Annotated in this window: 52 protein-coding genes and 1 tRNA gene (2 of these 53 only partly in view); 18 read left to right on the top strand and 35 right to left on the bottom strand. The window is 67.4% G+C overall.

All coding sequences use genetic code 11. From position 1 onward, the window contains the following. From nuoF to FSZ13_RS11820, 10 genes are all read right to left on the bottom strand, one after another. Window positions 1-683, bottom strand: partial view of an NADH-quinone oxidoreductase subunit NuoF gene (gene nuoF, locus FSZ13_RS11865; protein ID WP_145479909.1) — the 5' portion only. It extends 658 nt beyond the left edge of the window; the window shows 683 of its 1341 coding nt (coding positions 1-683); the start codon lies at window positions 681-683; its stop codon lies off the left edge, out of view. A 3-nt stretch (window positions 684-686) separates the two neighbouring features. Then, window positions 687-1214 (bottom strand): NADH-quinone oxidoreductase subunit NuoE, encoded by a 528-nt coding sequence (gene nuoE, locus FSZ13_RS11860; RefSeq protein WP_145479907.1) that lies wholly within the window; start codon window positions 1212-1214, stop codon window positions 687-689. Window positions 1215-1308: 94 nt separating this feature from the next. Next, window positions 1309-2616 carry an NADH-quinone oxidoreductase subunit D gene (locus FSZ13_RS11855; RefSeq protein WP_145479905.1) on the bottom strand — a complete coding sequence of 436 codons (1308 nt, stop codon included), beginning with the start codon at window positions 2614-2616 and terminating at the stop codon, window positions 1309-1311. Next, window positions 2613-3362: an NADH-quinone oxidoreductase subunit C gene (locus tag FSZ13_RS11850; protein ID WP_145479903.1), complete on the bottom strand. Its 750-nt coding sequence runs from the start codon at window positions 3360-3362 to the stop codon at window positions 2613-2615. The genes FSZ13_RS11855 and FSZ13_RS11850 overlap by 4 nt, the downstream gene beginning before the upstream one ends. Before the next feature lie 32 nt (window positions 3363-3394). Further along, window positions 3395-3949, bottom strand: a complete 555-nt coding sequence (locus FSZ13_RS11845) for a NuoB/complex I 20 kDa subunit family protein (RefSeq protein ID WP_017354657.1) — start codon at window positions 3947-3949, stop codon at window positions 3395-3397. Continuing rightward, window positions 3940-4296, bottom strand: coding sequence for an NADH-quinone oxidoreductase subunit A (locus tag FSZ13_RS11840; protein WP_026069699.1), 357 nt, complete (start codon window positions 4294-4296; stop codon window positions 3940-3942). Before FSZ13_RS11840 ends, FSZ13_RS11845 begins: the two co-directional genes overlap by 10 nt. A gap of 111 nt (window positions 4297-4407) precedes the next feature. Then, window positions 4408-4492, bottom strand: a tRNA-Leu gene (locus tag FSZ13_RS11835). Window positions 4493-4557: 65 nt separating this feature from the next. Further along, window positions 4558-5001 carry a preprotein translocase subunit SecG gene (secG, locus tag FSZ13_RS11830; protein ID WP_145479901.1) on the bottom strand — a complete coding sequence of 148 codons (444 nt, stop codon included), beginning with the start codon at window positions 4999-5001 and terminating at the stop codon, window positions 4558-4560. 54 nt (window positions 5002-5055) lie between these two features. Next, on the bottom strand, window positions 5056-5811 hold the full coding sequence (tpiA, locus tag FSZ13_RS11825) for a triose-phosphate isomerase (RefSeq protein WP_145479899.1): 756 nt from the start codon (window positions 5809-5811) through the stop codon (window positions 5056-5058). A 471-nt stretch (window positions 5812-6282) separates the two neighbouring features. Further along, window positions 6283-7218, bottom strand: a complete 936-nt coding sequence (locus FSZ13_RS11820; protein ID WP_145479897.1) for an isopenicillin N synthase family dioxygenase — start codon at window positions 7216-7218, stop codon at window positions 6283-6285. Window positions 7219-7454: 236 nt separating this feature from the next. On the opposite strand from FSZ13_RS11820, the gene FSZ13_RS11815 reads away from it, so the two are divergent. From FSZ13_RS11815 to FSZ13_RS11805, 3 genes are read left to right on the top strand one after another with little or no spacing between them, the layout of a single operon-like run. Continuing rightward, complete coding sequence (locus tag FSZ13_RS11815; RefSeq protein WP_260844165.1) at window positions 7455-9287, top strand: DUF3413 domain-containing protein; 1833 nt, start codon at window positions 7455-7457, stop codon at window positions 9285-9287. Between the two features lie 33 nt (window positions 9288-9320). Then, entirely contained in the window at window positions 9321-10472 is a 1152-nt protein-coding gene (locus FSZ13_RS11810) for a glycosyltransferase family 4 protein (RefSeq protein ID WP_145479893.1), read from the top strand. Continuing rightward, window positions 10459-11313 (top strand): polysaccharide deacetylase family protein, encoded by an 855-nt coding sequence (locus FSZ13_RS11805; RefSeq protein WP_145479890.1) that lies wholly within the window; start codon window positions 10459-10461, stop codon window positions 11311-11313. Before FSZ13_RS11810 ends, FSZ13_RS11805 begins: the two co-directional genes overlap by 14 nt. Before the next feature lie 292 nt (window positions 11314-11605). On the opposite strand, the gene glmM is transcribed toward FSZ13_RS11805, so the two are convergent. From glmM to trpB, 5 genes are all read right to left on the bottom strand, one after another. After that, window positions 11606-12970: a phosphoglucosamine mutase gene (gene glmM, locus FSZ13_RS11800; RefSeq protein ID WP_145479888.1), complete on the bottom strand. Its 1365-nt coding sequence runs from the start codon at window positions 12968-12970 to the stop codon at window positions 11606-11608. Further along, window positions 12970-13848: an acetyl-CoA carboxylase, carboxyltransferase subunit beta gene (gene accD, locus FSZ13_RS11795; RefSeq protein ID WP_145479886.1), complete on the bottom strand. Its 879-nt coding sequence runs from the start codon at window positions 13846-13848 to the stop codon at window positions 12970-12972. Before accD ends, glmM begins: the two co-directional genes overlap by 1 nt. A gap of 317 nt (window positions 13849-14165) precedes the next feature. Beyond that, complete coding sequence (gene trpA, locus FSZ13_RS11790) at window positions 14166-14978, bottom strand: tryptophan synthase subunit alpha (protein ID WP_145479884.1); 813 nt, start codon at window positions 14976-14978, stop codon at window positions 14166-14168. 1 nt (window position 14979) lies between these two features. Continuing rightward, entirely contained in the window at window positions 14980-15657 is a 678-nt protein-coding gene (locus tag FSZ13_RS11785) for a hypothetical protein (RefSeq protein WP_260844164.1), read from the bottom strand. Next, window positions 15654-16880, bottom strand: a complete 1227-nt coding sequence (trpB, locus tag FSZ13_RS11780; protein WP_145479882.1) for a tryptophan synthase subunit beta — start codon at window positions 16878-16880, stop codon at window positions 15654-15656. The genes FSZ13_RS11785 and trpB overlap by 4 nt, the downstream gene beginning before the upstream one ends. A 95-nt stretch (window positions 16881-16975) precedes the next feature. On the opposite strand from trpB, the gene FSZ13_RS11775 reads away from it, so the two are divergent. Continuing rightward, complete coding sequence (locus FSZ13_RS11775) at window positions 16976-17863, top strand: LysR family transcriptional regulator (protein WP_145479880.1); 888 nt, start codon at window positions 16976-16978, stop codon at window positions 17861-17863. A gap of 49 nt (window positions 17864-17912) precedes the next feature. On the opposite strand, the gene FSZ13_RS11770 is transcribed toward FSZ13_RS11775, so the two are convergent. From FSZ13_RS11770 to prmB, 7 genes are all read right to left on the bottom strand, one after another. Continuing rightward, window positions 17913-18569, bottom strand: coding sequence for a phosphoribosylanthranilate isomerase (locus FSZ13_RS11770; protein WP_145479878.1), 657 nt, complete (start codon window positions 18567-18569; stop codon window positions 17913-17915). Then, complete coding sequence (truA, locus tag FSZ13_RS11765) at window positions 18566-19339, bottom strand: tRNA pseudouridine(38-40) synthase TruA (RefSeq protein WP_145479876.1); 774 nt, start codon at window positions 19337-19339, stop codon at window positions 18566-18568. The genes FSZ13_RS11770 and truA overlap by 4 nt, the downstream gene beginning before the upstream one ends. A gap of 2 nt (window positions 19340-19341) precedes the next feature. Continuing rightward, window positions 19342-21252, bottom strand: coding sequence for a FimV/HubP family polar landmark protein (locus FSZ13_RS11760; protein WP_145479874.1), 1911 nt, complete (start codon window positions 21250-21252; stop codon window positions 19342-19344). Window positions 21253-21341: 89 nt separating this feature from the next. After that, window positions 21342-22367, bottom strand: a complete 1026-nt coding sequence (locus FSZ13_RS11755) for an aspartate-semialdehyde dehydrogenase (RefSeq protein WP_145479872.1) — start codon at window positions 22365-22367, stop codon at window positions 21342-21344. A gap of 112 nt (window positions 22368-22479) precedes the next feature. Continuing rightward, a complete protein-coding gene (locus tag FSZ13_RS11750; RefSeq protein WP_145479870.1) occupies window positions 22480-23505 on the bottom strand; it encodes a 2-hydroxyacid dehydrogenase in 1026 nt (341 codons plus the stop codon). Further along, entirely contained in the window at window positions 23498-24601 is a 1104-nt protein-coding gene (aroC, locus tag FSZ13_RS11745) for a chorismate synthase (protein WP_145479868.1), read from the bottom strand. Before aroC ends, FSZ13_RS11750 begins: the two co-directional genes overlap by 8 nt. Next, window positions 24598-25527 carry a 50S ribosomal protein L3 N(5)-glutamine methyltransferase gene (gene prmB, locus FSZ13_RS11740; protein ID WP_145479865.1) on the bottom strand — a complete coding sequence of 310 codons (930 nt, stop codon included), beginning with the start codon at window positions 25525-25527 and terminating at the stop codon, window positions 24598-24600. Before prmB ends, aroC begins: the two co-directional genes overlap by 4 nt. Before the next feature lie 129 nt (window positions 25528-25656). Here prmB and FSZ13_RS11735 point away from each other — a divergent pair, with 129 nt between their 5' ends. Further along, a complete protein-coding gene (locus FSZ13_RS11735; RefSeq protein ID WP_145479863.1) occupies window positions 25657-26307 on the top strand; it encodes an SCO family protein in 651 nt (216 codons plus the stop codon). Further along, window positions 26304-27146, top strand: coding sequence for an archaetidylserine decarboxylase (asd, locus tag FSZ13_RS11730; protein ID WP_145479861.1), 843 nt, complete (start codon window positions 26304-26306; stop codon window positions 27144-27146). Before FSZ13_RS11735 ends, asd begins: the two co-directional genes overlap by 4 nt. 67 nt (window positions 27147-27213) lie before the next feature. Here the strand turns inward: asd and FSZ13_RS11725 are convergent, their stop codons facing one another. Beyond that, window positions 27214-27576: a ribonuclease E inhibitor RraB gene (locus FSZ13_RS11725; RefSeq protein WP_145479859.1), complete on the bottom strand. Its 363-nt coding sequence runs from the start codon at window positions 27574-27576 to the stop codon at window positions 27214-27216. Window positions 27577-27592: 16 nt separating this feature from the next. Beyond that, window positions 27593-29203: a transglycosylase SLT domain-containing protein gene (locus FSZ13_RS11720; RefSeq protein WP_145479857.1), complete on the bottom strand. Its 1611-nt coding sequence runs from the start codon at window positions 29201-29203 to the stop codon at window positions 27593-27595. A 135-nt stretch (window positions 29204-29338) separates the two neighbouring features. On the opposite strand from FSZ13_RS11720, the gene FSZ13_RS11715 reads away from it, so the two are divergent. Both FSZ13_RS11715 and greB read left to right on the top strand, forming a co-directional pair. Next, window positions 29339-30844: a helicase HerA-like domain-containing protein gene (locus FSZ13_RS11715; protein WP_145479855.1), complete on the top strand. Its 1506-nt coding sequence runs from the start codon at window positions 29339-29341 to the stop codon at window positions 30842-30844. 3 nt (window positions 30845-30847) lie between these two features. Further along, the gene (gene greB / locus FSZ13_RS11710) at window positions 30848-31354 is read left to right on the top strand and encodes a transcription elongation factor GreB (protein ID WP_145479853.1); all 507 of its coding nucleotides are present in this window, start codon (window positions 30848-30850) and stop codon (window positions 31352-31354) included. A gap of 195 nt (window positions 31355-31549) precedes the next feature. Here greB and FSZ13_RS11705 read toward each other — a convergent pair whose 3' ends face one another. Together FSZ13_RS11705 and rimO are read right to left on the bottom strand one after the other, a co-directional pair. Then, window positions 31550-32377, bottom strand: coding sequence for a DUF3025 domain-containing protein (locus tag FSZ13_RS11705; RefSeq protein WP_145479851.1), 828 nt, complete (start codon window positions 32375-32377; stop codon window positions 31550-31552). Next, entirely contained in the window at window positions 32374-33741 is a 1368-nt protein-coding gene (gene rimO / locus FSZ13_RS11700; RefSeq protein WP_145479849.1) for a 30S ribosomal protein S12 methylthiotransferase RimO, read from the bottom strand. Before rimO ends, FSZ13_RS11705 begins: the two co-directional genes overlap by 4 nt. 210 nt (window positions 33742-33951) lie before the next feature. On the opposite strand from rimO, the gene FSZ13_RS11695 reads away from it, so the two are divergent. The 3 genes from FSZ13_RS11695 to FSZ13_RS18410 are packed head-to-tail and all read left to right on the top strand — an operon-like array spanning window position 33952 to window position 35226. Continuing rightward, entirely contained in the window at window positions 33952-34623 is a 672-nt protein-coding gene (locus FSZ13_RS11695) for a dienelactone hydrolase family protein (RefSeq protein ID WP_145479847.1), read from the top strand. After that, window positions 34620-35042 carry an HIT domain-containing protein gene (locus FSZ13_RS11690; RefSeq protein WP_145479845.1) on the top strand — a complete coding sequence of 141 codons (423 nt, stop codon included), beginning with the start codon at window positions 34620-34622 and terminating at the stop codon, window positions 35040-35042. Before FSZ13_RS11695 ends, FSZ13_RS11690 begins: the two co-directional genes overlap by 4 nt. A 16-nt stretch (window positions 35043-35058) precedes the next feature. After that, window positions 35059-35226 (top strand): LiaI-LiaF-like domain-containing protein, encoded by a 168-nt coding sequence (locus FSZ13_RS18410; RefSeq protein ID WP_186308918.1) that lies wholly within the window; start codon window positions 35059-35061, stop codon window positions 35224-35226. A gap of 92 nt (window positions 35227-35318) precedes the next feature. Here the strand turns inward: FSZ13_RS18410 and dcd are convergent, their stop codons facing one another. Both dcd and apbC read right to left on the bottom strand, forming a co-directional pair. Continuing rightward, window positions 35319-35891 carry a dCTP deaminase gene (dcd, locus tag FSZ13_RS11685; protein ID WP_145479842.1) on the bottom strand — a complete coding sequence of 191 codons (573 nt, stop codon included), beginning with the start codon at window positions 35889-35891 and terminating at the stop codon, window positions 35319-35321. Window positions 35892-35930: 39 nt separating this feature from the next. Beyond that, window positions 35931-36827, bottom strand: coding sequence for an iron-sulfur cluster carrier protein ApbC (gene apbC / locus FSZ13_RS11680; protein WP_186308917.1), 897 nt, complete (start codon window positions 36825-36827; stop codon window positions 35931-35933). A gap of 433 nt (window positions 36828-37260) precedes the next feature. Between apbC and FSZ13_RS11675 the strand changes: the two genes are divergently transcribed. Together FSZ13_RS11675 and FSZ13_RS11670 are read left to right on the top strand one after the other, a co-directional pair. Continuing rightward, complete coding sequence (locus FSZ13_RS11675; RefSeq protein WP_260844163.1) at window positions 37261-40209, top strand: TonB-dependent receptor plug domain-containing protein; 2949 nt, start codon at window positions 37261-37263, stop codon at window positions 40207-40209. 77 nt (window positions 40210-40286) lie between these two features. Further along, window positions 40287-42329, top strand: a complete 2043-nt coding sequence (locus FSZ13_RS11670; RefSeq protein WP_145479838.1) for an alpha/beta hydrolase family protein — start codon at window positions 40287-40289, stop codon at window positions 42327-42329. 53 nt (window positions 42330-42382) lie between these two features. On the opposite strand, the gene FSZ13_RS11665 is transcribed toward FSZ13_RS11670, so the two are convergent. Then, window positions 42383-43978 carry a phytoene desaturase family protein gene (locus FSZ13_RS11665; protein WP_145479836.1) on the bottom strand — a complete coding sequence of 532 codons (1596 nt, stop codon included), beginning with the start codon at window positions 43976-43978 and terminating at the stop codon, window positions 42383-42385. A gap of 183 nt (window positions 43979-44161) precedes the next feature. Between FSZ13_RS11665 and FSZ13_RS11660 the strand changes: the two genes are divergently transcribed. Together FSZ13_RS11660 and FSZ13_RS11655 are read left to right on the top strand one after the other, a co-directional pair. Continuing rightward, window positions 44162-46276, top strand: a complete 2115-nt coding sequence (locus FSZ13_RS11660; protein ID WP_186308937.1) for a M13 family metallopeptidase — start codon at window positions 44162-44164, stop codon at window positions 46274-46276. A 179-nt stretch (window positions 46277-46455) separates the two neighbouring features. Continuing rightward, window positions 46456-48465 carry a M13 family metallopeptidase gene (locus tag FSZ13_RS11655; protein WP_145479832.1) on the top strand — a complete coding sequence of 670 codons (2010 nt, stop codon included), beginning with the start codon at window positions 46456-46458 and terminating at the stop codon, window positions 48463-48465. Window positions 48466-48829: 364 nt separating this feature from the next. Here FSZ13_RS11655 and FSZ13_RS11650 read toward each other — a convergent pair whose 3' ends face one another. The 6 genes from FSZ13_RS11650 to FSZ13_RS11625 form a co-directional block, all read right to left on the bottom strand. Further along, window positions 48830-49498, bottom strand: a complete 669-nt coding sequence (locus FSZ13_RS11650) for a rhomboid family intramembrane serine protease (protein ID WP_145479829.1) — start codon at window positions 49496-49498, stop codon at window positions 48830-48832. Between the two features lie 84 nt (window positions 49499-49582). Next, window positions 49583-50044, bottom strand: coding sequence for an MGMT family protein (locus FSZ13_RS11645; protein WP_428999993.1), 462 nt, complete (start codon window positions 50042-50044; stop codon window positions 49583-49585). Beyond that, window positions 49951-50862, bottom strand: coding sequence for a DMT family transporter (locus FSZ13_RS11640; RefSeq protein WP_428999992.1), 912 nt, complete (start codon window positions 50860-50862; stop codon window positions 49951-49953). Before FSZ13_RS11640 ends, FSZ13_RS11645 begins: the two co-directional genes overlap by 94 nt. 47 nt (window positions 50863-50909) lie before the next feature. After that, entirely contained in the window at window positions 50910-52265 is a 1356-nt protein-coding gene (gene gorA, locus FSZ13_RS11635) for a glutathione-disulfide reductase (protein WP_145479825.1), read from the bottom strand. 59 nt (window positions 52266-52324) lie between these two features. Next, window positions 52325-53542, bottom strand: coding sequence for a DUF418 domain-containing protein (locus FSZ13_RS11630; RefSeq protein ID WP_260844161.1), 1218 nt, complete (start codon window positions 53540-53542; stop codon window positions 52325-52327). A 99-nt stretch (window positions 53543-53641) separates the two neighbouring features. Then, on the bottom strand, window positions 53642-54121 hold the full coding sequence (locus FSZ13_RS11625; protein ID WP_145479823.1) for an FKBP-type peptidyl-prolyl cis-trans isomerase: 480 nt from the start codon (window positions 54119-54121) through the stop codon (window positions 53642-53644). Window positions 54122-54237: 116 nt separating this feature from the next. Here FSZ13_RS11625 and FSZ13_RS11620 point away from each other — a divergent pair, with 116 nt between their 5' ends. From FSZ13_RS11620 to FSZ13_RS11610, 3 genes are all read left to right on the top strand, one after another. After that, the gene (locus FSZ13_RS11620; RefSeq protein WP_145479821.1) at window positions 54238-54771 is read left to right on the top strand and encodes a C40 family peptidase; all 534 of its coding nucleotides are present in this window, start codon (window positions 54238-54240) and stop codon (window positions 54769-54771) included. A gap of 131 nt (window positions 54772-54902) precedes the next feature. Then, window positions 54903-55682, top strand: coding sequence for a C40 family peptidase (locus FSZ13_RS11615; RefSeq protein WP_145479819.1), 780 nt, complete (start codon window positions 54903-54905; stop codon window positions 55680-55682). Between the two features lie 242 nt (window positions 55683-55924). Continuing rightward, window positions 55925-56335: the beginning of a sigma-54 interaction domain-containing protein gene (locus tag FSZ13_RS11610; RefSeq protein WP_145479816.1), read on the top strand. The gene runs 927 nt beyond the window's last position; 411 of the gene's 1338 nt are visible here — the first part of the coding sequence; its start codon is at window positions 55925-55927; the stop codon falls past the right edge of the window.

Below are 56335 nucleotides of genomic sequence, written 5' to 3'. Positions count from 1 at the left end.
GTCTCGGTGTTGTTGATCGTCGACGGCTTGCCGTACAGGCCGAAGTTGGCCGGGAACGGCGGCTTGTAGCGCGGCTGGCCCTTCTTGCCTTCCAGCGACTCCATCAGCGCGGTTTCTTCGCCGCAGATGTAGGCGCCGGCGCCCAGCGCGCCGTAGATGTCGATGTCCACGCCGCTGCCAAGGATGTCCTTGCCCAGCCAGCCGTTCGCGTACGCGTCGGCCAGGGCCTGCTCGAAGTTCTCGAACGGCTCGTGGTGGAACTCACCGCGCAGGTAGTTGTAGCCCACGGTGCTTCCGGTGGCGTAGCAGGCGATCGCCATGCCTTCAACCACCGAATGCGGGTTGTAGCGCAGGATGTCGCGGTCCTTGCAGGTTCCCGGCTCGGATTCGTCCGAGTTGCACAGGATGTACTTCTGCATGCTGCCCTTGGGCATGAAGGACCACTTCAGGCCGGTCGGGAAGCCTGCGCCACCGCGGCCGCGCAGGTTCGACTGCTTGACCATCTCGATGACCTGCTCCGGCGAAATCTTCTCTTCGAGGATTTTGCGCAGGGCGGCGTAACCACCGGTCTTGAGGTAGTTCTCGTACGACCACGGGGTGTCGTAGTGCAGGGTGGTGTAGACCACCTGGTGCGGCAGCGGGGCCGGACCGACCGGGCCGGTGGGTGCGTGATGATGTGCCATGGCTTACTCCAACCCGTCCAGCAGCTCGTCGACTTTCTCGACGGTCAGGCGCTCGTGGTAATGGCCATTGATGACCATCATCGGCGCACCGGCGCAACCGGCCAGGCATTCTTCTTCACGCTTGAGGTAGATGCGGCCGTCGGCGGTGGACTGCCCCGTCCTGCAGCCGAGCTTCTTTTCGGCATGCGCGACCAGGTCTTCGGCGCCGTTCAACCAGCAGCTGATGTTGGTGCAGAAGGCGACGTTGTGGCGGCCGACCTTCTCCAGCTCGAACATCGAATAGAAGCTGGCCACTTCGTAGGCCCACACCGGCGGCAGGTCGAGGTACTTGGCCACGCCGGCGATCAGTTCGTCGGTCAGCCAGCCACCGTTCTGTTCCTGGGCCGCGTGCAGGCCCTGCAGCACCGCCGAACGCTTCCGGTCCGGCGGGAACTTGGAAAGCCAGTGCTCGATGTGCGCGCGCGTCTTGTCGCTCAACACCACCATCGGGTCGACGTCGCGCGCCGCCTCGAAATTACCCGTCGCCTTCATCGGCCGACCTCAGCGAATACCAAATCGTTAAAAACCAGAACCTGCAGCGCCGGCAGCAGCCGGCGGGTGTCAGGCATCGTGCGGGCGGTGGCCATTACCGGTCCACCTCGCCGAACACCAGGTCGTAGGTGCCGATCATGGCCACCACGTCGGCGAGCATGTGCCCGCGCACGACCGAGTCGATCGAGGACAGATGGGCGAAGCCCGGCGCGCGCAGGTGCACGCGGAACGGCTTGTTGGCGCCATCGGACATCAGGTAGCAGCCGAACTCGCCCTTGGGCGCTTCAACCGCGGCGTAGGTTTCGCCGACCGGGACGCAGTAGCCTTCACTGAACAGCTTGAAGTGATGGATCAGCGCTTCCATGTCGTCCTTCATGTCCTCGCGGCTGGGCGGCGCGACCTTGAAGTTCTTGACCATGACCGGGCCGGGGTTGGCACGCAGCCACTGCACGCACTGCTTGATGATGCGGTTGGACTCGCGCATCTCGGCCACGCGGACCAGGTAACGGTCGTAGCAGTCGCCTTCCTTGCCCAGCGGGATGTCGAAATCGACGGCATCGTACTTCGCGTACGGCTGCTTCTTGCGCAGGTCCCAGGCAATGCCCGAGCCACGCAGCATCACGCCGGTCATGCCCCAGGCATGCGCCAGCTCCGGGCTGACCACGCCGATGCCGACCGTACGCTGCTTCCAGATACGGTTGTCGGTGAGCAGGGTTTCGTATTCGTCGACGCGCTTGGGGAACTCGGCGGTGAAGTTCTCCAGGAAGTCCAGCAGCGAACCTTCGCGCGAGGCGTTGAGGTTCTTCAGGGCCTTGCCCTTGTGCCAGCGCGATTCCTTGTATTTCGGCATCTGGTCCGGCAGGTCGCGGTAGACGCCGCCCGGACGGTAGTACGCCGCGTGCATGCGCGCGCCGCTGACCGCTTCGTAGCAGTCCATCAGCTCTTCGCGCTCGCGGAAGGCGTACAGCATCACCGCCATCGCGCCCAGGTCGAGCGCGTTGGAACCCAGCCACATCAGGTGGTTCAGGATGCGGGTGATTTCGTCGAACATGGTGCGGATGTACTGGGCACGCTCCGGTGCTTCGATCCCCATCAGGGTTTCGATGGCGCGCACGTAGGCGTGCTCGTTGCACATCATGGACACGTAATCCAGGCGGTCCATGTAACCGATGGACTGGTTGAACGGCTTGGATTCGGCCAGCTTCTCGGTACCACGGTGCAGCAACCCGACGTGCGGGTCGGCACGCATGATGGTTTCGCCGTCCATTTCCAGGATCAGGCGCAGCACACCGTGCGCGGCCGGATGCTGGGGACCGAAGTTCATGGTGTAGTTGCGGATTTCCTGGCGCAGTTCGGCCGGGTTGCTCGCAAATGCCTGGTGGGCCTGGTTGAACTCACTCACTTGCTTGCCTCCGACTGCGCGGTCTCGCCGGCAGCGGTCTGGAAACGGGCATCGTCGCGGATCACGCGCGGCACGCCGACGCGGGGTTCCACCGAGGTCACCGGTTCATAGATCACGCGCTTCTTTTCTTCGTCGTAGCGCACTTCGACGTTGCCGATCAGCGGGAAGTCCTTGCGGAACGGGTGCCCCACGAAGCCGTAGTCGGTCAGGATGCGGCGCAGGTCCGGGTGACCTTCGAAGATCACGCCGAACAGGTCGAACGCTTCGCGCTCGAACCAGTTCAGGCCCGGCCACACGCTGGTCAGCGAGGCGACCACCGGCAGTTCCTCGTTCGGCGCGAAGCAGCGGATGCGCATGGTGAGGTTGTGCTGGTAGGAACGCAGCTGGGTGACCACGGCGTAGCGCTGCAGCGGCACCGGCTGCGGCTGGGCACCGTCGGAGGTTTCGCGGGTGGGGAATTCGCCCCAGGCGAAACGGCCGACCGCCTTGCCCTCGACGCCACGGCTGAAGCCCTGCGAGGAGACATCGGCGGTGTCCCACTCGTCGCTGCCGTAGCCGAGGTAGTCCAGGCCGCACAGGTCGACGGCCTGTTCGAAACCGAATTCGTCGCGCAGCGCCAGCGCAGTGGCATGCCAGTCGGCAGCGGGCACTTCCAGCGTCACTTCGCCGCGGGGTTCGACCACGAAGACCTGCGCACCAGCGAAACGTGCGGAGAGTCGGTCGATGAAGGATGCTTGCTCTGCCATGGGGGCTTGGCGCGCTCTTGTCAGGATGGAGGTCAGCGGGCGATGGTCTGCGTACGCCAGATCTTCTTCTGCAGCTGCAGGATCCCGTACACCAACGCTTCGGCGGTAGGCGGACAACCGGGGACGTAGACGTCCACCGGCACCACGCGGTCGCAGCCACGCACCACTGCATAGGAGTAGTGGTAGTAGCCGCCACCGTTGGCGCAGCTGCCCATGGAGATGACCCACTTCGGGTCCGGCATCTGGTCGTAGACCTTGCGCAGGGCCGGAGCCATCTTGTTGACCAGGGTACCGGCCACGATCATCACGTCGGACTGGCGCGGCGACGGGCGGAACACCACGCCGTAGCGGTCAAGGTCCAGGCGCGCGGCGCCGGCATGCATCATTTCCACCGCGCAGCAGGCCAGACCGAAGGTCATGGGCCACATCGAGCCGGTACGTGCCCAGTTCAACAGCGCATCGACGCTGGTGGTGACGTAGCCCTTTTCGAGCAGCGGGTTGTCGCCTTCGGGGCGCAGGATGTCGTCGACCCGCCCTTCCGGGACCGGGTTGTTCATCAGGCCATCGAGGGTCTGAATTACTCCCATTCCAGCGCTCCCTTCTTCCAGACGTAAATGAAACCGAGGAAAAGCATGCCCACGAACAGGCCCATCGTGACCAGCGAACGTGCGCCCAGTTCCATGAAGACCTGGGTCCACGGCACGATGAAGATGATTTCCAAGTCAAATACGATGAACTGGATGGCGATCAGGTAGTAGCGCACATCGAACTTCATGCGCGCGTCCTCGAAAGCTTCGAAGCCGCATTCGTACGGCGAGAGCTTTTTCAGATCGGGACGCCGGGGACCGAGGAACCGGCCGACCAGCATCAGCGCGACGCCGATACCGGTGGCAACTATCAGAAACAGCAGAGACGGCAAATATTCGGCCAGCACAGCGATTCTCTCTTGCCTCTGCCGCCACGCCTGCAGGCGTCTTGGCATGGGGGAGTGGACGGAAAACGTTACTGGCGCTTTGCGCGCCAGACGAACCCGCTTACAAACAAATGGTGCCCAAGAGGGGACTCGAACCCCTACGACCTAAGTCGCTACCACCTCAAGGTAGTGCGTCTACCAATTCCGCCACCTGGGCTTACGTGTCGCGCTGGAGGGATTTCCTACCGGACTCCTCCAACGCGCCGCATATTGTAACCGTCTTCAGCGAGTCTGGGAGCCTTCCGAAGGCTTTTCTTCACCAGATTTCGGCGTTTCCGCCTGAGCCGGCACAGCGGCCGGCGGAACCGGCTGCGGCGCAGCGGCTTCGGGGGCCTTCGGCACGGCCGGCAGTTCGCCGGCGGGGACGGCCGGGGCCGTGGCTGCCGCCGGGGCCGACATCACGCCGAGATCCTGCTGTGCCATCGGGCGCGCACCATGGGTGGCGTACCAGGCCATGAACAGACTGATGCCGAAGAACACCACGGCCAGCCACTTGGTCGACTTGGACAGGAAGTTGGACGCGCCGCGCGCGCCGAACACCGTGCCCGAGGCACCGGCGCCGAACCCCGACCCTGCGGCCGCGCCGGAACCACGCTGCATCAGGATGAGCGCGATCATGGCAATCGCCACCAGCACATAGACCACATTGAGGATCAACATCAGCATTTCGAATCCGTCCTCGGACATGTCGTGCCGGCCCGGGGCCGGCAACATTTCTTGTTAATGCCCGGCCGCCGCATGGGCGATGGCCAGGAAATCCGCGGCCACCAGCGAGGCGCCGCCCACCAGCCCACCATCGACATCGGGCTGTGCGAACAGCTCCCCGGCGTTGTCGGGCTTCACGCTGCCGCCGTACAGGATCGGCAACGAATCGGCGATTCTAGCATCCCACTTGGCCACTTCGCCACGGATGAACGCATGGACCTGCTGGGCCTGGTCCTTGCTGGCGGTCCGGCCGGTGCCGATCGCCCAGACCGGCTCGTAGGCGACCACGGCGTTCTGGAAGCCGGCCGCGCCGACCAGGTCGAGCACGGGGGCGAGCTGGCTGGCGATGACCTGCTCGGTCTGGCCGGCTTCGCGCTGCTCCAGGGTTTCGCCCACGCACAGCACCGGCACCAGGCCGGCGTGCACGGCGGCGGCGAACTTGCGCGCGACCAGCTCGCTGCTCTCGTTGTGGTACTGGCGGCGCTCGGAGTGGCCGACCAGGCCATAGCGGGCGCCGACGTCGGCCAGCATGGCAGCGCAGACTTCGCCGGTATAGGCGCCCTTCTCATTGGAGCTGACGTCCTGCGACCCGAAAGCGACAGCGTGGCCCTGGAAGTCATCGACCAGTTCCCCCAGGTACGGCAGCGGCGGCAGGATGACGACCTCCACTCCTTCCTTCGGGAGACTGGCGACGATATCGCGGACCAGGTCGGTCGCGAATTGGCGGCTGCCGTGCAGCTTCCAGTTACCGGCGACGATCTTGCGGCGCATGGGCGGGCTCCTTTGGGTATCAGCCGGCAATGATACCGGATGTAACGAATCCGCGTTTCCCGAAAACGCTTACATTTCAAATGGATATTGCCAGAGCCAGAGCCAGAGCAGATCAAGGTTGCCGGCTCGTATGGGTTGCGGGGCCGGGGCGCACGCATTAGAGCGGTAAGGCGTACCGACCAACGGTCGGCACCTACCGAAACGATCGATCACCCATTGGTAGGCCACGACCGTTGGTCGTGGCGCTGTTTCCGTCCGGCATCGATCTACCTTCGGGGGCGAGGGCCGGTATGCCCCGCAGCGACTGTCAAAAACATGGATGTTTTTGACAAGCCCCCATGGACGGGTTCACGGCGTGTCGCGGAGGGGCATACCGGCCCTCGCCCCAGCCGATAGGAACGAACAGCCAGGCTGTTCGCGCCAACAAACAACCGACCAATAAAAAGGCCACCTCGCGGTGGCCTTCAACAATCACTTCAGCTTGATCTCACGCAGTCGCTCTTCCAGGAACCCATGGGCGGTGATGGGCTCCGGGTAGCGGCTCGGGTTTTCCGGGGTGATGCAGGTCGGCAGCACGTCGATCAGGAAATCCGGGTTCGGGTGCAGGAAGAACGGCACCGAGTAGCGCGGCTGGCGGGCCTGCTCGCCCGGGGGGTTGACCACGCGGTGGATGGTCGACGGGTACACGTGGTTGGTCAGGCGCTGCAGCATGTCGCCGATGTTGACCACGATGGTGTCCGCGTCAGACGTGAACGGCACCCACTTGCCCTCGTGCGACTGCACTTCCAGGCCCGCCGCACTGGCGCCGACCAGCAGGGTGATGAAGTTGATGTCGCCGTGCGCGCCCGCGCGCACGTTCGGAATGTCGTCCGCGGTGATCGGCGGGTAGTGGATCGGGCGCAGGATCGAATTGCCGTTGTTGGTCTTGTCGGCGAAGAAGTCGATCGGCAGGCCGATGTGCAGCGCCAGCGCCGACAGCACCCGCGAACCCAGCTGGTCCAGTGCCTGGAACAGGCCATAGCCCTTCTCACGGAAACCCGGCACCTCGGTTGGCCACAGGTTCGGTGCCATCACCTCGCGGTACTTCGAATCGTCCGGGATCTCACGGCCGATGTGCCAGAACTCCTTCAGGTCGAAATGCTTGGAGCCCTTCGCCGTTTCCACGCCGAACGGCGTGTAGCCGCGCGCACCGCCGGTGCCCGGCAGGTGGTACTGGCGCTTGGTCTCCTCCGGCAGCGCGAAGAAGGCCTTGAAGACCTCGTAAGCCCCATCGATGTCCGCCTGCGGAATACCGTGGTTGCGGATGCCCGCGAAACCCCATTCGCGGTAGGCCGCGCCCAGCTCGGCGACGAAGGCGTCGCGGTCACTGTCGAAGCGGGTGATGTCGAGGGTGGGGATCTGGCTCACAGCGGTTCCTGGCGTATTCGGAGTAGGGATGCAGGGCCATGACGGTGGCCCGGCTGAACATTGTGCCAGATCGGACAATAGGCGCCGACGATACATTGATACAAACCGATACAATGCGCCCACCCCTTCGCCATGTCGCGACCGGGGAGGCACAGGACGCCGCCGCCGCCACGTCTTCCGATCCACTCTTCCGCGCCTGACCCTGCATGGACGTATCGCATTCCCCTGACCCGCTCATGCCCACGCGCTGGACGCGTCTGGCGTGGCTGAGCCTGTTCACCACCCTCAACGCCTGCGTCGCCGTCGCCATTGCACTGGGCAATGCCCCCCTGCACGACAACCCCGGCGGTGCGCTGGGACTGGGCTACCTGGCGGTCGCCCTGCCCGGCCATTTCCTTGCCTTCGGCGCCCTGGTGTCGCTGCTGCCACTCGCCGTCGGCCTGTGGCCGCGCTCACCGCGCCCATTGGTGGCCAGCGCGGTCCTGCTGCAGGGCCTGTGGCTGTGCCTGCTGCTGGTCGATGCCAAGGTGTTCGCGCTGTACCGCTTCCACCTCAATGCCATGGTGCTGAACATGGTGTTCGGCGGCGCGCTGCAGGACCAGGTCGCGCTGTCCTGGCAGAGCTGGCTGCAGTCGCTCGGCGTCCTGGCCGCGGTAGCCGCCGCCGAGGGGCTGCTGGCGTGGGCGTGCTGGAAACTGCTGCCCGACCGCGCCCGGCGCCGCCCCGTGCTGCTGGCCTGGGCCGCCGGATTGCTGCTGATGGCGACCGGCCAGGTCGGCACCGCTTACTACGACGCCGTGGGCGAACGCGCGGTTACCGGCCAATGGGCCTACCTGCCCTGGGCCCAGCCGATCACCGCCAAGCGCCACATGCACCGCCTCGGCGTGCGCAGCGCTCCACAGGCCACCCTGCCCGACCCGCGGCACAGCCAGCTGCAGTACCCGTTGCATCCGCTGCGCTGCCAGAGCCATACCCGCCCCAACGTGCTGGTGGTGGTGCTGGAATCGCTGCGGCATGACGCGCTGGATGCCGACACCATGCCCGCCACCTGGGCGCTGGCCCGGCAGTCGGAACGCTTCGACCAGCACTACAGCAGCGGCAACGCCACCCGCTATGGCCTGTTCGGGCTGCTGTATGGCCTGCCCGGCGGGTACTGGCCGAGCATGCTCAGCGAACAGCGCGGCTCGATCCTGTTCGACGTGCTGCAGCAGCAGGGTTACGCCCTGCACCTGTACGGCAGCGCCCCGCTGTACAGCCCCGAGTTCGACCGCACCGTGTTCGCGCAGGTCCGCGAACAGCTGCATACCGCCCCGTCGTCGCTGCCGGTCGCCGCACGCGACCGCCACATCGTCGATGCACTGCGCGCCGACATCCGCGGCACCGGCGAACGTCCGTGGTTCGGCATGGTGTTCCTGGACAGCACGCACGCGCCCTACCACCTGCCACCGGACTACCCGGCGCTGGCCACGCCCATGGCCGACAGCGTGAATTTCCTGGCCTTCGACGACGACCACGACCCCACGCCCGAGCGCAACCGCTACCGCACCGCCGTGCACTACGCCGACGCGCTGGTCGGCGAGTTGCTGGCGACCCTGCGCGACAGTGGCCAGGCCGACAACACCATCGTGCTGGTAACCGGCGACCATGCCGAGGAATTCAACGACCTCGGACTGAACTACTGGGGCCACAACGGCAACTTCTCCGACTACCAGATGCAGGTGCCCTTCGTACTGCATTGGCCCGATCGCGCGCCGGCCGCGCATGCCGGCGCCAGCAGCCACGAAGACTGGGTGCCCACCCTGATGCGCTACGGCCTGGGCTGCGAGAACCCGCTGGCCGATTTCAGCACCGGCCAGGACCTGTTCGACGCCGGGCGCCCGGCCCGTCCCCTGCTGGTGGAAAGCTGGTCGCAGCGCGGCATCCGCCAGGGCGACCGCACCTTCGTGTTCGACAAGTTCGGCAACGCCACCACCCTGGATGCGCACTACCTGCCCCTGGCCGGGCAGCCGCCGGACCCGGCCGCGGTACGCACCGCCTGGAAGGCGTTGACCCACTTCCGCAAGCAATGACGTTGACTGTCCGAGACCCCTGGAACGTTCATGATGAACAAGCCGCTCAAGATCCTGCATACCGAAGCCGCCAAGGGATTTGGTGGGCAGGAGATCTATATCTACCGCCACATGCTGGCCATGCGCGACCGCGGCCACGACGTGTCGCTGCTGTGCCAGCCCGGCGCGCGCCTGGGCGAGATGGCGCGCGAAGCCGGCTTCACCGTGCATGCCTTGAAAATGGGTGGACTGTTGCGACTACTGCGCGGGATCTGGTGGGTGTCGCGCCTGGTCCGGCGCCACACCTATGACGTGGTGAACACCACCAGCCGCCGTGACGCGCTGATCGCCGCCGCCGGCGCGCGCCTGGGTGGCGCGCCGCTGGTGGTGCGCTCCCGGCACCTGATGAGCCCGGTCAATTCCCTGCTCACCTACACCGGCCTGCCGCACCGCGTGCTCACCGTGAGCAGCTTCGTCAAACAGCTACTGGTCCATCGCGGTATTGCCGACACGCACATCGGCATCGTGCCGCCGATCGCGGTGCCGCCGCAGTGGTCGCAGGCGGGCAGCGACGACGCCTGGCAGTGCCTGCAGGACACTCGCGCCGAGGTGCGCCGCGAGTTGGGCTTCAACGACGCGCAGACCGTGGTCGGCTGCGTGGCAGTGCTGCGCGAGGCCAAGGGCCACGCCGACCTGTTGCGGGCCATCGCCCCCCTCTGCCGGCAGCACCCGGAACTGCAGCTGGTGATCGTCGGCGACGGCAAGCCGGTGATGGAGCGGTTGACGGCGCTGCGCGAGGAACTGGGCATTGCCGCGCAGGTGCACCTGCTCGGCTACCGGCTGGGCGCCTGCCGGTTGATGACCGCATTCGATGTGTTCGCACTGGCCACGCACAAGGAAGCCGCCGGCACGGTGTTCCTGGAAGCGGCGTACGTGGGCGTCCCGATCGTGGCCACGCGGGTGGGCGGCGTGCCGGAAATGCTGGTGGAAGGCAGCAATGCATTGCTGGCCCCGCTCGGCGACCCGGCCGCGCTGACCGATGCGCTGCGGGCGCTGGTGGAAGACCCCGAACGCCGCAGGCAGATGGGCCGGGCCGGCTGGGACTGGATGCGCAGCGCGCACCGCTTCACCCCCACCGGCCACACCGAAGCCACCGAGTACTATTACCACCAGTGGTTGAAGGAACTGGGCCATGGCCAACGCTAGATCCGTACCGGTGCTGATGCACCACCATGTATCGCCCTCGCCGGGCATGATCACGGTGTCGCCGGAAAACTTCGAAAGCCAGATCGCGTGGCTGGCCGACAACGGCTGGACGTCGCTGACGCTGGCGCAGTACGCCGACTTCCTGGCAGGCAAACCGGTGCCGCGGAAGTCCATCGTGATCACCTTCGACGACGGCTACCTGGACAACTGGGTCTACGCGCACCCGATCCTGCAGAAGTACGGCATGCACGCGGTGGTGTTCGTGGTCACCGGCTGGATGGGCGAAGGTCCGCTGCGCCCGCATGCCGGGCAGCCCGGCGCGGCGCTGCCGGCCACGCCGGACCACCGCGGCTGCGAAGACGCGATCCTGCGTGAGAACCGCCACGATGACGTGATGATGCGCTGGAGCGAAGCGCGCGCGATGATCGAGGCCGGCACGTTCGAAGTGCATTGCCACACCCATACCCACACGCGCTGGATGAAGCAGGACATCAGCCGCGAGCAGAAGTGCGACGGCATCGCCGGCGACCTGGAAATGGCCCGTGCGGTGCTGCAGCAGCAGCTGGGCGAGGTCTCCGACACACTGTGCTGGCCCTACGGCGATTTCGATGAGGATTACCTGCCCATCGCGCGCGCGCACGGATTCCGTTACCTGCACACCACGCATCCGTTCGGGCGCAACGTGGTGGGTGGCGATCCGGAGCACATCTATCGTTTCGCGATCCGCAACCGCCCCGCCAGCTGGCTGCGCAAACGCATCGCCTGGAGCTACCACCCGTTGATCGCACCGGTGTTCAACCGTTTCAAGGCCAGGCAGAAAAACATGGTGGCGGGACCGTGATCCGGAAAGCGCTTCCCTGTTCAAGGGTCATGCGTTAAAGGGCCGATCCGCGGTATCGGCAGTCGTTCGGGAACCGACCCTACCGCTTCGACCAACTTTCGGGGGCGGCCGGCGGGTAACCCCCGTAGGGACTGTCAAAAACATGGATGTTTTTGACAAGCCCCCATTGAAGGGTTCACGGCGTGTCCCGGAGCGGGGTTGCCCGTCGGCCGCCCCAGCTCGTAGTAGTGAATCGCTGCTCTGCGCGCGATATCCACCCAACCAAAAAACCCGGCCGAAGCCGGGTTTTTCATCATGCCGCTGCTGCCTTCACCGCGGCGGAGAGGCTGTCCAGCGTGCCCTGCATCAACTCGGCCGTGTCTGCCTCCACCGTGACCCGCACGACGGGCTCGGTGCCGGACGGGCGCAGGAACGCGCGGCCGTGGCCCTTCACCGCCTGCTGCGCGTCGGCCAGTGCCGACTGCACGCCAGCGGACTGCACGATTGCCTTGGCCGAGACATCGCCCAGGCGTACGTTGACGGTCTTCTGCGGCACCTTGGTCACGTCCGACAGCGCCGTGCGCAGCGACACGCCGTCGCGCCTCAGCACTTCCAGCACCTGCAGCGCACTGACGATGGCATCGCCGGTGGTCGCCCGGTCCAGGCACAGCAGATGCCCGGACGCCTCGCCCCCCAGCACGCCGCCGCCTTCCACCAGCGCCTGGTGCACGTAGCGGTCACCGACGTTGCTGCGCACGAACGGCAGGCCCAGGCGTTCCAGCGCCTGCTCCAGCCCGAAATTGGTCATCAGCGTGCCGACCACCGGTCCGCGCAGGCGGCCGCTCTTCTGCCACGCCGCGGCAAGCACGTACAGCAGGTCATCGCCATCGACCGGGTTGCCCTGGTCGTCGGCCATCAACACGCGGTCGCCGTCGCCGTCGAACGCGATGCCCAGGTCCGCGCCGACCTCGCGCACTTTCGCAGCGAGGTTGTCGATGTGCATCGACCCGACACCGTCGTTGATGTTCACGCCATTGGGCTCGGCGCCGATGGCCACCACGTCCGCGCCCAGCTCGCGGAACAGCAACGGTGCGATGTGATAGGTCGCGCCATGCGCGCAGTCGAGCACGATCTTCAAGCCGCGCAGGTCGAATCCTCGCGGTACGCTGGCCTTGCAGAACTCGATGTAGCGGCCCACCGCATCACGTGCGCGTGCCGCCTTGCCGAGACGGTCCGAATCGACCGTGGTGAAGTCGGTGTCCAGCGCCGCTTCCAGTGCCAGCTCGGTCGCGTCGTCGAGCTTTTCGCCATCGGCGGAGAAGAACTTGATGCCGTTGTCGTAGTGCGGATTGTGCGAGGCACTGATCACGATGCCGGCATCGGCACCCAGCGTGCGGGTCAGGAAGGCCACCGCCGGCGTGGGCATCGGTCCCAGCAGCTGCACGTCGGCACCGGCCGCGACCAGCCCGGCTTCCAGCGCCGCTTCGAACATGTAGCCGGAAATCCGCGTGTCCTTGCCGATCACCACCACCGGGCGCTGGCCCGGGGCATGTTTGCCGCGCGCGGTCAGCACCCGACCCAGCGCGTTGCCCAGGCGCAGCACGAAATCGGCCGAAATGACCCCCTGCCCGACCCGGCCGCGAATGCCGTCGGTGCCGAAATAACGACGCGCGGCCATCAGGCGGCGGCGTCCGGCGCGGACTGGCGGCCGAGCATGGCCAGCAGTTCGGCAAGGCGGTCGCGCAGTTCGCGGCGATCGCAGATCTGGTCGATGGCGCCGTGTTCGAGCAGGAACTCCGAACGCTGGAAGCCTTCCGGCAGCTTCTCGCGCACCGTCTGTTCGATCACGCGCGGACCGGCGAAGCCGATCAGCGCCTGCGGCTCGGCGATGTTGATGTCGCCCAGCATCGCGAACGAGGCCGACACGCCGCCGGTGGTCGGATGGGTCAGTACCGAGATGTACGGCAGGCCGGCGTCGCGCAGGCGGCCCAGCGCGGCCGAGGTCTTGGCCATCTGCATCAGCGAGAACAGGCCTTCCTGCATGCGCGCACCGCCGCTGGCGGAGAAGCACACGTACGGGGCGCCGATTTCCAGCGCCTTTTCAGCAGCCAGCGAGAAACGTTCGCCCACCACCGAGCCCATCGACCCGCCCATGAAGGCGAAGTCGAAGGCCGACGCGACCAGCGGCCGGCCCTTGAGCAGGCCCTGCATCGCAATCAGCGCGTCGTACTCGCCGGTGTTCTTCTGCGAGGCCTTGATGCGCTCGCTGTATTTCTTCTGGTCCTTGAACTTGAGCAGGTCGGTCGGTCCCAGCCGCGCGGCGATTTCGGTGGTGCTGTCGGCGTCGAACAGCGCCGCCAGGCGCGCGCGCGCGCGGATGGCCATGTGGTGGCCACACTTGGGGCAGACTTCCAGGTTCTCTTCCAGTTCCGGACCGTAAAGCGCGCTGCCGCAGCTGCTGCACTTTTCCCACAGGCCCTCGGGGACGCTGCGCTTCTTGCTGGGGACGTTGTCGGTGCGGATGCCCGACGGCATCAACTTGGTGAGCCAACTCATGCGGGATGACACTTCCGTTCAGGGCGGCCCGGAGGCCGCAAAGGCGGACAGTCTAGCTCACCCGTTCCATGGCCGGGACCCCCTGCCGACGCAGTAAACGTGGCGTGAAAACCATGCTGCCCCGTACGTTGCGACGGTTCCCGCCAAGCGCCGGTGCGGTGCGCCGCCGCCCGACCAACGGTCGGGCGCTACCGGAAATGGAGCGCACTGGTAGGTGCCGACCGTTGGTCGGCACAGCGCATCGACGGGTTCGGCCGGTGCCGACCGTTGGTCGGCCCATCACCCGGTAGGTGCCGACCGTTGGTCGGCACACGCCGTCAGCCGCGATCAAGTGCCTCGCGCAGGGGCTGCAGGAACCCGCGCGCCACGCGGGCCGCCGTCGCCGCGTCTTCCGCCTCACCCAGTGCCGCGACCAGCGCGCTGCCCACCACCACGCCGTCAGCTTCCCGTGCCATCGCCGCCGCGCTCTGCGCGTCCTTGATCCCGAAGCCCGCCACCACCGGTACCTGCGAGCGGCCGCGCAGGTCGCGCAGGCGCTCACCGGCGGCGTTGCTGTCCAGCCGCTCGGAGGCGCCGGTGACGCCGGCGAAGCTCACGTAATACAGGTACCCGCGCGCCATCGACGCCAGCAGGTCCAGGCGGGTGTCGGCGGTGGTCGGCGACGCCAGCAGGATCAGCGCCAGCCCGGCCGCGTTGAAGATCGCCAGGGTTTCTTCGGCCTCTTCCGGCGGCAGGTCGACCAGCAGCACGCCGTCCACGCCGGCGGCGATGGCCGCGTCGGCGAAGCGCGCGGTGCCGTGGATCTCCACTGGATTCAGGTAGCCCATCAGCACCACCGGGGTGGTGGTGTCCTGGCTGCGGAAGGTTTTCACCGTGTCCAGCACGTATCGCAGCCCGGCGCCACGCGCCAGCGCACGCTCGGAGCTGCGCTGGATGGTCGGGCCATCGGCCATCGGATCGGAAAACGGCACCCCCAGTTCGATCACGTCGGCACCGGCGGCGGCCAATGCGTGCATGACCGGCACGGTGGCCTCCAGCCCCGGATCGCCGGCAGTGATGAACGGGATCAGCGCCTTGCGGCGGCTGGCGCGCAGGCGGGAAAAACAGGCATCGATACGGTCAACAGCCATCTCAGGCACATCCTTCAATCAGTTCAACGGCGCCGCTGGCGCCCCAGTAAAGCTTCGTTATCTCACCGCCGAAAATCTCCAGCCGGATCGCCAGGTCCGAGCCGGGATCCTGCCAGGTCACGTATTCGCCGACCTCCGGATCGTAGGCATGCGGCCTGCTCGTGCTGCCTGGAGGCAGCAGGGCCAGCGCCTGCGCGCGCGACATGCCCAGGCGCAGCCCGAACGGCCCCGGCTGGGCGATGGCGTCGTACGAGCCGTCAATCGGGTCAAGGTCGAAACGCTGCACGTGATCGTCCTCGACCATCATCGACACGCCCTCGGGCAGGCTGCCGCGCTCGTAGTATTCGCACGCGCCCTTGCCCAGGCCGTCGCCCAGCCCGGCCGAATGCCAGGCGTCGGTGGCATCGGTTGCGCTGAAGCGCTGCCCTACCAGCACGTCGCCGGCATGATCGAGCGCGACCGTGACCACCGCAGGCGCGTCCTCATCGGCACTGTCCGCCTGCGGCGCGTCGTCAAACGGCCGCTGGACGTCGGCATCGTCATTGCCGGCCGCCGCCTTGGCCGGTGCGACCGCAGCCGGCGCTGCCGCAGGTGCCAGTACCGGAGGATCCGGCGGCGTGCAACCGGCCAGCCCCACCCCCATCAGCAGCGCACATCCCTGGCGCAGCGTTGGATTCACAGCACCAGGCCTTCGCGCGCGGCGATGGTGTGCACGTCCTTGTCGCCGCGACCGGACAGGTTGCACAGCACCAGCTTGTCGCGCGGCAGGTCGCGCGCGATCTTGATCGCCTGCGCCACCGCGTGGCTGGATTCCAGCGCGGCCAGGATGCCTTCGCTGTGCGCCAGCTGGTGGAAGGCCGCCAGCGCTTCCTCGTCGGTGACGCCCACGTACTCGGCGCGGCCGGAGTCGGCCAGGAACGCGTGCTCGGGGCCAACGCCGGGATAATCCAGGCCGGCGGACACCGAGTGGGTTTCAATGATCTGGCCGTCGTCGTCGCAGATCACATAGGTGCGGTTGCCGTGCAGCACACCGGGCCGACCGGCGGCGATGGACGCGGCATGGCGACCGGTATCGATGCCGTCGCCGGCCGCCTCGGCACCGACGATGCGCACGTCGCGGTCGTTGAGGAAGGCGTGGAACAGGCCGATGGCGTTGCTGCCACCGCCGACGCAGGCGGTTATCGCATCGGGCAGGCGGCCGTAATCGGTGAGCATCTGCGCGCGCGCTTCGCGGCCGACGATGGCGTTGAAGTCACGCACCATGCGCGGGTACGGATCGGGGCCGGCGACGGTGCCGATGATGTAGAAGGTATCGCGCACGTTGGTGACCCAGTCGCGCATGGCTTCGTTGAGCGCGTCCTTGAGCGTGGCCGAACCGGAGGTCACCGGCACCACCGTCGCGCCGAGCAGCTTCATGCGGTAGACGTTGATCTTCTGCCGCTCGATGTCGGTGGCGCCCATGTACACCACACACTCCAGGCCCAGTCGCGCGGCCACGGTGGCGCTGGCCACGCCATGCTGGCCGGCACCGGTCTCGGCGATGATGCGTTTCTTGCCCATGCGCGCGGCCAGCAGCGCCTGGCCGATGGTGTTGTTGATCTTGTGCGCGCCGGTGTGGTTCAGGTCTTCGCGCTTGAGCAGGATCTGCGCGCCGCCGACCTGCTGGCTGAGCCGTTCGGCGTGGTAGATCGGGCTGGGACGGCCCACGTAATGGGTCAGGTCCTTGTCGTAGGCAGCGATGAAGGCCGGATCCCGGCGCGCCTGATCATAGGCCGCCGCCAGCTCCTGCAGCGGACCGATCAGCGTCTCGGCAACGAAACTGCCGCCGTAGCGGCCGAAATGGCCGTTGGCATCCGGGTAGGCGTGGAAATCGGCGATGGGGGATGCAGGGGTTGCGGACATGACGCGACAGCCGTTGGAGACAGGCTGACAATCTAGCGCACATGTCCGGGCCGGAATATCGATATTATCTGCAACGACCCGTCAGGAAAACTCACATGAGCCAGGTGCCGCTGCCGCCCTTGAACGCCCTGCGCAGCTTCGAGGCCACCGCCCGCCTGGGTGGGGTCGGCCGGGCCGCCGAGGCCCTGCACGTGACCCACGGGGCGATCAGCCGGCAGCTGCGGCTGCTGGAAGAGCACCTGGGCGTGGCCCTGTTCGAGCGCGCCGGTCGCGGGCTGCGCCTGACCGCAGCGGGCCAGCAGCTGCAGGCCGCCTGCGCGGGTGCGTTCGCGCAGATCCGCGACGCTGTCGATACCCTGCAGCGGCGGCAGCGCCCGGACGCGCTGGTGCTGGGCTGCAGCGGCAGCATCCTGGCCCGCTGGATGATTCCGCGCCTGCCGGCGCTGCAGGCCGACCTGCCGCGGTTGCCATTGCACTGGTCGGCGCAGGACGGCAGTTTCACCGAGCAGCAGCAGGCCCTGGACGCGGTGCTGCTGCTGGCGCAGCCGCCATGGCCACGAGGCTGGCAGGTGCGTGAACTGGCGCCGGAACGGGTCGGGGTAGTGGTCAGTCCGCAGCATCCGGCGGCCGCGCGCCTTCGACACCAGCCACCGGGCGCCCTGCTGCGCGAGCCGCTGCTGCACACCACTTCACGCCCGCAGGCGTGGCCGGCGTGGGCGCAGGCGCATGGGCTGGATCCGGCGCTGCTGCAGCTGGGCACCGGGTTCGATCACCTTTACTACCTGCTGGAAGCGGCGGTGGCCGGGCTGGGCGTGGCGATCGCGCCGGAGCCGCTGGTGGCGGATGAACTGGCCGCAGGCCGGCTGCTGGCACCATGGGGATTTGGCGCGACCGGGGGGTTCTGGGTGCTGGCGATGCCAGAGGGCGAGCCGGATGCGCGGGTGGACGCACTGGGCAATTGGCTGGCGGAAACGCTGCGGTAATGTCTCCCGACCAACGGTCGGGAGCTACCGCCGATGGAGCCCGTTGGGCTCAATCGGCTTCGTGGCAATCGGCGCGGCGGACTTCTTCCACGAACTTGCGCATCTTGTAGCCGTCCTTGATGCCCGGCTCGGTTTCGATGCCGCTGGAGACGTCCACGCCCCACGGCAGAGTGGCGACGATGGCATCGAACACGTTGTCCGGGGTGATCCCGCCGGCGAGCAGGAACGGACGGTGCAGGCCGGTTGGCAGGCGCGTCCAGTCGAACGCCACGCCGGTGCCGCCGCCACCGCCGGGGGCGTGGCTGTCGAACAGGAAGCCGGCGGCGCTGGGGTAACGCAGCTGCAGCTGGCGCGCGTTGACCTCTTCGCGACCGCCCATGGCGACCGCCTTCAGATACGGCATGTTGAAGCTGCGGCAGAACGACTCGTCCTCGTCACCGTGGAACTGCAGCAGGGTCGGACGCACGGTGCGCAGCACCTCGCGCACCTCTTCCTTGCTGTTGTCGCGGAACAGCGCGACCACGTCGACCATAGGGGCAATGGCCTGGCGCATGGCCCGCGCTTCGGCCGGGGCTACCCGGCGCCGGCTTTCGCGGGCGAAGATGAAGCCCACCGCGTCCACGCCCAGTTCGCCGGCCAGGCGCACGTCGCCGGCGCGGGTCATGCCGCAGAACTTGATGCGGGTGCGGTAGAAGGAGCGGCTCATAGGGTGACCTCGGCAGGAAGATGCCAGTTGTCGGGATACAACGGGCCAACGAATACCAGTCCCTGCGGCGGCGCGGTGGGTCCGGCCACGGTGCGGTCCTGGCCAGCCAGCAGTTCGGCCATCCACGACACCGGCTTTTCCCCACTGCCGATCAGGATCAGTGAACCGACGATATTGCGCACCATGTGATGAAGGAATGCATTGGCCTGAACGCAGACCTCGATGATCTCGCCCTGGCGGGTCACGCTGATCGCCTGCAGGTCGCGCCGGGCATGCAGCGCTTCGCACTGTACGCTGCGGAAGGCACTGAAGTCGTTTTCGCCGAGCAGGGCCTGCCCCGCTTCGTGCATGCGCGCCGCATCCAGCGGCCGCCGTTCCCAGCTCAGGCTCTGCCGGTACAGCGCCGGGCGGATGGCGCGGTTGAGCAGGCGGTAGCGGTAGCGGCGCGCGCGCGCGGAGAAACGCGCATGGAAGTCGTCGGCCACCGGTACGCACCAGCGCACCGCGATCGAGCGCGGTGCCCGTGTGGTGGTGCCCAGGGTCCAGCTGCGCGGGTCGCGCACCACGTCGGTGTCGAAATGCACCACCTGGCACTCGCCGTGCACACCGGCGTCGGTGCGCCCGGCGCAGACCACCTGGATCGGTGCATCGGCGATCGACGACAGCGCGTCCTGCAGGCTCGCCTGTACGCTGGGGCAGCCGCTTTCACCGAGCTGCTGCCAGCCCTTGTACTCGCTGCCGTCGTACTCCACTCCCAGGGCGTAACGCATGCTCAGCCGAGCCGGGCCAGCAGTTCACGGGCCTGCAGCTGGCTGTGCATGTCGCCGGCCTGGGCCACTTCCAGCAGCAGGGTGCGCGCCGTGTCGGCATCGCCCAGGTCCAGGTAGGCGATGGCCAGTTCGAGGCGGTCGCGGCCCGGCGCACCGACCGGGGCGGCCAGCGCATCGGGCGCCGGCGCTGGCGCCGGTTCTGCGACGTCGGCATCGGTGCTGTCTTCCGGGAACTCGAACACGCCGCGGTAGGACGGCTGTGCGGCGGCTTCCCATGCATGCGGCGGAACGACGGCCTCGGCGCCGGGTTCGGCGACCGGGTCGACCGGGTCGGGCGTCTCGATCGGGTCGGCAACGCCCTGGCCCGGCGCGGGTTCGAGGCTGAACACCGGCTCGCGACGACCGGGCGCGGGATCGTCTTCGGCGGCCAGGACGTAGTCCGGGGCGTCGCGCAGATCCAACGCGTCGTCCTCGACGTCGCGCTGTGCCGCCAGTTCGTCCACGTAGTCCGCTGCGGGAACCGCCGCTGCCAGGCTGGCCGCGTCCAGGCCCTCGCGGCGCAGCGGCGGCAGCGGCGAGGGCTTGCGCCGACGCGACACCGCCCAGCCGACCACCACCAGCAGCAGCACCGCCAGGCCCAGCCAGGCCCAGCCACCGCCGCCGCCTTCGCGTGCGGCCGGCGCCTCGGCCAGGCGCTGCTGCGCGGCGGCCAGATCGGTGTCCTTCATCGCGATCAGCGAGGCCTGCTGCTGCTTGAGTTTTTCCAGTTCGGCCACGCGGTTGCGCAGCTCCTGGATTTCGGCATCGCGGGTGGCCACGTCTTCCTTGGCCTGGCGCAGTTGTTCGTTGCCCAGCATGTCACCCTCGCTGCCGGCGGCGGTGCCGGTGGTTGTACCTGCATTGTCATCGGTGGCGGCCACCGCCGGCGCGATCTCCAGCCGGCCCCCGGCGGCCGGGGCGCTGGCCGCGGGCGCTGCGCTGGCGGTGCTGGACGGCGCGGCGGCGGCACCGCTGCTGGCCGGCTGCGGAATGGCCGAGCGGGCCTGGCGCCACTGCGCGGCGTGCTCGCGCACCATGGCCGCGGCCTGGGCGGGGTCGATCGGGGTGTCGGTGCCCGGGGTGCGGAGCACCGCCCCCTGCTTGAGCAGGTTGAGGTTGCCGCGGATGAAGGCCTCGGGGTTGGCGCGCAGCAGCGCGATCATCGCCTGGTCGCGGCTGATGCCCTGCTCGCGGGCCACGCTGCCGGCGATCTGCGACAGGGTCTGGCCGCGCTGCACGGTAATGCTGCCGTCGGCGGCAACCGTGGCGGCCGCCGGTGCTGCGGCGGCTCGCGCCGGCGCTGCGGCGCGCGCCGGTGCCGGGCGCTCGGGCGCGGGCGCGGGTTCGGCGGCAGCCACCGGCGCCGGCGCCTGCATGGCGGCCGCTTCGCGTGCGATGGCATTGGACATGGCCCCGGCCGGCGCGACGATCTCCGGTTCGGCCACGGCCAGCGCACTGTCGGGCGCATCGACCAGCGCCGAGTATTCGCGGACCAGGCGGCCCTGGCCCCAGTCGGCTTCGACCAGGAAGTTCAGCGACGCCGTGGTAACGGGGGCCTGCGACGTGACCCGCACCACGGCACGGCCGTTGCTGTCGCGGGAGAGTTCGAACTGCAGTTCGCTGACCAGCCCGGTCGGGCGCTCCAGCCCGACCCGGGCGAAGGTGACCGGCGAGGCCAGCGCCACGCGCAGGTTTTCCAGTTCGGACGGGTCGGCGGAAATGACCGGGATTTCAGCCAGCAGCGGCTGGCCGGGCTTGGACAGCACCCGGATGTCGCCGAGGCCGAGGGCCATGGCGGAGCTGCTGGCCAGGGCCAGCAGCAGGGTCGACGCATACTTGAGCGGGCGCAACGCGCCCGTAACCCGGTTCTTCATGGCAGGCAATATAGCGATTCCCGACCAATCCAGCCACGCAGCATTTCAGCCACGCAGGGCGTGGCGCCATGCACGCGCGCAGGCATCGCTCAACCTTCGGCGGCGACCAGCTCGGCCAGCTGCACCGCGTTGAGCGCTGCACCCTTGCGGATGTTGTCCGACACGATCCACAGGTTCAGGCCGCGCGGGTGCGACAGATCCTCACGGATGCGCCCCACGTACACCGCATCGGTGCCCGAGGCATGGGTCACCGGGGTCGGGTACCCACCCGCTTCATGCCGGTCGACCACTTCCACGCCCGGCGAACGCGACAGCAGCTCGCGCGCCGCATCCGGGGTGACCTTGTCGCGGGTTTCGATGCTGACCGCTTCGGAGTGCCCGTAGAAAACCGGCACGCGCACGGCGGTGGGGTTCACCAGGATGCTGTCGTCGCCGAGGATCTTGCGGGTTTCCCAGACCAGCTTCATTTCTTCCTTGGTGAAGCCGTTGTCCTGGAAGTCGTCGATGTGCGGGATCAGGTTGAAGGCGATCTGTACCGGGAAGCGCTGCGGGTCGATGTCCTGGAAGCTGAGCAGCTGGCCGGTCTGCTTGCCCAGCTCTTCCAGTGCCGAGCGACCGCCGCCGGATACCGACTGGTAGGTGGCCACGTTGATGCGCTGGATGCCGTACTGGCGATGCAGCGGAGCCAGCGCGACCAGCATCTGCATGGTCGAGCAGTTCGGATTGGCGATGATGCCGCGCGGGCGGTTCTTCAGCGCTTCGGGGTTCACTTCGGAGACCACCAGCGGCACGTCGTCGTCGTAGCGGAAGGCCGAGGAGTTGTCGATCACCACCGCGCCGGCGGCGGCGAACTTCGGGCCATATTCCTTGGACACGCTGCCGCCTGCGGAGAACAGCGCGATGTCCACGCCGCTCGGGTCGAACGTGGCCAGGTCCTGGACCTTGACCTTGTTGCCTTCGAATTCAATCTCGCCGCCCGCCGAACGCGAGGACGCGAGCAGGCTGAGCGTGGCGATCGGGAAATTGCGCTCGGCCAGGATGGCCAGCATGGTTTCGCCGACGGCGCCGGTGGCACCGACGACTGCGACGTGGAAGCGACGATCTTGATTGCTCATGGGAACCTCTTCAACCGTGATGGGGAGTACCGACCAACGGTCGGTACCAACCGGAATATTCGGGAACGCGGATTGGGCTCGGGGAACCTCGCGCAACAGGCGCGGAGATTCCCTATCGTTTTGCGTCGTCGATTTTTTTGGCGGCCACGGCGTCGGCGTTGATGGCGCTGGGCGGGTTGCCGGCATGCGCGCCCAGGCCGAGCGCGGCCAGCAGGTTGTCCACCGCCAGCTGCACCATGGCGCGGCGGGTGGCCAGGCTGGCGCTGCCGATATGCGGGGTCAGCACGATGTTGCGCAGGGCCAGCAGCTCGGGGCGCACGCTCGGCTCGCCCTCGAATACGTCCAGCCCGGCGGCCGCCAGCCGGCCGTTCGCCAGTGCATCGGCGAGCGCCGCTTCGTCGACGATGCCGCCACGGGCGATGTTCACCAGGGTCGCGGTGGGCTTCATTTTCGCCAGTGCGGCGGCGTCGATGATGTGGTGCGAGGCCGCGCTGTAGGGCAGCACCAGCACCAGGTGGTCGGCCTGGGCGAGCAGCGTGTCCAGGTCGACGTACTGCGCGCCGACTTCGGCTTCGGTCGCCTCGGGCAGGCGCGAACGGTTGTGGTAGAGCACGCGCATGCCGAACCCCAGCGCACCACGGCGGGCGATGCCCTGGCCGATGCGGCCCATGCCGAGGATGCCCAGCGTGCTGCCATGGATGTCGGCGCCCAGCATGGTCTGGAACGACCATTGCCCCCACTGCCCCTCGCGCAGCCAGCGCTCGGCTTCGGTGATCCGCCGCGCGGTCGCCATCAGCAGCGCAAAGCCCAGGTCGGCGGTGGTTTCGGTCAGCACGTCCGGGGTGTTGCTGGCCAGGATGCCGGCCGCGCTCAGCGCGCCGATGTCCAGGTTGTTGTAACCCACGCCGACATTGGCAATCGCGCGCAGCTGCGGCGCGTTGGCGATCTCGGCCGCGCCGATGCGTTCGTTGAGGGTGATCAGCGCGCCATCGACCTGGGCCAGCTGTTCGGCCAGCATCACGGGCGTATAGCGGGTCACCTCGCGGGTCATCGCGAGCTCGACATGCTGCCCGAGCTGTTCGATCACATCATCGAACAGGGGTTGGCTGACCCAGACGCGCGGGCGCATGTCAGCCATCGATGGATCCGGGGATGCGCGGCGTGATTTCGCCCACGTCACCGCACTGGGCGCGGTGGCGCAGCGCCTGGTCCATCAACACCAGCGCCATCATCGCTTCGGCGATGGGGGTGGCGCGGATGCCTACGCACGGGTCGTGGCGACCGGTGGTGATCACATCGACCGCAGCACCGCTGGCGTCCACCGTCGCACCCGGCAGGCGCAGGCTCGAGGTGGGCTTGAGCACGATCGAGGCAGTGACCTGCTGACCGGTGGAGATGCCGCCGAGGATGCCGCCGGCATGGTTGCTGGCGAAGCCTTCAGGGGTGATCAGGTCACGGTGTTCGGTGCCCTTCTGCGCGGCGCTGGCAAAGCCGTCGCCGATCTCCACGCCCTTGACCGCGTTGATGCTCATCAACGCCGAGGCGAGTTCGCCATCGAGCTTGCCGTAGATCGGCTCACCCCAGCCCGGGGGCACGCCATCGGCCACCACGTTGACGCGCGCGCCGACCGAATCGCCGGACTTGCGCAGCGCGTCCATGTAGCTTTCCAGCGCGGGGACCTGTTCGGCCACCGGCCAGAAGAACGGGTTGTCTTCCACCGCCGACCAGTCATGGCCGGTCGGGGTGATCTCGCCCAGCTGCGACAGGTAACCGCGCACGGTCACCCCGAAGCGCTGCAGCAGCCACTTCTTCGCAATTACGCCGGCGGCCACGCGCATGGTGGTTTCGCGCGCGGACGAGCGCCCGCCACCGCGCGGGTCGCGGATGCCGTACTTCTGCCAGTAACTGTAGTCGGCATGACCCGGGCGGAATTGCTGGGCGATGTTGCTGTAATCTTTGCTGCGCTGGTCGGTGTTGCGGATCAGCAGCGCGATCGGCGTACCGGTGGTGCGCCCTTCGTACACGCCCGACAGGATCTCGACCTCGTCGGCCTCGCGCCGCGCCGAGGTATGCCGGCTCTTGCCGGTGGCGCGGCGCTGCAGGTCGTGGGCGAATTCGTCGGCACTGATCTCCAGCCCCGGCGGGCAGCCGTCGATCACGCAGCCGATCGCCGGACCGTGCGATTCGCCGAAGGTGGTGACCGAAAGCAGCTTGCCGAAGGTATTGGAACTCACGGCCGCTGCGCTGCCAGTTCGGTGATGCGGGCGCTGTGGGCGATCAGCTCGCGGCACTCGACCGCGAAGATGCCCATCTGGCCGACCTTGAATTCGACCCACGCAAAATCGACTTCCGGCAGCAGCTTGATCAGATGCTGTTCGGATTCGCCCACTTCGCAGATCAGCAGGCCGTCTTCGCTCAGGTGCAGCGGGGCGTCGCGCAGGATCTTCAGCACCAGGTCCAGGCCGTCGTCGCCGGCACGCAGGCCCATTTCGGGCTCGTACGAGTATTCCTGCGGCAGCGCGTCGGTTTCGTCGTTGGTGACGTACGGCGGGTTGGTCACGATCAGGTCGTAGTGCCGGCCGGTAAGGCCATTGAACAGGTCCGACTTGAGCAGGGTAACGTTGTGCGCCTGCAGGCGTTCCTTGTTCTCTTCAGCCAGCGACAGGGCCTCATCGCTCAGGTCCACGCCGTCCACTTCCCAGTTCGGGTAGTAGTGGCCCATGGCGATGGCGATGCAGCCCGAACCGGTGCACAGGTCCAGCGCGCGGTGTACGTCACGGCCGGCCAGCCACGGTTCGAAGCCGGTTTCGATCAGCTCGGCGATCGGCGAACGCGGCACCAGGGCGCGGCGGTCGCTCTTGAAGCTCAGCCCGGCGAACCAGGCCTCACCGGTCAGGTAGGCGGCCGGCAGGCGCTCGCTGATGCGGCGCTCGAACAGGGCCAGCACCTCGGCCTTCTCCGACCCGAGGACGCGCGCGGCGCCGTAGGCCGGCCCCAGGTCGTGCGGCAGGTGCAAAGCGTGCAGGACCAGCTGGGTGGCTTCGTCCAGGGCGTTGTCGTAGCTGTGCCCGAAGGTCAGCCCGGCGGCGTTGAAACGGCTGGTGCCGTAGCGGATCAGGTCGATGATCGTATGGAGTTCGGCGGCCGTTTCGGCGGTCATGGCAGGGCAACAGACAAAGTGGCCCCAGATTATAGGCGCTGCGGCGCAGCACGGCATCCGTTGCAGTCGAAACGGTGCGGCCGGCGCCCCATCCCCTATCATGGTGGCCCCCTTCGGGAACGGGCTTACATGTTCAATCGCAATGTCGGCATCATCCTGCTCATCGCGCTGGCCGCCGGGCTCGGCCTGGTCGTCGCCCAGAAAGTGTTCGGCCCCACCACGGCAGGCACCCGCCCGGCCACGGAGTCGATCACCTTCTACCCGCAGCCGCGCCCGCTGCCGGACTTCAACCTGGCCCAGTCCGACGGCACCCGGCTGATTCCCGGCGAGCTCAAGGGTCACTGGACCCTGGTGTTCCTGGGCTTCCTGGCCTGCCCCGACATCTGCCCGACCACCCTGGCCGACCTCGCCCAGGCCCAGAAGCAGTGGGAAGCCCAGCCGGAAACGCTGCGGCCCCGGCTGGTGTTCGTGTCGGTGGACCCGGAACGCGACACCCCTGCGCGGCTCGGCGAGTACGTGCACGCCTTCCACAAGGACACCCTGGCCGCCACCGCCGACGTCCCCTCGCTGGAACGCTTCGCCACCGCGCTGGGCTTCGTGTTCCAGAAGGTGCCGGGCAAGGACTTCGAGGAAAACCCCCAGGATTACACCCTGGAACACTCAGCCGGCCTGGCCGTGCTGGACCCGGACGGCAGGCTGGCCGGCCTGGTCCGCCCTCCCTTCAATGCGCAGGCCATCGCCCGCGACCTGAACCTGTTGACCGAGAAATCCGCGCCATGAGCCTGACCACCACGCTGAGCTACGTCCTGCCCCACCGCCTGCTGTCGTCGATGGCACGGCGCCTGGCGTATTCCAGCAACCCGCGGATCTCGCGCTGGCTGATCGACACGGTGACCGAAAAGTTCGGGGTCAACCTGGCCGAGGCCGCCAATCCGGACCCGCGCAGCTATCCCACCTTCAACCAGTTCTTCACCCGCGCGCTCAAGCCGGGCGCGCGCGTGCCCGATGCCGGCGCGCGCACCCTGGTGATGCCGGCCGACGGGCGCATCAGCCAGCTCGGCGCGATCGAGGATGGGCGCATCTTCCAGGCCAAGGGCCAGTCGTTCACCGCAGCCGAGCTGCTCGGTGATGCCGCCGATGCCGAAGTGTTCCACCACGGCCTGTTCGCCACGGTGTATCTGTCGCCGAAGGACTACCACCGCGTGCACATGCCGTGGACCGGCACCCTGCGCGAAACCGTGCACGTGCCAGGCCGGCTGTTCAGCGTGGGCCCGGCTGCGGTCAACAACGTGCCAGGGCTGTTCGCCCGCAACGAGCGCCTGGTCTGTCATTTCGACACCGATTTCGGTCCGATGGTGCAGGTGATGGTCGGCGCGCTGCTGGTGTCGGGCGTGGAGACGGTGTGGGGTGGGGAAGAGATCCCGGCCTATGGCGATACGATCACCCGCAAGGATTACCGCGGCAAGGGCATCACCCTGGAACGGTTTGCCGAGATGGCGCGCTTCAATTACGGCTCGACGGTGATCGTGCTGCTGCCGCCGGGCGTGGCCGATTTCGCCCCGCACCTCGACGCCGAACATGCCGTGCAGCTCGGCCAGGCATTGGCCACCCTTCGTTGAGAAGCGGACACGCATGGCGTGTCCCTGCGCAATGAAAAACGCCCCGCTTTCGCGGGGCGTCTTGTTTTCATTCGTTACCCGGGTCGTGTGCAAACTCGACGGGCCCAACGTCCATCCCGTCGTAATCCTCCACCCCGTTCGCCTTGGCCAGCGCCTGCAGCTCCTGGTTGCGCGCATCCAGCGATGCTTCGCTGTGCACCTCCACCCGCTCCACGTGCAGCACGTGGTACGGCGGCTCATCCGGTTCCAGCTCCGGTTCGAACACCTCGACCACGGTATAGCCCTGCCCTTCCAGCACCTTGGCCAGGTCGTGCAGCGGCGCCTCGGTGGTGTTGACGAAGAAATAGCCCCAGACCAGCTCGCCGTTGAGATCCCAGTCGGTGTTTTCGCGGATGTTGGCGAACATCTCGTTGATTTCGGTCATTTCCATCGGTCGTCCTCGGAGTTTATTTACCGCAGCCCTGCAGTTTGAGCGACTGGCCCTGGCGCAGCGCATACGCCGGTGCCTTCAAGCCGTTGGCCCTGGCCAGCTCGCGCACGTCGCAGTCGAACTTGTCGGCGATCCGGCCGAGCGTTTCGCCCTTGCCGACCTTGTGGGTCTTCGCCGCCTTTGGCTTGGCCTTGGCGGCAGGCACGGCCACCGGCGCGACCGGGGCGGTCGGCACCGGGGCGCTGGACTGCACGCCGGCCATCGGCACCACGCTGCCGACCGCGACGTTACCGGTGTAGCTGGCGGCTGCGGGTCGCACGATGGCGGCATTGAGGTCGGCGGTGATCAGCGTGCGCGCCAGGTCGGCACGCGGGCCGCTGACGCAGTAGCGGTTGTACAGGCCGGCAATGCGGGTGGTGGCATTGATGATCGTGCCCGCCGGAATCCAGCCGTCGGCTTCGTAGCGCGGGTTGAGGTTGCGCAGCGCGCGCATGTAGCCATCCCGCGTGCCGGTGCTGCCCAGGCAGATGGTCAGCTCGTAGATGGTGGTGGACTTGGCCAGGCGGATCGTGGCCGGCTGCGCACTGACCTTGGGGAAGTCCACGCCGTACTGCTGCGGGTGCAGGTAGATCCACGCCGCGGCGATCACCATCGGCACGTAGTCCTTGGTTTCGGCCGGGAACTGGTTGTAGACGTTGTCCACCCAGAAGCTCTGCCCCACATTCTGCCGATACACACGCCCGGCCCGGCCTTCGCCGCCGTTGTAGCCGGCCAGCGACAGTTCCACGTTGTTGTTGAGTTCGCGCATGCGCTCGTTGAGGTAGCTGGCACTGGCTTCGGCCGCACTGCGTGCATCGAAGCGGGTGTCGAAGCCGGTGCCGTCCGGGCCCAGCCCGAAACGGCGCCCGGTGGCCGGCATGAACTGCATCAAGCCGGCGGCGCCGGCGCGCGAAGAGGCGTGCACGCGGCCGTTGGACTCCTTGGCCATGATCCCGAACAGCAGCGCCTCAGGCAGGCCGCGCTTTTCCCATTCCGGCCACATCACCGCGCGCAGGGTCTGGTAGTTCTCGTAGGTATTCATCAGCGCCGGCCGCATGTCGGTCAGCCAGCGGCGGATGCCGGCCTGCACCGCCGGGTTGTATTCGACCATGTTGTCGAAGGCGTGGCGCTTGTCGTTGAGCAGTGCCGCTGCGCGGGCCGCTTCGGGCACGTCGGCGGCCAGCGGGCCCAGGTGGTCCGGGTCGGCTTCGAGCAGGCCGCCATCGCTGGCGATGCCCTCGCTGTCGTCGGCATCACGGGCGTCGGTGTTGGTCTTCAGCAGCCGCTTGTAGGTGACCAGCAGGTTGCTGACCTGGCAGCCCTTCTGCACCACGCAGGCGCTGATCACGTCCTCCATGTCCTCCAGCGCGGCGTCGCTTTCGTTCTTGCCCTTGGGGTCGGCGTTGTTGACCAGCACCAGCGCGTCGGCGTAGCGCTTCTCGGCGGCGGCCATGCGCTGCTCCAGCACCTCGATCTTCGCCTTGTCGCGCGCCGAGACGCGCTGGGCGTGCGCATCGGGCACGAACGACAGCAGGGGAAACAGCGCCAACAACGGCCAAGCACGGGAAAGCAGGACAGGAACGGGCATTTTTGGCACTGTGGGCGAAAGACAGGGCAGAGTAGCCGTGCCGCTTGCATCGGGGCAACCCGGTCTGCCCGCCGCTGCCTGCCGACGTTTAGAATCCTGCCCATTCACATAGCCCGTCCACAGAGCGAGTTGACCATGGATCCGATCCTGCTCGGCAGAGGCACCACCGACGACATCCCCGTGACCCTGCTGCCCGCGCTGGGCAACCGCCACGGCCTGGTGGCCGGCGCCACCGGCACCGGCAAGACGGTTACCCTGATGACCCTGGCCGAAGGCTTCTCGCGCATCGGCGTGCCGGTGTTCCTGGCCGATGTGAAGGGCGATGTCTCCGGCCTGGCCGTACCGGGCGCGGGCAGCGAGGCGCTGGTGCAGCGCGCGAAGGAGATCGGCGTGGCCGATTACGCGCCGGCCGGCAGCCCGACCGTGTTCTGGGACCTGTACGGCAAGCTCGGCCACCCGGTGCGGACCACGGTCAGCGAAATGGGCCCGACCCTGCTCGCCCGCATCCTGGAACTCAACGACACCCAGGCCGGCGTGCTGGACATCGTGTTCAAGCTGGCCGACGACCGTGGCCTGCTGCTGCTGGACCTGGACGACCTGCGCGCCCTGCTCGGCCTGGTCGCCGACGAGCGCAAGGACATCTCCACCGAATACGGACTGGTCAGCGCGCAGACCGTGGCCGCAATCCAGCGTGCCCTGCTGCGCCTGTCGCAGGACGGCGGCGAAGCCTTCTTCGGCGAGCCGGCACTGGAACTGGCCGACCTGATGCGGGTCAACCATGACGGGCGCGGGGTGATCGGCATCCTGGCCGCCGACCAGCTGGTGCTCAAACCGCGCCTGTACTCGACCTTCCTGCTGTGGTTGCTGTCGGAGCTGTTCGAAACCCTGCCCGAGGTGGGTGACCTGGAGAAGCCGAAGCTGGTCTTCATCTTCGACGAAGCGCACCTGCTGTTCGACGATGCGCCGGCCGCGCTGGTGCAGCGCATCGAGCAGGTGGTGCGGCTGATCCGCTCCAAGGGCGTGGGCGTGTATTTCTGCTCGCAGTTCCCCGACGACGTGCCGGCCAACATCCTGGGTCAGCTGGGCAACCGCGTGCAGCACGCGCTGCGCGCGTTCACCCCGCGCGACCAGAAGGCGGTGAAGATCGCCGCTGAAACCTTCGTGCCCAATCCGAAGCTGGACGTGGTGGCGGCGCTGTCGCAGCTGGGTACCGGCGAGGCGCTGGTCTCCACCCTGCAGGACAAGGGCATTCCCTCGCCGGTGCAGCAGACCCGGATCGCCCCGCCCCGCTGCCGGATGGGCGCCATCACCGAGCCCGAACGCGCCCAGGTGCGCGCCGGCAGCCCGGTCGGAACCCGCTACGACACGGCGGTGAACCGGGAGTCGGCGGCCGAGCTGCTGGCCCAGCGTGCGGCCAAGGCGGTGGAGCAGGCCGATGCGCCCAAGGCCCGCACGCGCGAGCAGGACGAGCAGCAGGAAGGCGGGTTCGGGCAGTCGATCAAGGACGCGATCTTCGGCACCAAGCGCCGCCAGGGCATGATCGAAACCATGGCCAAGCAGACCACCCGCACGGTGGGCACCAAGCTGGGCAACCAGATCGTGCGCGGCATCCTGGGTGGCATTTTCGGCGGCAAGCGCTGACCGATGTCGCGTTGGCGTCCCCCTGCGGAAAAGAGTACGGCCCTGATCACCGCGCAGGGCCATCAGCGCTTGAAGACCGAACTGGACGAGCTGTGGCGCGTGCGCCGCCCGGAGGTGGTCAAGGCGCTCGCCGCGGCCGCTGCCGAAGGCGACCGCTCGGAGAACGCCGAGTACACCTACCGCAAGAAGCAGCTGGGTGAGATCGACCGCCGCGTGCGCTACCTGACCAAGCGGCTGGAGTCGCTGCGGGTGGTGGACACCGTGCCGACCGATCCGCAGGCGGTGTTCTTCGGCGCGTGGGTGGAGCTGGAGAACGTGGACAGCGGCGATGTCAGCCGCTACCGCATCGTGGGTCCGGATGAGACCGATGCGGGTGCGGGATGGATCAGCATCGATTCGCCGCTGGCGCGCGCGTTGTTGAAGAAACGCGTGGACGACGAGTTCGAGGTGGAGCTGCCGAGCGGACGCACCGGGTTTGCGATCCTGGCGGTGGAGTATCCGGTTGGGTGATACGAAGGCGGTTACGAGGTTGGTTGCAATGCGTTACCGGGCGTTGAACCGTTACGGGCGGTTGTTTGGGAACCAACCCTACCAGTGCATGCAGGGCTGGTAGGGTCGCATCCCGATCGACTGCCGGGGAACATGCCGCGTTCGATGGTGGCATGACCGTCGGCGGAGAGTGCGTTTGACGTTGATTCCAGTGCGCTACCGGACGGGTAAGGGGTACACCCTGCCCGCTCGGGCGGGCCGGAAATACTCGATCCGCTGATAGAACGCGTGGTCCTGATCGGCATGCCAACCGGGGATGCCCATCAACGGGAGCGGCCGCAGTTCCAGCGGATCATTGAGCACGTCGGCACGCGCGATGGCCTGCGCCACCTGCTCCACCCCCTGCGCGTCATCCTCGCCCCGCACTACCAGGCACTTGCCCACCAGCAATCGCGAAGGCAACAGCGCCTGCTCCATCAACGCATGCCCGAACACGGCAGACACGGCGATCTCGCCGCTGCGCCACTGCGCCGCGCCGTCGACGAACAGCGCGTGCCAGTCGTGACGGTCCCAAGCGTGCAGCAACGACGCATCGCGCACCCGCACGATCACGCCGGTTTCGTCGAACTGGGTCAGCGCGGCCTGCGCACGGTTGCGCTGGCCGGGCGGGTTGCGCGCGATGTCGTGGCACTGGCGTGCATTGAGCGCGACCTTCAACGCCGGGTAGCGCGCCCACACCAGGGCGTTGAACAGGTCATGCCAGTTGTGCGCGCGGGTGGCGATCTGGCCGCGTGCGACGCGCTGCTCGTAGTGCAGGCCATCGGCCAGCAGCGCGTCATCCTGCTCGACCAGCTGCCTTCCCGACAGAGCGAGCCGCTGGTTCAGCGCGGAAAGGGTCGGCCAGTCGGCGGCCACCATCAGGTCCCGGTAATCAGCGAACGCCGCAAACAGCGGATGGGCGAAGCACGCCCGATCCACGACCGCGCGCGCCGGCGCGATGAAACGCCGGCGGCCGACCGCCCCGGGGGCGGCCGCGTCGGTCACAGCACCTTGAGGTCGAGCAGCTTCTTCGTCGGGCTCTCATCGATGAGCGCATCGCCGTAAAGATCGTGCTCATCGCTCTCGGTGATCTCCACGTCCACGAACTGGCCCACGCGCAGGCGCGCTTCGTCGGCGTTCTGGATATGCACCAGGCCGTCGATCTCCGGCGCGTCGGCCTTGGAACGGGCCACCGCGATACCGTCTTCGATCGCATCGACCAGGCACTGCTGCACGGTGCCGATCTTCGCTTCCAGGCGCGCCGCGGAAATGTCGGCCTGGCGCGCCATGAAGCGGGCCAGGCGCTCCTGCTTCACTTCCTCCGGCACCGCGCCGGGCAGGTCGTTGGCGGTGGCGCCGGTCACCGGCGAGTAGGCGAACGCGCCCACGCGGTCCAGCTGCGCCGCATCGAGGAACGACAGCAGTTCTTCGAACTCGGCCTCGGTCTCGCCCGGGAAGCCGACGATGAAGGTCGAGCGCACGGTGATGTCCGGGCACAGCTGGCGCCAGCGCTGCACGCGTTCCAGGGTCTTGTCGACCGCACCCGGGCGCTTCATCAGCTTGAGGATGCGCGGGCTGGCGTGCTGGAACGGAATGTCGAGGTAGGGAAGGATGCGGTTCTCCGCCATCAGCGGCACCACCTCGTCCACGTGCGGATACGGGTACACGTAGTGCATGCGGGTCCACGCGTCCAGTTCGGACAGGCCCTCGCACAGCGACTTCATGCGGGTCTGGTAGGCCTTGTCGCGCCACATGCGTTCGGCGTACTTGACGTCCACGCCATAGGCCGAGGTGTCCTGCGACACCACCAGCAGCTCCTTTACCCCGCCGCGTACCAGCCGCTCGGCTTCGCGCAGCACCTCGTCCACCGGGCGCGAGACCAGCTTGCCGCGCATGGAGGGAATGATGCAGAAGCTGCAATGGTGGTTGCAGCCTTCGGAAATCTTCAGGTACGCGTAATGCCGCGGGGTCAGCTTGATGCCGTAATCGGGCACCAGGTCGACGAACGGGTCGTGCTTCGGCGGCAGCGCGGCATGCACGGCCTCCATCACGCTGGTGTAGTCCTGCGGACCGGAGACGGCCAGCACGTCCGGGTAGGCCTTGCGGATCTCCTCCGGGCGCTTGCCCAGGCAGCCGGTGACGATCACCTTGCCGTTGGCATTCATCGCCTCGCCGATCGCGTCCAGCGACTCGGTCACCGCCGAATCGATGAAGCCGCAGGTGTTGACCACCACCACGTCGGCAGAATCGTAGGAGGGGACGATGTCGTAGCCCTCGGCCCGCAGCTGGGTGAGGATGCGCTCGGAATCGACAAGGGCCTTCGGGCAGCCAAGGCTGACGAAGCCGACTTTGGGGTTCAGCTGGGACATGGATCGCGGGACTCTGGGGGCCTGGGCCCACGCCGGAATGGCGCGGGGACCTGGGGCCGGAAACGGCGGCAAGTATACCGGCGTTGGGCCCCGGGCCCTGAATGCATCGACTGCTGCTGCAAGGCCAACCGCCAGCCCGGGCACGCCCGCGACACCCCGCTAACCCGGTCCGCGCCGATAATGAACGCCTGAACCAACAGGAGTCTGGCAATGGGTGAGTGGGTCACGCTTGATACGCATCACGGTCCGGTCCGGGCCTGGCAGGCCACGCCTGAAGGCAAGCCGCGCGCCGGGCTGGTGGTCATCCAGGAGATCTTCGGCGCCAACGCGCATATCCGCGAAGTGGCCGAGGGCTTCGCGGCGAAAGGCTATGCGGTGCTGGCCCCCTCCTTCTTCGACCTGGTCGACGGGGCGGATTCCGACCCGGATGCCCTGCCCTATGACCCGGACGGGGTGAAGCAGGGCCTGGAACACGTCACCGCGCTGGGCGTGGAGAAGGCGCTGGAAGTGGTCCGCGCGGCCGCCTCGCGGTTGGCGCCGGCCGGCAAGGTCGGCACCGTGGGTTACTGCTGGGGCGGCAGCATCGCCCTGCTCTCGGCGCTGCGCCTGGGCCTGCCGTCGGTCAGCTACTACGGCGCACGCAACGTGCAGTTCCTCGACGAAACGCCGAAGGCCCCGGTCATGTTCCACTTCGGCGCGCAGGACAAGAGCATTCCGCCCGAGGCGATCCAGGCCCACCGCGAGAAGCTGCCGAAGATGGCCACCTTCGTCTACCCGGCCGACCACGCCTTTAACCGCAGCGTCGGACATGCGTATGATCCGGACAGCGCCGAGCTGGCGCTGGAACGCACCCTGGACTTCTTTTCGGAGCATCTTGGATGAGCGATTTTGAACTGGATTCACGCCTGGCCGCCAACAGTGTGCTGGTGGACCAAGGCCCGTTGTCGCAAGTGCGGTTGATGAACGACGAACGATACCCGTGGCTTGTGCTGGTGCCGCGTGTGACCGGCATCACTGAATGGCTGGAGTTGGACGGGAACCAGCAGGACCAGCTGCGCACGGAATTGAACCGGTGCTGCCGGGCGCTCAAGGGCACCGACGGGGTCGAGAAGATCAACTTCGCCACACTGGGCAACATCGTGCCCCAGCTGCATTTCCACGTGGTCGGCCGGCACGTGGGCGACCCGGCGTGGCCGGCGCCGGTGTGGGGCCATGGCCAGCCGCATCCGTTCGATGAGGCCGTGCTGCAGGAGCGTGTCGCGATGTGGAAGGAACGGCTAGGATATTCGCCCCAGCCCTAAGCGGACCCTGCCCCTGATGCGCTCCAACCTAGTCGCCGCCATCGTCCTGATCCTCGTCGGCCTGTTCCTGCTCGCCAGCAACCTGGGCTGGACCAACATGAACCTGGGCCGCCTGATCCTTACCTGGTGGCCGGTGCTGCTGGTGGCGGTGGGCATCGGGCTGTTGTTCGGACGCGGGAAATAACCCGGTCGACAGGCAACAAAAAAAGCGCGGAGCGATCCGCGCTTTTTCATGTGTGCGACAGGAGCAGCCGACCAGCGGTCGGCGCTACCCATCTAGGTGCGCGGCAGGGTTACGCCGGTCTGGCCCTGGTACTTGCCACCGCGATCCTTGTACGAGGTTTCGCACACATCGTCGCCGTCGGCCTGGAAGAACAGCATCTGGGCCACGCCTTCGTTGGCGTAGATGCGCGCCGGCAGCGGGGTGGTGTTGCTGAATTCCAGAGTGACGTGGCCTTCCCACTCCGGTTCCAGCGGGGTCACGTTGACGATGATGCCGCAGCGCGCGTAGGTGCTCTTGCCCAGGCACACCACCAGGGTGTCACGCGGGATGCGGAAGTACTCCACGGTGCGCGCCAGCGCGAAGCTGTTGGGCGGAATGATGCATTCGTCGCCGACGATGTCTACGAAACTGCCCGGGTCGAAGTGCTTCGGATCGACGATGGTCGAGTTGATGTTGGTGAACACCTTGAACTCACGCGAGCAACGCACGTCGTAACCGTAGCTGGAGGTGCCGTAGCTGACGATGCGCTGGCCGTTGGCCTGCTTGACCTGGCCGGCTTCGAACGGCTCGATCATGCCGTGCTGCTCGGACATGCGGCGGATCCAGCGGTCACTCTTGATGCTCATGGGGGGTCCTGGGTTCGGTATCGGGCGATTCTAAACAGATCAGAGCAGCGAAGAGAGGATCGAAATGCTCGCGCGCGGGCGCTTGGCCACCTCCTCCACCAGCCGTTCGGCGGCGCGCAGGTAGGCCTGCGCGGCCGGCGAATCGGGCGCGGCGGCCGTGATCGGGGTACCGGCATCGCCCTGTTCGCGGATGCCGATGTCCAGCGGTAGCGAGCCCAGCAGCGCCACGCCGTACTGCGCGGCCATGCGCTCCCCGCCACCGTCGCCGAACAGGTGTTCGACCTGGCCGCAGCTGCTGCAGGTGTGCACCGCCATGTTCTCGACGATGCCCAGCACCGGCACCTCGACCTTCTCGAACATCTTCAGCGCCTTCTTCGCGTCGAGCGTGGCGATGTCCTGCGGGGTGGTGACGATCACCGCACCGGCCAGCGGGATCTTCTGGGTCAGGGTCAGCTGGATGTCGCCGGTGCCCGGCGGCAGGTCGATCAGCAGGTAATCCAGGTCGTCCCACAGGGTGTCGTTGAAGAACTGGGTCATGGCCGAGGTCGCCATCGGGCCACGCCAGATCATCGGGGTTTCGTCCTCGATCAGGTAGCCGATCGACATGGTCTCCACCCCGAACGCACGCAGCGGTTCGATCGACTTGTTGTCCGGGCTCTCCGGGCGGCCGCTCAGGCCCAGCATCATCGGCACGCTGGGGCCGTAGATGTCCGCATCGAGCAGGCCGACGCGTGCGCCCAGCCGGGCCAGCGCCACCGCCAGGTTGACCGCCGTGGTGGACTTGCCCACCCCGCCCTTGCCCGATCCGACCGCGATCACGTTGCGGACGCGCGGATGAAGGGTCAGGCCCTTCTGTACCTGGCTGGCATGGGGACGTCGGGACGGGCTGGCACTCACTGCAGGTACTCCGGGAAAGCGGCACGGGAAGCCGCCCATGATAGTCCAGCGGGCCCGGAGACGCGGGGCGTTGTCCTACGCTGTCGTCGTGTTGTCCGGCTGCTTCCCGACAGGACATCAAACGGACATCCACGGATTCGGACGCAGGGTGCGGCCAGCAACCCATACCGTGCGTGCGTCACAGTATGGAGAAATTCGTTTCACTTAAAACCATCTAAACAATCTTTAAGAACAATAGCTTGCAAGCCAGATGAGAACGAAAGCACGGCTTTGCCTAGCTTGTCTTTATGACTTCCTGATGAACAGTTGACAGGCCTCGTTAAGGCCGTGTTAACCTCGGGTCATCAGCTCGTGAAGCTGGTGTTACAGGGGGCAGTCACTGCCAAGACCTGATCCGAGGGCACACGGAGACGCCTGCTGGTCCATGTCACCGGTGTTTGACGCAATCGATCGTTCCAAGGGGATCTACATGATGAATCGCAAGTCGCTCAGCCGGAATCCGCTGAGCTTCGCGCTGGCCACCGCGCTGGTGCTGGGTGCTTCGGGCGCTGCCTTCGCGCAGGACAGCACCACCTCGACCCAGTCGGCGGAAGACGCCGCCAAGGCAAAGGCCACCAGCCTCGAGACGGTCACCGTCACCGGCTCGCGCATCAGCCGCGACGTGTTCAACTCGGTCTCCCCGGTGCAGGTCATCACCCGTGAAGAGACCACCCTGGCCGGCTTCCAGTCGACCGCCGGCGTGCTGCAGAGCACCGCCGTCACCGCCGGTGCCGCGCAGATCAACAATGCGTACGGCGGCTACGTCACCAACGGCGGCCCGGGCGCCAACACCGTCGGCCTGCGTGGTTTGGGCCCGACCCGCACCCTGATCCTGATGAACGGCCGCCGCATCGCCCCGGCCGGCTCGCGCGGCTCGGTCGGCGCCACCGACCTGAACGTGCTGCCCGACGCCATCGTCGACCGCGTGGAAGTGCTGAAGGACGGCGCCTCGTCGATCTACGGCTCCGACGCCGTCGCCGGCGTCATCAACATCATCACCAAGAACAAGATCGACGGCGTCACCTTCGAAGCGCGCCAGACCGCGACCGACGGTGGTGGCGGCGAAGAGCGCCGCTACGCGATCGTGGCCGGCACCACCGGCGCGCGCGGCCACATCTCCGGTTCGTATGAGTACTACAACCGCGACGAGCTGACCCTCAACGACCGCGAATGGACCCGCTGCAACACCGATTACCGTCGCCTGCCCACCGGCGGCGGCTGGGGTGGTGCCGACACCATCGACCCGCTGACCGGCCAACCCAAGTGCTACCCGATCACCGGCACCGGCTCCAACGGCGTCACCATCAACACCATCGGTACCCAGAACCTGACCGGCGTTGCCGCCGCAGGCGCGCGTGGCACCACCTTCAACCGCTGGCGCCCGAACTCGGCGGTCAGCACCGGTCTGGTCGGCTTTGAAGGCGTGGGCGGTGGCCAGACCACCAACAGCAACATCCGCGACACCTTCGACCCGCGCACGCTGAACCGTTCGCTGATCTCCGGTGCCGAAACCCACACCGCCTACCTGCAGGGTGGCTACGACCTGGGCTTCATGGGCGACGCCGAGTTCTACGGCGAACTGCTCGGCAGCCGCCGTGAATCCGAACAGACCGGCTACCGCCAGCTGTCGCTGGATTACCTGCGCGGCAGCCCGCTGATCCCGGCCAACCTGGCCTCGTCGAACTTCGGCGGCGGCGTGGGCGTACGCGCCTTCATCGGCTTCGGCAACGACAAGAGCTCGCAGAAGGTCGACTTCTTCAAGGGCACCGCCGGCGTGCGCGGCCACGTCAGCAACACCTGGGATTACGACTTCTACCTGAGCCACGCGCGCTCGGACGCCGACTACACCCAGCAGTCGTTCCTGACCGACCGCCTGAACCAGAGCCTGCGCGTGGTCTCCAACGGCGCCGGCGGCTTCAGCTGCGTGGACCCGTCCAACGGCTGCGTTGCCGCACCGCGACTGACCAGCGCCGTGATCGGCGGCGAACTGCCGCGCGACTGGGTGAACTATGTGTTCCGCCCGGTTACCGGCAACACGCTGTACACCGAAACCACCGCCAACGTGTCCTTCAGCGGCCCGGTGTTCTCGCTGCCGCACGGTGACGTGCAGGCCGCGATCGGTGCCGAGTACCGCCGCGCCAAGATCGACGACACCCCGTCGATCGATTCGATCAACAACAACCTGTACAACCTGACCTCGTCCACCCCGACCCGCGGCAAGGACGCGGTGAAGGAAGTGTTCGGTGAGTTGGAGATCCCAGTGCTGTCGGGCGTGACCGGTGCAGAGGAACTGACCTTCAACGCCTCCGCGCGTTGGACCGACTATGACTCGTATGGTTCGGACGAGACCTACAAGATCGGTGGCCTGTGGACCCCGGTCAGCTGGGTGTCGTTCCGCGCCTCCTACGGCACTTCGTACCGCGCCCCGGCGCTGTTCGAACAGTTCCTGGGCGCCACCAGCGGCTTCCTGAGCAACCAGATCGACCCCTGCAACACCTGGGGCAACGACCCGGGCACCCCGCTGGCGATCAATTGCGCCTCGGAAGGCCTGGCACCGGACTTCAATGCCACCCAGTCGGTCGCGGTCATCCAGGCCGGCGGCGCGGCAAGCGGGCTGAAGGCGGAAACCTCGAAGAACTTCACTGGTGGCATCGTGCTGCAGCCGGAGACCCCGGCCTCGGTCGGCGACTTCTCGCTGGCGGTGGACTACTTCGACATCAAGGTCGAGAACGGCGTCGCGCGCGCCGGCGGCGCGAACATCCTGGACCTGTGCTACAACAGCCCGGACTTCCGCGCCGGCGGCGGGTTCTGCCGCCTGGTCGACCCGCGCAACCCGGTCAACAACGCGCTGACCGTGTATGACAGCTACGTCAACCTGGCCAACGACAACGTGCGCGGCCTGGACTGGACCCTGCGCTACACCCGCGACATCGGTCCGGGCAGCCTGCGTGCCACCGCCCAGGTCACCCGCTTCCTCGAACAGTCCAACAAGCTGTTCCAGGACGACGAGCTGATCGACTACAACGGCATGCTCAACACCCCGGACATGACCGGTACGCTGGACGTGGTCTACAGCTGGGACAAGTGGCGCGTCCGTTACGGCATGGAGTGGATCAACGCCATGCAGAGCTACGACTACTACGAACTGGACCCGGCAACCTCGGTGTACAAGTTCGACGTGGCCAGCTACTTCCTGCACTCGCTGTCGGCCGAGTACAAGGCCGACACCTGGTCGGTGATCGGTGGCGTGCGCAACCTGCGTAACGAAGAGCCGCCGGTGATCTCGTCGGGCGCGTACAACCGGGTCGGCAACGCCCCGCTGTACAGCGGCTACGACTACATCGGCCGCACCTACTTCGTGAACATCAGCAAGAGCTTCTGATAGCAGTACAGGACCGCCGCCCGGCTTCGGGCGGCGGTTTTTTTTTGCCTACCGAATGTTCCAGGAAGGAGTACCTGATGCGTTTGAAAATCTTGGGCCTCGCCGCGTTGGCGATCGCACTGGCGTCCCCGCTTCCCGCGCTGGCCAAGCCGGCCGTGCCCAGCATCGAACAGCTGGCCGCGTTCCCGGACGTCTCCAGCCTTTCCCTGTCGCCTGACGGCAAGCAGATCGCAGGCCTGCAGGCGCGTGGCGAAGACCGCGTGATCCTGGTCTGGAAAACCGATGCGCTGGACGCCGCGCCGACCGTGATCGGTGCCGGCCGCATGAAGTTCCAGGGGGTCAGCTTCATCAAGAACGGGCTGCTGGCGGTGACCCTGTGGCAGCCGTTCGACCTGCGCACCGACCGCCTCAACAAGACCTTCATCAGCAAGTTCTTCATCACCGACACCGAAGGCAAGCAGTGGAAGGAGCCGATCAACCCGCCACGCGCCACCAGCCGCAATGAAGAGCTCGAGCAGGCGCTGTCCAATTCCACCGTGCTCGACACCCTCCCCAACGACCCTGACAACATCCTGGTGATCAACGGCTCGGGCAGCAATTCCGGCGACGTATACAAGGTCAATCTGCGTACGTTCAGCGCGCAGCGCATCCAGAAGACCGAGGAGCGCGTGGCCGGGTACGTCACCGACCTGGACAGCGAACTGCGCGCACGCCTGCGCCAGGACCTGGACGCCACCGGCGCGTACATCGCCACCGAGTTCCGCAACCCGGCCAGCAACGCCTGGGAAGAGCACTTCCGTTCGCACGTGAAGGACCGCGACATCACCCAGGTGGTCGGCTTCGCCGAAGACCCCAACATCGCCTTCATCCAGAGCAACGTAGGCCGCGACAAGACGGTCATCTACGAGTACGACATCAGCGCGCGCAAGCAGAAGGAAGTGCTGTTCGAACACAAGTTCTTCAATGCCGGCAGCGTGGTGCTGAACCGCTACAAGGGCGTGGAGGGGGTGCCGTTCGGCGCGCTGCTCGGGGTTGGCTACAGCGGCCCGCGGCAGAATGAAATCCAGTGGACCGACCCCACCTTCAAGGCACTGGAACAGGGCCTGCGCCAGGCCCTGCAGATCACCTCCAGCGAAGTGACCCTGGTCGATCCGGCGACCGGCCAGCAGGCCACCACCACGCTGGACACCGGCAAGGCGATCCGCCTGCTGGACTACAGCGCCAACCTGAAAACCTTCCTGGTGTCGGTGTCCGGTCCGGCCGATCCGCCGGCCTACTACCTGTTCAACAACGGCCAGCTCACCCTGCTGGCCAGGACCTACCCCAAGCTCGACCCGGCCGCACTGGGCAACACCCGCCTGGTCTATTACAAGGCGCGCGACGGCCTGGACATCCCGGCGTTCCTGACCACCCCGAACACCGAGTTGTGTGGTGCAGGTCCGTGGAAGGCGGTGGTGCACCCGCACGGCGGCCCGTGGTCGCGCGATGGCATGGACTTCGACGGCTCGATGTGGGTGCCGCTGATGGCGTCGCGCTGCATGGCCGTGCTGCGCCCGCAGTTCCGCGGCTCGGCCGACTGGAGCCGCCGGCTGTGGATGGCCGGCGACGCCGAGTGGGGCCAGAAGATGCAGGACGACAAGGATGATGGCGCCAAGTGGATGATCGATCAGAAGATCGCCCAGCCCGGCCACATCGCCATGTTCGGCTTCTCCTACGGCGGCTATTCCGCGTTCGCCGCGTCGGTGCGTCCCAACGGCCTGTACAAGTGCGCCATTGCCGGCGCCGGCGTGTCGGACATCAAGAAGATCTGGTCGCGGTTCTACAACAATCCGTTCTTCCGCCAGGCCCAGGCCAAGACGGTGGAGGGCCTGAACCCGCTGGACAAGGCCGGCGAGACGAAGATCCCGTTGATGGTCTACCACGGCGACCGCGACCGCACCGTGCCGATCGAACAGTCCGAGTGGTTCGTGGCCAAGGCGAAGAACTCCGGCCAGCCGGTGGAGTACCACGCCATCGCCGACTACGCCCACGGTCCGGCGTGGACGCGGGCGATCATGGGCGACCAGCTGCGGCTGATCGACGACTACCTCGGCAAGGGATGTGGCGGCGGCGGTTTGTAAACGCTGCAGCCAGGTTGACCGGCATCGGCCACCTTCGGGTGGCCGATCCCGTTTCAGCCGGCCAGGATGACCTTGGCCGCGTTGTGTCCCGGCGCGCCGGTGACGCCGCCACCGGGATGGGTTCCCGCCCCGCACAGGTAGAGCCCGGGCAGCGCGCCCCGGTAGTTTGCCTGGCCCAGCATCGGCCGTGCACTGAACAGCTGGTTGAGGCTCAGCGCGCCATGGAAGATGTCGCCACCGATCAGCCCGAAGGTACGTTCCAGGTCCAGCGGACTCAGCGCCTGGCGCCCGAGCACCAATGCGCTGAAGCCCGGCGCGTGCCGCTCCACGGTGGCGATCATCAGGTCGGCCACTTCTTCCCGGTGATCGTCCCAGCTGCGCCCGTCGGGGAGTTCCGGTGCCACGTGCTGGCAGAACAGGCTGGCCACATGCTGGCCGGGCGGCGCGAGCGTATCGTCCAGGGTACTGGGAATCAGCAGTTCCACGATGGGCTGTCGCGACCACCCGAACTGGCGGGCGTCATGGTAGGCCCGCTCCATGTAAGCCAGGCTCGGCGCGATGATGATGCCGGCGGTGAGGTGGTCCCCTGCCCCGGGCAGCACCGTGAACGACGGCAGCGCCGACAGCGCCACGTTCATCCGGAACGTCCCCGAACCGCAGCGCCAGTTGGCCATGCGCTCGCGCGTGGCGATCGGCACCTGGTCCGGCGCCAGCAGCTGTTCGTAGAGCAGTTTGGGGTTGACGTTGGCGACCACGGCGCGTGCACGGATCACCTCGCCCTGCAGCGTTTCCACGCCGACCGCGCGGCCCTGCTCGACCCGCACGCGACGCACCCCGGCATCGGTCCGCAGCGTCGCGCCGGCGGCCATCGCAGAACGCGCCATCGCCTGGGTGATCGCGCCCATGCCACCGATGGCGTGGCCCCACGCTCCCTTGACCCCGTTGCTTTCGCCGAACGCGTGGTGCAGCAGGACATAGGCGCTGCCCGGCGCTTCGGGACTGGCGTAGTTGCCGACAATGCCGTCGAAACCGAACAGTGCCTTGATCGGCGCGCTGTCGAACCAGCGGTCCAGGTATTCCGCTGCGGAGATGGTGAACAGGTCCAGCAGTTCCTGGCGCAGCGCCGCTGGCAGCCCATGCAGGCGGCGACCGAGCTGCCCGGCCTGCCACAGCGCCGGCAGCTGGCTCAGCCAATGGCCCTCGCCCAGGTTCGGGGGTGCCTGCAGGGCCACGTCGCGCAGCACATCGGCAAACGTTTCCAGGCGCCGTTCGAAGGCCGGCAGGCGTTCGGCGTCGCGCGCGGAGAAACGCGCCACTTCGGCCTGGGTCAGGCCGGCGCCGGCGAGCAGGTAATTGCCGTCCAAAGGCAGGAAGTTGTTGATCCGCCGCGGCACCACGCGCAGCCCGTGCTCGGCCAGGGCCAGCTCGCGGATGATGCGCGGCTGCAGCAGCGACACCGTATAGGAAGCCACCGAATTGCGGAATCCGGGGTGGAACTCCTCGGTGACGGCCGCCCCGCCCATCACGCTGCGGCGTTCCAGCACCAGCACCCGCCGCCCGGCCCGGGCCAGGTAGGCTGCGCAGACCAGGCCGTTGTGCCCCCCGCCGATGATGACCGCATCCCACTCGCGCGTGTTGGAAGTGCCCATGCAGGCTGTATACACCGGTACCCGGTGGCTTGTCCCCCGCTGGCGGCATGCCGTGCGGGGCACCGGCTTGCCTTCGGCCATGACCTTCGACACCCTTGCAGGCCCGTCCAGCGGCGTATCGTCTGGCCCACGGCCCCGCTGGGGCCATCCTGAAAGATTCTTCGGCCCGGAGGCCAACACGTGATCTCTCGCACTCCCAAGATGGTTCTGCTGACCCTGGCCGTTTCGGCCGCCCTGGTCGGCTGCAGCAAGACCGAAACCCCGGCTACGGACGGCGCGGCCTCCACCGCCACCCCGACTGCCGCTGCCCCGGCCGCGACCGAGTTCAAGCTCGATGAAGCCAAGCTGCCGGCGTACAACGCGTTCCACCCGTCCGACCTGGACCCGAGCCTGGACGCCTGCACCGCGTTCGGCGATTACGTGAACAGCAAGTGGCTGGCCGCCAACGAAATCCCGGCCGACCGCACCAGCTGGGGCGCCTTCACCATCCTCGACGAGCGCTCGGTCGCCGTGCAGCACCAGCTGGCCGAACAGGTCGCGGCGGTGAAGAACCCGACCGGCATTGAAAAGATCGTCGGCGACTTCTGGGCCACCGGCATGGACGAAGCCAAGATCAACGCGCAGGGCATCGAGCCGATCAAGGCCGACCTGGCCGCGATCGACGGCCTGCAGGACAAGGACGCCATCGCCAACTACCTGCGCACCAGCGCCGCCAAGGGCGAGAACGTTCTGTTCGGCTTCGGCCCGGAGGCGGACTTCAAGAATTCCTCGCAGAACATCGCCTATGCGAGCCAGGGCGGCCTCGGCCTGCCGGACACCACTTATTACACCGACGCCAGGAACGCCGACAAGCTGAAGGCCTACCAGGCCCACGTGGCCAAGGTGCTGGAACTCTCCGGCGTCGCAGCCGCCGACGCGGCCAAGCAGGCCGCCGATGTGATCAAGTTCGAAACCCGCCTGGCCAAGGCATCCAAGTCCAGCGAACAGCTGTCGCGCGATGTCTCGCTGTACTACAACCCGGTCAGCGTCGCCGACGCCGACAAGCTCACCCCGAACTTCAGCTGGACCGAATTCTTCAAGGCGCAGGGCATCGCCGCGCCGGAGAAGTTCTCGCTGGCCATTCCCAGCTTCCACCAGGAAGTGAGCAAGGCGCTGGCCGATACCGATCCTTCGGTGTGGCGTTCGTACCTGCGTTTCCGCACCATCGACGGCGCCTCGCCGTACCTGTCCGACGCCTTCGCCGATGAGAACTTCCAGTTCTACGGCAAGACCCTCAACGGCCAGAAGGAAATGAAGCCGCGTTGGAAGCGCGTGCTCGGCACCATCGAAAACGATGCCGGCGAAGCGTTCGGCCAGCTGTACGTCAAGGTCGCCTTCTCGCCCGAGTCCAAGGCCAAGATGGAAGAGCTGGTCAAGAACCTGGCCGCCGCGCTCAAGGAGCGCATCCAGGGCCTGACCTGGATGAGTGACGAAACCAAGGCCAAGGCCATCGCCAAGTGGGAAACCTTCACCCCGAAGATCGGCTACCCGGACAAGTGGCGCGACTGGAGCGGGCTGACCACCGGCCGTGACAGCTACTTCGGCAACGTGCGTGCGGCCAACGAGTTCAACTACAAGTTCGCGCTGTCCAAGATCGGCAAGCCGGTCGACAAGACCGAGTGGGGCATGACCCCGCAGACGGTCAACGCGTACTACAACCCGCTGCAGAACGAGATCGTGTTCCCAGCCGCCATCCTGCAACCGCCGTTCTTCGACCCGAAGGCCGACGACGCGCTGAACTACGGCGGCATCGGCGCGGTGATCGGCCATGAGATGACCCACGGCTACGACGACCAGGGCAGCCGCTTCGGGCCGACCGGCAACTTCGAGAACTGGTGGAGCGAGGCCGACACCAGGAACTTCAGCGGCCTGACCGGCAAGCTGGTCAACCAGTTCGACGGGTACAAGGTCGGCGACCAGGCGGTCAACGGCAAGCTGACCCTGGGCGAGAACATCGCCGACCTGGGTGGCCTGGCCACGGCCTACGATGCGCTGCAGAAGGCATCGGCCGGCAAGGAAGACCCGAAGGTCGACGGCTTCAGCCGCGACCAGCGCTTCTTCTTCAACTGGGCGACCGTGTGGCGCACCAAGTACACCCCGGAAAACGCGGCGGTCCGCCTGAAGACCGATCCGCACGCCCCGGCCGCGTTCCGTGCCATGGGCGCACCGTCGAACCTGCCGACCTTCGCGAAGGCGTTCGAGTGCAAGCCGGGTTCGCCGATGGTCCGCGCCGGCGACAAGCAGGTGGTGATCTGGTAATCCATCACGTTCCTGCGTGATGCGTGAATGCGCACGAAGGCCCGGGCAAACGCCCGGGCCTTCGTGTTTGGTCGGTTGCCGGCCAACGGCCGGGGCTACCGTCGGCGTCGGTGAATGCCGCGTTTTCATGCGGGCTTGCTATAGTTCCGCGGTCTTCAATCCTCCTGGATTCGCTTCGCATGCCCAACCTTCGTCCGCTTGCCATCGCCCTCGGCCTGGGCCTGGCCACCCTGGTCGTCACCGACGCCTCCGCCGCCCCGAAAAAGAAGGCCGCCAGCCGTGCGCCTGCGGTCAGCGCGCAGTGCAGCGATTTCCACGACGCCACCAATGCCGCTTGGTTGAAGGCCAACCCGGCGCCGCAGTCCGGCGCCACCACCGCCCTGGGCCAGCTGGCCGAACGTACCCGCGTGCAGCAGCGTGAACTGCTCGACGGTGCGATGCAGTCGCCGCAGGGCAACGTGCAGAAGCTGCTGGGCGACTTCTGGGCCAGCGGCCTGGACGAAGCGGCCGTGGAGGCCGACGGTTCCAAGCCGATCGCCCCGCTGCTGACCCGCATCAATGCGATCAAGAAGGCCAAGGACGTGCCGGCCTCGATCGCCGCGCTGCACCAGGTCGGCATCCCGGTTGCGTTCAACTTCGCCCCGGACATCGACCTGAAGGCACTGGACCGCCACATCGGTTACTTCATGCAGGGTGGCATGGGCCTGCCGGACCCGGCGTTCTACACCCGCACCGACGCCGACACGGTGGCCCTGATGGGGCGCTACCGTGCGTACGTCAAGCAGATCCTGGCGCTGACCGGCACCAAGCCGGCCGACCTGGACGCCGAGTCGCAGGCGGTGATCGCGCTGGAAACCGAGCTGGCGCGCAACGCGCAGTCGCTGGCCGGCATCAACAACCCGTTCAACAACTACGCGCCGATCTCCACCAAGGAGCTCAACAGCCGCTACCGCAACCTGCAGCTGGAGGCGTTCCTCAAGGCGCAGGGCGTCAGCGATGACCTGGTCTCGCTGTCCGACCCGGCACTGTTCAAGCAGCTCGACGGCATGGTCACCCGGATCAAGCCGGAGCAGTGGAAGGCCTACCTGCGCTGGCGCGTGGGCGACGCGATGGCGCCCTACCTGTCCAAGGCCTACCGCGATGCCGAGTTCGAGTTCCGCGGTCGCGTGATCCGTGGCGAGACCCTGGCCCCGGCACGCTGGGAGCAGGTGCTCAATGCCATCAACGTTGCCGCCGGCCCGATGCTGGGCCGCGAGTATGCCGCGCGCCACCTGTCGGCCGAGGACCGCCGCCAGGCGGCGGTGATCGCCGACAAGATCCGCGAAACCCAGATCGAATCGGTCAAGGCCAGCAGCTGGCTGAGCGCCGAAGCCAAGGCCGAAGCGCAGGCCAAGCTGGCCGCGCTGAAGATCGAGATCGGCACCCCGCTGCGCGACCTCGATTACAGCGTGCAGCCGATGGGCCGTGGCAGCTTCGGCAGCAACATGCTGATCGCCTCGACCTGGCGCCACCGCGAAGAAATGAAGCGGATCGGCAAGGGCAACGCGGAACGTCGCTGGGACGTGCTGCCGCAGCAGCCGGCGCTGGCCTATGACATCGCGCAGAACCGCCTGATCGTCACCGCCGCGGTGCTGCAGGGCCCGGTGTTCAATGCCAAGGCCGACAACGCCGACAAGTACGGCAGCTACGGCGCGCTGGTCGCGCATGAGCTGACCCGCGCGATCGACGCCAAGGGCTCGCTGGTGGACGCCAAGGGCGAACTGCGCAGCTGGTGGACGCCGGCCGACAAGACCGCGTGGGAACTGCTGGGCAGCCGCGTGGCGGCGCAGTTCAGCGGCTACGACTTCCCCGGCGTCAAGGGTGCGAAGGTCAACGGCCAGCTGACCCGCGAAGAGAACCTGGCCGACCTGGCCGGCCTGGAGCTGGCCTGGGCGGCCTACCGCGCAGCGGAACCGGACGCCAAGCCGGCCACCCAGCAGGGCTTCTTCCGCGCCTGGGCCAGCCTTTGGCCGCAGCAGCTGTCGCCGAACGAAGCGGCGCAGCGCCTGACCTCGGACACCATGGCCCCGGGCAAGTGGCGCACCAATGGCCCGCTGTCGAACCTGCCGGCCTTCGGCGCCACCTACACCTGCAAGCCGGGCCAGCCGATGCAGCGCGTGGACGCGGAGCAGATCAAGGTCTGGCGCTGAGTCCAGCGCTGGTGAAAACAAAAAGGGGCGCTCCTTCGAGCGCCCCTTTTTTTTGTTCTTCTCCCCTCGTGGGGGAGCACGCGCTGCAGCAGACGCGGTTGCCGGTGGGGCGAGCGCGGGGCCGCCGTGCCCTTGTGGGCGAATTTCCCCCGGCGTCGGCCTGCGGCCGCCACCTTCCTCCTTTTAATTCGCCCACAAGGGCACGGCGGCCCCACACTCACCCCACCGGCGTGGCACCGCGACATCTGCTTTTCCATTGCCAACCGCAAGCCGAGCCCCGTCGCGGCCGGTAGGTCCCTGGCAAAGTAAAGGAGGAGGCGTCGGCCGCAGGCCGACGCCGGGGACACCTTTCGTCCGCGAGGGGCTACACGCTGCGCAGGTGATTGGGGCGTTTCGGGCCACCGGGCGGACGCCGCTTGAACGGCGGCTGGCCGCGCCAGTAACGGATCAGCAGCCAGCCGAACAGCATACCGCCGAGGTGCGCGAAATGGGCCACGCCGGGCTGCCAGCCGGTGGCGCCCAACACCAGTTCCATCACACCGAACACGATCACGAACGTGCGCGCCTTCATGGGGATGGGCGGGAACAGCAGCATGACGCGCTGGTTGGGGAACAACATGCCGTAGGCCAGCAACAGGCCGAATACGCCACCGGACGCGCCGAGCACGGTGGCCGGATCGGTCATCAGCGCGCCCACCAGCAGCTGGCATACGCCGGCGCCCGCGACGCAGACCAGGTAGTAGATCAGGAAGCGCTTCTCGCCCCAGGTCTGTTCCAGCGGCGCACCGAACATGAAGAGCGCCAGCATGTTGAAGAACAGGTGGCCGAAGCTGCCATGCAGGAAGCCATAAGTGAGCAGCTGCCACGGCTGGAAGTTGCCGCCCGGCGAGAACGGGTCGAACCCACCGCGCAGGGGCTGCAGCATGAACGGCTCGAAGGTGCCGTTGCCGAGCAGGAACGGCTGCTGCAGCAGGAACAGCACGATGTTGGCGATCAACAGTGCCTTGGTGACGGTGGGCAGTCGGGGGAACATGGGGGCATCCTTTGGAACCGCGCCCATCATAGCCGCGCCGAAGGCGCGGCGTGGTAGCGCCGGCCGTTGGCCGGCGTCCAACGCCTAGAGGGGTCCCCACAACGCAGCGTCCAGGTCCCCTTCCCCGCGCGGCATGTGCCGGACCCGGCCGCGTTCCATCGCCACCCCTTCGGCGCGCAGCCGCTGGTTCTGCTCGCGCCAGCCGCGCGAGCCCTCGGGCATTGCGATCCGGCCGTCTGAACGCAGCACCCGGTGCCACGGCAGGTCCGGGTCGTCGTTCATGCCCAGCACCCGCGCGGTCAGTCGCGCCCGGCCCGGCAGGCCGGCCTTGGCCGCCACCTGTCCATAGCCCATCACCTGCCCGCGCGGAATGGCGCGGATCACCGCCAGGATGCGCTCGCGGGCCTGCGCGGCGGCATCGGCCGCGGCGTCGACCGACGCCGCACGCTTGCTCACGCGCGCACGCGGCTGACCAGCAGCACGCCGACCAGCACCAGCGCCGTCCCCAGGATCTGCCAGGGGCCCATGGGTTCGTCGAGCAGCCATAGACTCATCACGATGGTGGACACCGGACCGAGCATACCCACCTGCGCGGCCAGCGACGAGCCGATCCGCTTTACCGCCAGCATGATCGCCAGCACCGGCAGCACCGTGCAGACGGTGGCGTTGACCAGCGACAGCCAGTACACCGGCGGCGGCGCCTGCAGCAGCGCCGGCAACGGGTGCAGCACGGCAAAGTGCAGTACGCACAACACACACGCCACGCAGCTGGCATAGGCAGTCAGGCGGATGGCGCCGATCCGCGCCACCACCTGGCCGCTGCCGAACAGGTACAGCGCGTAGCTGAGCGCGCTGGCGAAGACCAGCGCGCTGCCCAGCACGATGCGCCCGCCTTCCAGCTGCAGGTCATGCCCGAACGCCAGCAGCACGCCCAGGTAGCTCAGCACCAGGGCGGCCAGCTGCCACCGGCCGGGCCGCTTCTTCAGCAGCACCAGGCTGATCAGCAGCACCAGGGTCGGGTTGAGATAGAGGATCAGCCGTTCCAGGGTCACGCTGATGTACTGCAGGCCCTGGAAATCCAGCAGGCTGGACAGGTAATAGCCGGTGAAGCCCAGCCAGGCCACCTTGCCGCGGTCTGCCCACGACAGCGGCGCGGCGCGGCGCGCAGACCACACCGCCAGCAGCGCGAACAGCGGAAACGCCATCAGCATGCGCAGCGCCAGCAGCGTCGTGGCATCCACGCCATGGCGGTAGGCCAGTTTGACGATGACCGCCTTGCCGGATGCGGCGATGGCGCCGACGGCGGCGAGCAGCACACCGGAAGTAGCCAGGCGTCGGGACGAGGTAGGGAGAGCGTGCGACATCACCGTCATTGTCGCACCCCGGATCTCCGCGGTGGTGTTGATGCGGTTTACCGCATCAACACGACCTCTTCTGCGCTCGTGGGGTGAATCGCCACGGTGTCGTCGAGCTGGGCTTTGGTGACGCCCATCTTCACTGCCACCGCGAAGCCCTGCAGGATTTCGTCGGCGGATTCGCCGAGCAGGTGCACGCCGACCACGCGCTCGTCTTCGCCCACGCAGACCAGCTTGAACAGGCTGCGCTGGTTGGCGTCGGCCAGGGCCTGCAGCATCGGGCGGAAGTTGCTGCAGTACACCCGCACGTCGCCATGGCGCTGGCGCGCTTCCTCTTCGCTCAATCCCACCGCACCCAGCGCCGGGTGCGAGAACACCACGCTGGCAACATTCTCGTAGTCCATCCTGGCCTGCGGCTGGCCGCCGAACAGGCGGTCCATCAGCTTGCGCGCCGCCGCGATCGCCACCGGGGTCAGCCCGACCTTGCCGGCGATGTCGCCCACCGCATGCACGCTGGGCACGGCGGTGTCCTGCCAGTCGTCGACCTCGACCTCTCCCCGCTCGCCCACCGCGATGCCCAGTGCTTCCAGCCCGAGCCCGGCACTGTTGCCGCGGCGGCCGGTGGCGAAGAACACCTGGTCGAAACGCGGCTCGACCGGGCCATCGTGACCGTACGCCAGGATGTCGGTGCCGTCGCGACGCAGCTCGCGCAGCCGGTAGTTGAAGTGCAGGTGCACGCCCTGGTGGCGAAGGTTCTCGGCCAGCTGCGCGGTCAGTTCGGCGTCGAAGCGCTCGAGCAGGCGCTCGCCGCGCACCAGCAGGGTGACGCGGCTGCCCAGCGCCTGCAGCAGCCCGGCCAGTTCCACCGCGATGTAGCCGCCGCCGACGATCGCCACCCGCGCCGGCGCGCTGCACAGGTTGAAGAAATCATCCGATACCGAACCCAGCTCGGCGCCGGGGATGTCCGGACGCTGCGGGTGGGCGCCGGTGGCCAGCAGGATATGTTCACCGCTGATCCGGATACCGTCGCTGCACTCCACTGTGTGCGCGTCCAGCAGCCGGCCCTTGCGCGGCACCCGCACCACACCGGTGTCGTTCAGGCGCTTGAGGTAATTGGCGTGGATGTTGGCGATGTAGCCCTGGCGATGCACCACCAGTTCCTTCCAGTCCAGCGTGGGCCGGGTCGGCACGTCGAAGCCCATCGCCGCCGCAAGACCTACCCGCGCGGACAGATCGGCCGCCAGCCACATCGCCTTCTTCGGCACGCAGCCGACGTTGACGCAGGTACCGCCCAGTTCGCCGGGTTCCAGCATGGCCACCCGCTTGCCGTGCTGCGCGGCGCGGAACGCCGCGGCCAGGCCGCCGGAGCCGCCGCCGAGCACGATCAGGTCGTAATCAAAGTGCGTTGTCATGGCTGCAAGCATGCCACGCCGGCCCGCGCGTCAGGCGTGAGGATGCGGCAGGCACCGTCTCAGCGGCGCAACGCCGGCCAGCGGCCATAGGTCATCGCACGCCAGACCCATTCCAGCGGACCGAAACGGAAGTGGCGCAGCCACGCGTGACTGAGCAGCACCTGCAATGCGAACAGGGCCAGCGCGAACGGAACCTGCCAGGCGCGCGGCAGCGTTTCGAACGCGCCCAGCCCGTAGCCGTAGAACAACCACGTGCACACCAGCGACTGCAGGATGTACTGGGTCAGCGCCATCCGCCCCATCGGCGCAAGCACGCGCAGGCGCGCATGCCAGTGCACGATCCACGCCAGGTAGCCCAGGCACATCAACAGGCTGGCCAGCGACGACAGCGCGTAGGCCGCGCCGGTCACCGGCGTGAAGGTGCCGGGGGCCAGGTACGGCACCCACGCCGCGCTGGCCAGCATCAGCAGCAGGCCGACCGGCAGCGCGATCCAGCGCAGGCGACGGTACAACCGCTCGAACCGCGCCGGCTCGGCCAGCGCGCCGCTGCGCGCGAACCAGCTGCCCAGCAGGAACATGCCCAGCACTTCCGGACCGATGATCAGCGCGCCGGACAACGCGGTACCGAGATCGCTGGCGCGCTGCGCCACGGCCTGGCCGAAGCTGCCATGGCCGTACGCCTGGCGCTGCAGTTCAATGGTGTGCTGGCCCTGCGCGATGGCCGTGGCCATGCCACCGCCGTCGCCCTGCACCTGCGTGGCCAGCCCGACCATCGCCCCCAGCAGCAGCATCATCAGCGCGGCGCACAGGTAAGTGCCCACTCCCATCGCCGGCAACCAGCGTTGTGGTGCCTCGCGGGTGGCCAGCAGCGGCAGCGATACCAGGGCATAGACCACCAGGATGTCGCCGGACCAGACCAGCAGCGCATGGCACAGGCCGATCAGCAGCAGGCCGGCGCTGCGGCGCAGGTAGAAGGGGGTGAAATCGCGCCGCGCGGCTTCGGCGCGTTGCGCCATGATCGCGAAACCGGCGCCGAACAGCAGCGAGAACAGGGTGAAGAACTTGCCCTGTACCAGCACGTACACGGCCGCGTCGACCGCGTAGTCGAGGCCGGTCCAGTGCGGATCGATCCCGGTGAAGGCCAGGTCGAGCGGACCGCTCAAGGCTTCCATGTTCATCAACAGGATGCCGAGCAGCGCAATCCCGCGCAGGATGTCGATCACTTCGATGCGGTCGTTCGAGGCGACCGGCTGCAACGCGGGGGAACCAGGCTTCACGGGCGACTCGCGAACGGTGGCGGAAACAAAGACGGCCCGCCAGGGCGGGCCGTCGGGCCACGCGCTGCGTGGCTGCGGTAAACCGGCGTGGCGCCCGGTTCAGTGGTGATGACCACCATCACCGTGCACATGGCCGTGCTCGAGTTCTTCGGCGCTGGCTTCGCGCACGTCGACGATCTCCACCGAGAAGTGCAGGTCCTTGCCGGCCATCGGGTGGTTCAGGTCGACGTCGACCACGCTCATGCCGACCTTCTGCACGGTCACGGCGCGCGGACCGAAGTTGGTCTGCAGCACGACCTGCGAACCCGGAACCAGCTTCTCGTTGCCGAAATGCTTCTTCGGCACGCGCTGGGTCAGGCCATCGCGGCGCTCGCCGTAGGCATCGGCGGCCTTGACGTCCACCTCGAAGGACGCGCCGGCTTCCTTGTCCATCATGGCGTTTTCCAGGCCCGGGATGATGTTGCCGTGGCCGATCAGGATCGCCAGCGGGTCACGGTCCTTCGAGCTTTCGATCGGCTCCTGGCCCTGCTCGGCAACGGTGTAATGGAAGCGGACGACGCGGTCTTTCTCGATCTTCATGCAATGGACTCTTGTGCTGGCTGCCAGGGCAGACGGATGGGACGGGTTGTCGCCCGCCGGATACGCCGCCATCATGACGGCCTTCTGAGGTCGCGCATTATCCGGACATCACGCACATGACGCCAGTTCCGCGCCTGATCGGCCCGCTGTCGCGGCTCGCCGCCCTGCTCTGCTTGGCCACGCTGGGCGCCTGCGGCGGGGGCAAAACCACCCGCCCGGCCGCGCCGCCGGCCGCGCCCCAGGTCTGGCCCACGGTGGTGCCGAACGACCCGCAGGCAGCCAATGCGGTGCTGATGCGGGCGATCGGGCTGGTCGGCACGCCCTACCGCTACGGCGGCAACACCCCGGAATCCGGTTTCGACTGCAGTGGGCTGGTGGCCTATGTGTACCGGGAAATGCTCGACCTGAAGCTGCCGCGGACCTCGCGCGACCTGGCGGCGGTGCAGGGTCCGAAGATCGACCCGCAGCGGCTGGCGCCCGGGGACCTGGTGTTTTTCGGCGACCGCGGCAACGTCTTCCATGTCGGCATCTATGTCGGCGAGGGCCGCTTCGTGCATGCCCCGAGTACGGGCGGCACGGTCCGGCTGGATTCGTTGGCGGGCAGCTACTGGAAGCAGCACTACACGGGAGCCAAACGCGTACTTCACTGAAATGAATGGGGGCAAGGCTCAAAAATGTGATGTTGATCACGTTAATGTAAACGAAAATTTAACGGAATTTGTACTAAATCACACGTCTTACACGGCATCATCACCCATCGTTTTTATTCAGTGACCGCCGCGTGACGACAGCCGACCTGACGTGCCAAGGCCAGACCGCCGCTTTCCGGCGCACTGCCCGCCCCGCTCTTCTCGCTTTCGCCCTCTGCCTGGCCAGTGTTCCGGCCTGGGCACAGACCGCACCGACGACCGCCGTCGATGCCGCGTCGGTGGCCGCCGTTGCCGTCGTCGAAGCCCCCGCCGCCGCCAAGCCGAAGGCTGAAGCGCCGGTCCGCAGCAAGGCCGATGCCGCTGCCAGTGCCACCCTTGCCGCCCTGCTCCCGCACCTGGCGGCCAACGACACCATTCCGCTGATGGACCGCTCGGCGATGTTCGCCGGCGACCTCAGCCGCCTGCTTGCCAACTACGACGCCAGCACCGGTGCCAACGGCGCGGTGGTCGGCGGTGAGGCCGACAATGGCAAGGTGCAGTCGCTGCTGCGCCGTGCGATGACCCTGCTGGGCACGCCGTACCGCTGGGGCGGCACCTCGCCGGACAGCGGTTTCGACTGCAGCGGCCTGGTCGGCTACGTGTTCAAGACCGCGCTGGGCATCGAGCTGCCGCGCGTGTCGCGTGAAATGGCCCACGACGGCGAAGCCCAGCTGATCAACGACCGCAACGCGTTGGCCGCGGGCGACCTGGTGTTCTTCGGCCGCAAGGGCCGGGTCGACCACGTCGGCATCTACGTCGGCGAAGGCCGCTTCCTGCACGCCCCCAGCACCGGCAAGGACGTCCGCGTGGACAGCCTGGTCTCGGGCTATTGGGGCGGCAAGTTCATGCAGGCGCGCCGCGTCGAGCTCTGAATCGGCCCGGTTGACCCGCGCCACGAAAGGCCGCTGCCCTGCAGCGGCCTTTTTCGTTGGGCCCGGCGATGGCCGGTACCGACGGCAAACGGCGTTCTCCCTGTTGTCGTTCGCGCAATTCGCGTTGCACGCGACCAGCCCCTGCCGGGTCCGGCGGGGGCTGCTGGTTCCGGCGGGGGGCGGCCCGTCGGGGCGTGCCGACCTGTAGACACCGCCCGGGATCTTTTTCTCGAAGGTGACGCATGGCGGCAGTCCCTGAATTTCCGGCCCGGTGTGTAATCTGGTTTGGGCAACCCCACGCGGCCGAACGCGCCGCGCTTGCAGCGGAAGGTTGGCAGGTACGCGGGGTCGCCAGCGACCAGTGCGTGTCGATCGGCATGCGCAGCAACGACCTGGTAGTCGGGCTGCTGGACCTGCGCGGCCCTCCCCCGGCCCATCTGGACCATCTGCAGGGGCTGCTGGCGCAGCACCGGCACATGCGCCTGCTGGCGATCCTGCCGGCGGGTCCGCTGCCGGGCGATGTGCCGTTGCAGGCCCTGCTGGCGTGCTGCGTGGAAACCTGGACGGCGCCGCTGGACGTGGCCGGGCTGGTGCTGCGGCTGCAGCAGCTGGCCGACGGCGAGGCGCCGGGCCAGGCGGCCGGGGCCAAGGCC

It is taken from the genome of Stenotrophomonas rhizophila (genome assembly GCF_007667275.1).
In the GTDB taxonomy this organism is placed as follows: Bacteria; Pseudomonadota; Gammaproteobacteria; order Xanthomonadales; family Xanthomonadaceae; genus Stenotrophomonas; species Stenotrophomonas maltophilia_AE.
This window is presented reverse-complemented; position numbering and strand designations above follow the sequence as displayed.

Excerpts from the sequence above, each read along its gene's own strand:
- nuoE (WP_145479907.1), bottom strand. The coding sequence starts at position 1,214 with ATGAAGGCGACGGGTAATTTCGAGGCGGCGCGCGACGTCGACCCGATG.
- FSZ13_RS11850 (WP_145479903.1), bottom strand. The coding sequence starts at position 3,362 with ATGGCAGAGCAAGCATCCTTCATCGACCGACTCTCCGCACGTTTCGCT.
- FSZ13_RS11845 (WP_017354657.1), bottom strand. The coding sequence starts at position 3,949 with ATGGGAGTAATTCAGACCCTCGATGGCCTGATGAACAACCCGGTCCCG.
- secG (WP_145479901.1), bottom strand. The coding sequence starts at position 5,001 with ATGCTGATGTTGATCCTCAATGTGGTCTATGTGCTGGTGGCGATTGCC.
- tpiA (WP_145479899.1), bottom strand. The coding sequence starts at position 5,811 with ATGCGCCGCAAGATCGTCGCCGGTAACTGGAAGCTGCACGGCAGCCGC.
- FSZ13_RS11815 (WP_260844165.1), top strand. The coding sequence starts at position 7,455 with ATGCCCACGCGCTGGACGCGTCTGGCGTGGCTGAGCCTGTTCACCACC.
- FSZ13_RS11810 (WP_145479893.1), top strand. The coding sequence starts at position 9,321 with ATGAACAAGCCGCTCAAGATCCTGCATACCGAAGCCGCCAAGGGATTT.
- FSZ13_RS11805 (WP_145479890.1), top strand. The coding sequence starts at position 10,459 with ATGGCCAACGCTAGATCCGTACCGGTGCTGATGCACCACCATGTATCG.
- glmM (WP_145479888.1), bottom strand. The coding sequence starts at position 12,970 with ATGGCCGCGCGTCGTTATTTCGGCACCGACGGCATTCGCGGCCGGGTC.
- accD (WP_145479886.1), bottom strand. The coding sequence starts at position 13,848 with ATGAGTTGGCTCACCAAGTTGATGCCGTCGGGCATCCGCACCGACAAC.
- trpA (WP_145479884.1), bottom strand. The coding sequence starts at position 14,978 with ATGGCTGTTGACCGTATCGATGCCTGTTTTTCCCGCCTGCGCGCCAGC.
- trpB (WP_145479882.1), bottom strand. The coding sequence starts at position 16,880 with ATGTCCGCAACCCCTGCATCCCCCATCGCCGATTTCCACGCCTACCCG.
- FSZ13_RS11775 (WP_145479880.1), top strand. The coding sequence starts at position 16,976 with ATGAGCCAGGTGCCGCTGCCGCCCTTGAACGCCCTGCGCAGCTTCGAG.
- FSZ13_RS11770 (WP_145479878.1), bottom strand. The coding sequence starts at position 18,569 with ATGAGCCGCTCCTTCTACCGCACCCGCATCAAGTTCTGCGGCATGACC.
- truA (WP_145479876.1), bottom strand. The coding sequence starts at position 19,339 with ATGCGTTACGCCCTGGGAGTGGAGTACGACGGCAGCGAGTACAAGGGC.
- FSZ13_RS11760 (WP_145479874.1), bottom strand. The coding sequence starts at position 21,252 with ATGAAGAACCGGGTTACGGGCGCGTTGCGCCCGCTCAAGTATGCGTCG.
- FSZ13_RS11755 (WP_145479872.1), bottom strand. The coding sequence starts at position 22,367 with ATGAGCAATCAAGATCGTCGCTTCCACGTCGCAGTCGTCGGTGCCACC.
- FSZ13_RS11750 (WP_145479870.1), bottom strand. The coding sequence starts at position 23,505 with ATGGCTGACATGCGCCCGCGCGTCTGGGTCAGCCAACCCCTGTTCGAT.
- prmB (WP_145479865.1), bottom strand. The coding sequence starts at position 25,527 with ATGACCGCCGAAACGGCCGCCGAACTCCATACGATCATCGACCTGATC.
- FSZ13_RS11735 (WP_145479863.1), top strand. The coding sequence starts at position 25,657 with ATGTTCAATCGCAATGTCGGCATCATCCTGCTCATCGCGCTGGCCGCC.
- asd (WP_145479861.1), top strand. The coding sequence starts at position 26,304 with ATGAGCCTGACCACCACGCTGAGCTACGTCCTGCCCCACCGCCTGCTG.
- FSZ13_RS11725 (WP_145479859.1), bottom strand. The coding sequence starts at position 27,576 with ATGGAAATGACCGAAATCAACGAGATGTTCGCCAACATCCGCGAAAAC.
- FSZ13_RS11720 (WP_145479857.1), bottom strand. The coding sequence starts at position 29,203 with ATGCCCGTTCCTGTCCTGCTTTCCCGTGCTTGGCCGTTGTTGGCGCTG.
- FSZ13_RS11715 (WP_145479855.1), top strand. The coding sequence starts at position 29,339 with ATGGATCCGATCCTGCTCGGCAGAGGCACCACCGACGACATCCCCGTG.
- greB (WP_145479853.1), top strand. The coding sequence starts at position 30,848 with ATGTCGCGTTGGCGTCCCCCTGCGGAAAAGAGTACGGCCCTGATCACC.
- rimO (WP_145479849.1), bottom strand. The coding sequence starts at position 33,741 with ATGTCCCAGCTGAACCCCAAAGTCGGCTTCGTCAGCCTTGGCTGCCCG.
- FSZ13_RS11695 (WP_145479847.1), top strand. The coding sequence starts at position 33,952 with ATGGGTGAGTGGGTCACGCTTGATACGCATCACGGTCCGGTCCGGGCC.
- FSZ13_RS11690 (WP_145479845.1), top strand. The coding sequence starts at position 34,620 with ATGAGCGATTTTGAACTGGATTCACGCCTGGCCGCCAACAGTGTGCTG.
- FSZ13_RS18410 (WP_186308918.1), top strand. The coding sequence starts at position 35,059 with ATGCGCTCCAACCTAGTCGCCGCCATCGTCCTGATCCTCGTCGGCCTG.
- dcd (WP_145479842.1), bottom strand. The coding sequence starts at position 35,891 with ATGAGCATCAAGAGTGACCGCTGGATCCGCCGCATGTCCGAGCAGCAC.
- apbC (WP_186308917.1), bottom strand. The coding sequence starts at position 36,827 with ATGGGCGGCTTCCCGTGCCGCTTTCCCGGAGTACCTGCAGTGAGTGCC.
- FSZ13_RS11675 (WP_260844163.1), top strand. The coding sequence starts at position 37,261 with ATGAATCGCAAGTCGCTCAGCCGGAATCCGCTGAGCTTCGCGCTGGCC.
- FSZ13_RS11670 (WP_145479838.1), top strand. The coding sequence starts at position 40,287 with ATGCGTTTGAAAATCTTGGGCCTCGCCGCGTTGGCGATCGCACTGGCG.
- FSZ13_RS11665 (WP_145479836.1), bottom strand. The coding sequence starts at position 43,978 with ATGGGCACTTCCAACACGCGCGAGTGGGATGCGGTCATCATCGGCGGG.
- FSZ13_RS11655 (WP_145479832.1), top strand. The coding sequence starts at position 46,456 with ATGCCCAACCTTCGTCCGCTTGCCATCGCCCTCGGCCTGGGCCTGGCC.
- FSZ13_RS11650 (WP_145479829.1), bottom strand. The coding sequence starts at position 49,498 with ATGTTCCCCCGACTGCCCACCGTCACCAAGGCACTGTTGATCGCCAAC.
- FSZ13_RS11645 (WP_428999993.1), bottom strand. The coding sequence starts at position 50,044 with ATGGCTGCTCGACGAACCCATGGGCCCCTGGCAGATCCTGGGGACGGC.
- FSZ13_RS11640 (WP_428999992.1), bottom strand. The coding sequence starts at position 50,862 with ATGTCGCACGCTCTCCCTACCTCGTCCCGACGCCTGGCTACTTCCGGT.
- gorA (WP_145479825.1), bottom strand. The coding sequence starts at position 52,265 with ATGACAACGCACTTTGATTACGACCTGATCGTGCTCGGCGGCGGCTCC.
- FSZ13_RS11625 (WP_145479823.1), bottom strand. The coding sequence starts at position 54,121 with ATGAAGATCGAGAAAGACCGCGTCGTCCGCTTCCATTACACCGTTGCC.
- FSZ13_RS11620 (WP_145479821.1), top strand. The coding sequence starts at position 54,238 with ATGACGCCAGTTCCGCGCCTGATCGGCCCGCTGTCGCGGCTCGCCGCC.